Source organism: Allorhizobium ampelinum S4 (assembly GCF_000016285.1).
GTDB classification, from domain to species: domain Bacteria; phylum Pseudomonadota; class Alphaproteobacteria; order Rhizobiales; family Rhizobiaceae; genus Allorhizobium; species Allorhizobium ampelinum.
Map to the genome: position 1 here is coordinate 1,215,867 of NC_011988.1, position 56,984 is coordinate 1,272,850.

The following is a 56,984-nucleotide window of genomic DNA, read 5'->3' on the forward strand; positions in this document are numbered from 1 at the left end:
CAGACGGATGGTGCAAAGGCTGCTTATTGGCAGATCGGCGAGGTCGCTTACGCGCTGGTGTCGAAGGACCGCTCGGGCGACGAATTGACAGATGTGGCGGGCCAGCTTGCCAGGACGCTTTACTGAAACCGGGTTGGCGCGGCGTTAAAAAGCGGCGGGCCTGCAATGACTTACGGCGTGACATCGATTGTCAGCCTGAACATCAAGAGGAGACCTCAATCATGGAACCTGTGAATAAACATTATCCCTTCGGCGCGCAGGCGCAGGCGGGGGCCTTGTTCGACCAGGGCCTGCGTCAGCATATGCTACGCGTCTACAACTATATGGGCCTTGGCCTGGTTATCACCGGCCTTGTGGCGTTTATCGTCGGTTCGACGCCAGCGCTTTACGTGCCGATTTTCCAATCGCCGCTGAAATGGGTGGTGATGCTGGCGCCGCTCGCCTTCGTATTTTTCTTCTCCTTCCGCATCCAGACCATGTCGGCCAGTGCCGCGCAGATGGCGTTCTGGGCGTTTTGTGCGGTCATGGGCCTGTCGATGGCGTCGGTCTTCCTGGTCTTTACCGGCACCAGCATCGCCCGGACATTCTTCATCGCCGCAACCATGTTCGGCTCCATGAGCCTCTACGGCTATACCACGAAGCGTGACCTGTCGAAATTCGGCTCCTTCCTGATGATGGGCCTGATCGGCGTGGTCATCGCCTCCATCGTCAACATTTTCTTAGGCTCCAGCGCGCTGCAATTTGCGATCTCGGTGATCGGTATCCTGGTTTTCGTCGGCCTGACGGCTTGGGACACCCAGAATATCAAGGAGCAATATGCCGAAAATATCGATCAGGAATCGCGCCAGAAACTGGCGGTATTCGGCGCGCTGTCGCTTTACCTGAATTTCGTCAACATCTTCCAGCTTCTGCTGAATTTCACCGGTGAACGTGAATAGTCTTTGAGCGCGAATAGTCTTGGCTGAAATGCAATAGAGACAATAAAGCCGCCGGTCCTGAGGGATCGGCGGCTTTATGTTGATAGTGGCCCTTCGGCCTATGCGGTTGGGATTCAGTGCAGGGTATCCAGTTCAGCCAGCAATTTGTCCTTGGCTTTTTTGGGCAAGGTCGAGGCTGCAAAGGCGGCAGCGTTGGCGGGCGGAACGTCGCCGACTACCACAACAGCCACCATGCCCATGCCAACATGCGGTGCGCATTTGATGCCGTACGCACCGGGTTGCGTGAATGTCACCTTCACAGTTTCATTGATCTTGCCTTTGAAGACCTCCGCACCCTCAGGCACCAGGCCGGTAATGGCTTCGGCACTGTGGGACTTGTCGGTTGGAATGAAGGTTACGGTGTCGCCAGGAGCGATTTTCAGCGCGGCGGGCTCGAATACCATGGCTGTGCCATCGGCGCCCTTGTTCAGCATATGGATTTCGTAATCGGCGGCGAAGGCGGATGCCGTTGAGATCGCGCCGATGATGGTCAGGGCGGCGAGGCGCTTCAAGGCGATATGCATGGTGTTTCACTCTCTTTTGTGTCTCTTCGCTCACGCTTTTAAATCACCGGATGCGGCATCACTTTGATCTTGCGCAAATCGCGCATTTGTGACCCTCAAAAGGTGGGGGCTTGGCTTGAGTTTATCCGGGAAAGGTGGAATGCGGTTTCCTTGAAAAGAGACGTGCTATCAAGAAGCCTGGGGGTGCAAGGTCCAGACTGGACCTCGCAGTTTCCCTGCGGTGATGGTGCAGCGCCTCGGCCGTAGGAGTATGTGGTTTGCTGTCTCTCATTGATGTGTGTGTTACGGGATGGTTCCGTGGCTAACCTGGTCCTTGCTTTGATTTTCTTTGTGTTGACGCATTCCGTCCCGGCAATACCCAGCATCAAAGGTCGGCTTGTCTCCCGTCTGGGCCGGACGACCTATATGGTTCTTTATTCCATCCTTTCGCTGGCAGGCGTGCTGTGGATTTTCTACGCCTTCATGGAAGCCGATGATGTGGCACTTTGGATGGACAGGGCCTGGCAGGCATGGTTGACGCTGGTGCTCGTACCGATCGGTCTTTATCTGGTGGTGTGCGGATTGATCAGTCCCAACCCATATTCGGTGACCTTCAGATCAGGGCGAAAGCCTGGAGCCATCGTTTCGATAACCCGTCATCCGGTTTTGTGGGGTTTTTTTCTCTGGGCTTTCGGTCATATTTTTCCAAATGGTGAAATGCGTGGCGTTATTCTATTCGGCGGATTTTCGCTTTTCTCGCTGGTGGGAATGGCGATACTGGACCGCCGAAACCGGAGAACTAATGACGTAGCCGGCCCTGAATTGGGTGCCGCAACGTCAGTTTTGCCTTTCGCCGCCATTCTGTCTGGCCGTGCCAGATTGCGTTTGGACCGCGACATGGCGATCGCGCTTGTCCTGACCACAGCCGGCACCTTCGCTTTGCTGTTTGCCTTCCATGAAGTCTTGTTCGGTGTCGATCCCTTGCTGCTCGCGCTTTACGGGGTTTAAACAAGATGATTGCTCTATTTTGATACACCTGTTTTGAAAACAACCATGGTGGGTCGTTCGGGGCCTGCGAAATTGAAAAAATATTACCATTACGGGAAAGATCGTTTGGTTCTCGGCGACTAAAGTCCTATCATTCCAAAAGGGGTAAGGTGTTGACTGCAACTGAAAGAGGTTCGCATGGCCAGCAAATATCTTCTCAACAGCTTGGGGGAGGCGCTTTATTATAGCGGCGATCCGACCCACTGGTATTCAGCCACGGGCAGTGGCCTGACGCTGAATGGATCAAGCGGCAACGATGCAATGTATGGGGATAGCTCGGTCAATGTCACCATGAATGGTGGCGCGGGCGACGATGTCTATTATCTCTATTCCAGTATTAATCGAGCCAGTGAATCAGGGGGGGCGGGTGTTGACACAGTCAATACCTGGATGAGTTACACGCTTGGTGATGGCATTGAAAACCTGGTCGTGACAGGCGATAACCGCTATGCTTTCGGCAACAGCCTGAACAACATCATCACCGGCGGCACAGGTATCCAGACCATTGACGGCTATGGTGGCAACGATGTCCTGATCGGCGGCGGCGGCGCCGATACTTTTGTATTCAGCAGCGGCAATGGCAGCGACAGGATCACTGATTTCTCCAGCGATGATACCGTGCGCTTGCAGAATTATGATTTCTCGGACTTTACCGAGGTGCAAAGTCATATGACCCAGACAGGAAGTGATGTTTCACTCGACCTCGGCAATGGCGAAAGCATCCTATTCAGCGATACCGTAATTTCTGATTTTACCTCCGACCAGTTTCAGTTGACACTGGATCGTACCAATCTCACGCAAACATTTTCAGATGATTTCAACAGCTTGTCCCTGCATGACGGAACGAGCGGAACGTGGGATACCGGCTATAGCTGGTTTGCGTCCAATGGCGGCACCTTGGTCGATAACAGCGAGTTGCAGTGGTATATCAATCCGTCCTATGAGGGGACGTCGTCGGTTAATCCATTCTCTATCTCTGACGGGGTGTTGACCATCACCGCATCCGTTGCTTCGGAAGATATCCAGAGCCAGATCAATGGCTATGAGTATACCTCGGGCATGCTCAGCACTGAGTCCACGTTTAGCCAGACCTATGGTTATTTTGAAATCCGCGCCGATATGCCTGATGATCAGGGCGCATGGCCGGCATTCTGGCTGCTGCCGGCGGACGGGAGTTGGCCACCGGAACTGGATGTGGTTGAAATGCGTGGCCAGAATCAAGGCGAAGTCATTGTCACCGCGCACAGCAATGAAACTGGCGAACAAACATCCGATGCCACGACGGTTTACACCGATACCGAAGGCTATCATACCTACGGCGTGTTGTGGACGGAAACGACGTTGACCTGGTATATTGATGACGTTGCCGTGCATCAAACGGATACGCCGTCAGATATGCATGAGCCGATGTATATGGTGGTCAATCTGGCGGTTGGCGGGATGGCTGGGACGCCAAGCAGTTCTGATTTCAGCGATGGCTCAGAGTTGAAGGTCGACTATATCAAGGCCTATTCCCTTGATGAGTATGCGGCGGCCACCACAACGACCACCGATCATCTTCTTTAACCAGGTCTGCATTCCTCAAACAAAAAGCCCCGGCTGGATTGGCCGGGGCTTTTTTTGTTTGCACTTTAGAGCATCGGATTTATCCGAAAACCGGTTCTTAACTTTCGGTTCGATGCTCTAGACCGTTTATCATGCGGCGGTTGGAACCGGTTCGGCCACGACATCGATTTCTTCCGGCAATTCACCCGCCATGGCGGCGCGGAACTGTGTCTGATCGAGTTCGTTTTCCCAGCGGGCGACGACCACGGTTGCGACGGCATTGCCAATGAAATTGGTCAGTGCCCGGCATTCTGACATGAAACGGTCGATACCGAGGATCAGCGCCATGCCAGCGACCGGGACCGAAGGGACAACGGACAGTGTTGCAGCCAAGGTGATAAAGCCGGCGCCAGTGATGCCTGCGGCACCCTTGGAGCTGAGCATGGCCACCAGCAGCAGAAGAATCTGGTCGCCAAGCGAAAGCTGGATATCCGTCGCCTGGGCGATGAACAGGGCCGCCAGGGTCATGTAGATGTTGGTACCGTCAAGGTTGAAGGAATAGCCGGTTGGAATGACCAGGCCGACAACCGAGCGCTTGCAGCCTGCGCGTTCCATCTTGGCCATCAGGCCGGGAAGGGCGGCTTCTGAAGACGAGGTCCCCAGTACCAGCAGCAGCTCCTCTTTAATGTAGCGGATCAGGGCCAGGATGGAGAAACCGTTATAGCGGGCAACGCCGCCAAGCACGACGAGAACAAATAGCAGCGACGTCAGGTAGAATGTCCCGATCAGGAAAGCCAGGTTGGCGATCGAGCCAATGCCATATTTACCTATGGTGAAGGCCATTGCGCCGAAAGCGCCGATTGGTGCGGCCTTCATCAGGATGGCGACCAGCTTGAAGACCGGCGCGGTCAACGCCTGCAAGAAGTTGGTGACCGGCTTTCCAAGGTCGCCGACCATGGCGAGAGCCAAGCCGAACAGCACCGAGAAGAATAGGACCTGGAGAATGTCACCCTTGGCAAAAGCGCCGACAATCGTGTCGGGGATGATGTTCATCAGGAAGCCGGTGATCGTCGAATCATGGGCCTGCTGGGCATAGCTGGCAACAGCCTTGCCATCCAGCGTCGCGGGATTGATATGCATGCCTGCGCCGGGCTGCAGGATATTCGACACCAGCATGCCGACAACGAGCGCCAGCGTGGAGAAGCACAGGAAGTAGATCATTGCCTTGCCGGCAACGCGACCAACCTTCTTCAGGTCGGACATGCCGGCGATGCCGGTGGCCACGGTCAGGAAGATAACAGGCGCGATGACCATTTTGACGAGCTTGATGAAAGCATCACCGAGCGGTTTGAGAGCTTCGCCAGTTTGTGGGTAAAAATGACCGAGCAAGATACCGCCGATAATCGCAACGATAACCTGGAAATACAGATGACGGTAAAATGGGAGCTTGCCGCCCTGCGGGGCGGTTGTGGTAGAAATATGCATCGGATCCTCCGGTAGGTGCTCCCAACCGATGTCATCGGCCTCCCGGGAGCTTATGCAACGTGTCAACATCGACACCGATGTTCGGTTTCGTCAATGCAATCGCCGTGCCAGAGTGTAGCTTCGTGCCAAGCCTTTGAAAAGCCGCGTTTCAGCCATGATCCGTGGCGGATTTTCGCGCGAATTTTCGCTCAGTGCCTTGTGTGTTGTGCGGAAAAATGCACAAAGTTGACGATGATTATCGTGCATGACAAGCCCATATCCGTCCCTGCCAATGTGAGGCGCCCACGAAGGCCATGGCTTTTGCTGGCGTTCCTAGCCTGTGTTGTCACCCTCCTTGCGCTTTATTTGGTTGGGCTTTATGCCCGCACTGCCGCATTGGAGGATTTGTCCGAGCAAGCACGCACCAGCGCCAATCTCAAGGTGGCTTTCTTGCGGGCGGTCTTGGAACGCCCTCGTTCCTTGCCGTTGCTGTTGTCGGAGGATCAGCAGGTTGTGGATGCCTTGAGCCTTCGCACGGTCGCCGCGACGGAACGATTGAACGACAAGCTAGAGCGTTTGGTTGCAGGCACAAGTGCTTCAGTTCTTTACGTCACAGACGCGACAGGACATGCCATTGCCTCCAGCAATTGGCGAGAGCCGGTGAGCTTTGTTGGCATCGACTATTCTTTTCGGGACTATTTTCGCCAATCCATGCTGGCCGGCACAGCTGAACATTTCGCGCTCGGCAGCATCAGCAAGCGTCCAGGCCTTTATATTTCCAGGCGTGTCGGCCCGGCTAGTGCCCCCTTGGGTGTCGTGGTCGTGAAAGCAGAGTTTTCACAGCTCGAAAGCGATTGGCGCGAAGAGGGGCGGGCGGCGTTTGTCACCGATGGGCATGGTGTCGTGCTGATTTCCAGCCTGCCGTCCTGGCGCTTCATGACATTGGCTGCATTGCAGCCGGAGGAGTTGGTCCAAATACGCAACAGTTTGCAATTCGGCGATGCGCCTTTGCAGGCCCTGCCTATCAATCGCGCCCAGCAGGTGCCAGGCAGCGGGATACCGGACGAGCTTTTGGTGCGTACGGTTTTTCCCGGCGCCATACCTGCCGACTATCTTGATCTATCGGTCGCGGTGCCGACCACCAGCTGGCATCTCAACTATCTTGTCCCGACCGAACCGGCAATCGCGGCGTCGATGCGGGAATGGCGACTGTTGACCTTGGCCCTGCTGGCGCCATTTTTTCTGGTCGTCTCGCTGGTTCTTTGGCGGCGGCAGGCAACGGTTATCCGTCTGGCGCGGGTGGAGGCGGACCAGCTGGAGCTGGAGCGGCGGGTGGATGAACGAACCCACGACCTTTCACGGGCCCGAGACCGGCTGGAATTGGAGATCGCCGGCCACAAGACCACCGAACAGCGGCTGCAAGGTGTCCAGCAGGAATTGGTCCAGGCCAACCGGCTGGCTATCCTGGGGCAGGTTGCGGCGGGCGTTGCCCATGAAATCAACCAGCCTGTCGCAACGATCAGGGCTTATGCTGAAAATGCCAGGGTGTTTCTGGAGCGTGCCCAGCCGGAGCAGGCAAACAGCAATCTTGGCGCCATTGCCTCGCTGACGGAGCGGATCGGCACGATCACCGATGAATTGAAGGCTTTTGCGCGCAAGGGTCGGACCGCGCCGGAACCAGTGCCGCTTGGAGCGGCGATCGAGGGCGCGGTCATGCTGCTGCGCAGCCGTTTTGCCGGGCGGCTTGAGGCGCTTTCCCTTCCCGATGTGGCTCCTGATCTGACGGTGAAAGGCAACAGGGTCCGCCTGGAGCAGGTCCTGATCAATCTTCTGCAGAATGCGCTCGAAGCATTGGAGCAGCGCAGCGATGGCCGGGTTGAGGTCTCGGTTCAAGAGACGGAGCAACATGTCGTGGTGACCATCGAGGACAACGGTCCGGGCATTCCAGAGGATATCAGGCGTCTGCTTTTTACCCCCTTCACCACCTCAAAGGAAAAAGGTCTTGGTCTCGGCCTGGTGATTTCCCGTGACATTATCAGTGACTATGGCGGCCGGATTGGTGTCGAAAGCACGCCATCCGGTACATGCTTTACCATCCATCTTTTGAAAGCGGATATATCATGACGTCATCGCAAGCGACGGCGACCAATAATGTGATCCTGATTGATAATGATCGAGATCTACTGGCGGCCACGGGGCAGACCCTTGAGCTGGCGGGCTTCTCCGTGCAGGCGTTTTCAGCGCCGCTGGATGCGCTGCGTCGGATTTCCAGTGATTTTCGCGGTGTCATCGTTTCGGATATTCGAATGCCTGATATCGACGGCTTGGAATTGTTCAGCAGGGTCAAGGCAATGGACCCGGAATTGCCGGTCATTCTGGTCACCGGCCATGGCGATATCGCCATGGCGGTACAGGCGATCAAGGACGGCACTTATGATTTCATCACGAAGCCCTTTGCCACCGACAGGCTCCAACAGAGTGTTCATCGCGCCGCGGAAATGCGACGGCTCGTGCTGGAAAATCGCAAGCTGCGTCAGGTGGCAGACGCGGCCCAGGATGGATTGCCGCTGATTGGCCAGACCCCTGCCATGGAACGGCTACGGCGCACTTTGCGCCAGATCGCCGATACCGACGTCGATGTGTTGGTGACAGGCGAAACCGGCAGCGGCAAGGAAGTGGTGGCGAGCCTGCTACACAGCTGGAGCCGACGCGCCAAGGGCAATTTTGTCGCCTTGAACTGCGGAACCCTGCCGGAAAGCATGATCGAAAGCGAGTTGTTCGGCCACGAGGCCGGCGCCTTTACCGGTGCGCAGAAAAAGCGGATCGGCCGGATCGAACATGCCAGCGGCGGCACATTGTTTCTCGACGAAATCGAGAGCATGCCTGCCGCGACCCAGGTGCAGATGCTGCGGGTACTGGAAATGCGGGAAGTCTCGCCGCTCGGCATCAACGACGTGCGCCCGGTGGACCTGCGCGTGGTCGCCGCGGCCAAAGTCGATCTCAGTGATCCTGCCCAGCGCGGTGAATTCCGCGAGGACCTTTATTACCGCCTGAATGTCGTGACATTGACCATCCCGCCGTTGCGCGAGCGCCGTGATGACGTGCCGCTGTTGTTTGCCCATTTCATCGAGCGGGCCGCTAGCCGGTTCCGGCGCGAGCCACCGCCGGTGTCAGCTGGTGTCGAGCGTTATTTGCGAGATCATGACTGGCCGGGAAATGTGCGTGAATTGACGCATTTTGCCGAACGCTTCGTTCTGGGGCTGGAAGATATGGATTCGGGCGGCAGTAGTGTCGTTTTAGTCGACCTGCCTGATTTATCCTTGCCGGAGCGGCTGGATCGCTATGAGGCGGATATCATGCGTGAGACCCTTAGCCACTATGAGGGTGATGTACGCAAGACCATCGAGGCTCTGAAAATTCCTCGCAAGACCTTTTACGACAAACTTCAGCGTCATGGCATTGTCCGCAAGGCATTTGCGGGTGGGGAAGAAGGCTGAGCAATCAACAATGTGATGAGGAACAGTCAGGTGCCGGGTATGGTTGCCGGTGCAAGGAAAGCCAGTGTGACCGTCACAATATGTTCGCCCCAGGCGTCGATAGCGGTCGGTTGCCAGACGTCCGGGTTAAGATTGAGCGCCAGCGTGTAGCGATTGTTGATGTAGAAGAAGCTTAAGCCAGCAATCGTCATGTAGACCGTCACCGGATTGACATCGGCACGAAACACACCTTGCTCAATCCCTCGCTGCAGAAGCTTTTCGATTTCCGCGAGCAATGGACCATGGGTCGAGGGAATGGTCTTTGATCGGCTCGAATATTCAGCCCTCAGAATGTTTTCGGTGGCAAGAAGACTGACGAATTCCGGGTGAGTCAGAAAATAGGTCCAGGTGTGTAAAGCCAGTTCGCGTATGCCATCAAGCGGTTGACGTCGCGACAGGTGAAGGCTTTTTCCAGCAGCGGTGACATTGGAGAAAATCACCTCGAGAACCGCGACGTAAAGGCCCTCCTTGTCTCCAAAGAAATGGTAGAGCATTCGTTTGTTGGTTTTCGAACGCAATGCAATGGCGTCGACTCGGGCGCCTGCAAAACCCTTTGCGGCAAACTCTTGAATGGCGGCATCCAGAATGATTGCTCGGGTCGCATCGGGATGGCGTATCATACGCCCCTGACGGCATTGCATGGGTGTCGGGCTTTCCGCTTCGGGATCAGGCCCTTCCTCGAAAGTCTGTTCCAGCCGCTGGCCTGTCATGGGAATCTCACTTTATGGTATTTCGAAATTCAAAATTAGATTTACATGAAATACATCGCGTCGGTTAATTACGTGCATGCAGAATCTGTAAATTGTGATTGGAGGCTGTGAATTCGGAGTGAATGATCGGCTGAGATGCGGACGCGCCGATGTGGACACCGTCTTTTAGGCTTTTCGATGTTTTGAAAACAAAATTTCTCCATTTGTCTGCAAAAGTAGAATAGTAATTTTATAGACTATATTGACGGAAACCCTTGCCACTGTCACCATTGCACAGCGTTGGAGTGAAAATAAATGGGACATATATCCTGCGATTTTCAAAAGGGGTGACGATGCCGATAGCTGTAAATATGTTTTCTTACGACCTGTTTGGGTTGACACGGGTTCCCCACGATCTGGTTGAAGACAGCAAATCTCGCGGTGAGGGCCATACACAGAAGCCTGTTGTGGCAAAGTCAGTAATGAGCCGGAAGGTCGAGAAATCATCGTTGTTTTCGAGGTTCTGGAACGGCAACCCGGCTAACAATCAGCCCGGCAAGGATCGAGATGCCGAGCAGGAGCAAAAGATTCGGGAGGATCGCAAGAATTGCCACGCAATTCTCCTCGGTGGTTTCTTCCCGATTTTGTGAAAAGCACGTTTGTGAAGGAGGCTGTGATGAGTATTGTTGAACGTCTGATGCTTGATGCCGTCTCGCCTATATTGGCCAGTGCCGGAGCCACTCAATCTGCCACCCAGTCTGTAGCGGACCATTCGATTGGCCTGCGTGAAAAGGTCGGCCGTGCGATTCCCTTTATTGTTTGCGCGGCCGCCTTCCTGTTTGTCGGGGCTATGATCGTCGGGATTTGAAAAGAAAAGCGGAACTGGACGGCAGGCCTTTAATTTGGCCTTGCAAGCCCGAGCAAGGCTGCACCGATCAGGCCCGGCTCCAGTCGGCATTGCGCTGGAACCACAATAGGATGGCTGAACCGTCGCAAGATCTTGGTTCTGACGGCTAAATCGATGGCGTCAACCAGGGTTGTCGCATTGGACAGGCCGCCGCCGACCGGCAGTATGCTCGCCCCCGTCGTATTGACGACCAGAGCCAACGGACTGGAAAGTAATTCGACAAATGCCGCGATGGTTTGGCTTGCGTTGGGTTCGCCGGTTTCCCAATCTTTGACGATGTCCTCACTCGTTCGGTTTTCGTCGTTCAGGTGCGCATGGAGCTTTTCCATGCCGCGCGCGCTACAGATGGCGTCAATACAGCCTTTCTGACCGCAACCGCATTGAAATCGAGGGATGGTGACGGGCGGTTCGCCAACCTCGGTGGCGGCAATGGGTCCATGGCCCCATTCTCCGGCAAAGCCGCCATCGCTATTGATCAGTTTACCATCGATCACCAGACCGCCGCCGACGCCTGTACCGAGAATGACACCGAACACCACGCGGTGGCCGCGCCCCGCGCCCAGCCCAGCCTCGGCAATTGCGAAACAATCGGCATCATTGGCGATCAGTACCGGCAGGCCCAGGGCCTCTTCCAGATCCTGTTGCAGTAAACGGCCATGGATGCAGGGTATATTGGCGACGACAGCGCGGCGGCTATCCACATCTATAATGCCACAGATGGAAATTGCCACGCAGCTTGGTGTCTCTCCCGTCTCGGCAATGATGGACCTGATGACGCCGACAAATGCATCGAAATCCTGTCCCGGCGTTGGCTGGCGTGGAAAGGGACGAATATCCTCAGGCGAATAGGCAATTGCGCCCTTGATGGCGGTTCCGCCAATATCGAAACAGACGATCATGCGCGCCGGGCCTCGGAATGTGTTGCTGTGCTATGAACGCATGTGCCAGCGATCCAGGTGGAAACCAGATCGAGTTGCGGAGTGAGCAACAGGAAGTCGGCGTCCTTGCCAGGCGCAAGCTGACCTTTCGTCTCGCATCCAATCGCCTCAGCTGGATAAAGCGACGCCATGTTCAACGCCTCCTCAAGCGATGCTTGGAGCTTTTCATGGACAAACCGAATGCAGGACAGCATATCGATATCGGCACCAGCAAGGGTTCCATCGGCTAAAGTCAACCGTCCGCCCTGGCGGAAGACCGGGCGACCATTCAGCATGAAGCCGGTTTCATCAGTGCCGATGCTCGACATGGCGTCGGTGACCAGGAAAATCCGGCCAGACCCGCGTTTGGCGCGAAGGGCAATGCCCATCGAGACCGGATCGACATGGAAACCGTCAGCGATAATCCCGCAGGACAGCGTTTCCGAAGCAAGGGCTGCTCCGACAAGGCCCGGTTCGCGATTGCCCATCTGGCTCATGGCATTGAACAAATGAGTGACGAGCGTCGCGCCCGCCTCGACATAGCCGCCAATCTGCGCGCAACTCGCATCCGTGTGGCCCAGGCTGATGTGATAACCCGCTGCTCGCAGGGTTTTCACCTGCTGCGGGGTAACGCTTTCTGGCGCAATGGTGATCAATGCAGTGCCAAATGTGCCAGCGGAGGCAATAAGCTTTGCCAGATCATCGTCGTTCATGGGGCGGATCAGGGCGGGATCATGGGTGCCCTTGCGCGCCAGCGAAAGGTGCGGACCTTCGAGGTGAAGCCCCAGATAGCCGGGAATTTGCTCGGTCAGCGCTTGGCGGCCAAGGCTCAGAACCTGATCGCGTAGGGCAGGATGGTCAGTAATCAATGTCGGTAATAGCGCAGTGGTGCCGAACCTTGCATGGGCGGCGCAAATCGTCCGGATACCATCAAGATCCGGCTGGTTGTTCAGCAACACACCGCCGCCGCCATTGACTTGCAGATCGATAAAGCCAGGCACGACCAGAGCCGACCCTGCCTCGATCCTGGCAAGGCTAGCAGGCACGGCATTGTTGGAGACGATATCAGCGATTCGCCCCTGATCGACAATCAGGGCCTGATCGTCATGGAAACGCGTGCCGTCAAAGATCCGGCCGCCTGTCACAGCGAATGAGGAGGGAGCCGCAAGAGACGAGTTCATCGGGTTTCCGTTACTTTCTTCAGAGCGGCTGGCTTGTCCGGATCAAGGCCACGGGCGCGCGATAGTGATTCCACCATGCCATAATAGGGTACAATCAATGCCAGCGCATCGGTCAGCGGATGGCCGGTTTCGATGAAGGACAAATGGTTGGCCTCCTTTGCCAAAGACGATGTCAGGAAAACAGACGCATTCTTGGCGGCAAGTCCATTGGCCGTCGCGGCGATAGAAGCCTCCGCCTTGTCGCGGGCGGCAAAGGCGATGATCGGGAAATTCGCAGACACCAGGGAGACCGGACCATGCAACACTTCAGCCGAAGAATAGGCCTCCGCATGCAGCTCAGATGTTTCCTTGCATTTCAGCGCCGCTTCGCAGGCAATCGCCAGTGTCGGGCCACGCCCGAGCATGTAGAGCGAATCGGCATCTTTCAGCACCTCCACCAATCCACTCCAATCCAGAGCCAGCGCTTTTTCAAGATGGGTGGGCAGGGCTTCGACTGCGGCTGCCAGGCGTGCGTTGTCGCTCCAGGCACTGATCAAGGACAGGCCAGCGACAATGGAATTGACGAAGGATTTTGTCGCCGCAACTGCAATTTCCGGTCCGGCTTGAATGTCGATGGCGATATCAGAGGCTGCGGCCAGCGGCGAAGAAATGGTATTGAGCAGCGAAATTGTCGTTGCCCCACCGGCTACGGCGGATTTGGCGAGCGCCACGAGGTCCGGGCTGGCCCCGGATTGCGAGATTGCAAGTGCCGCCGCTCGATCCAGTTTCAGCGGTGCCTGATAAATCGAGGCGAGAGACGGGCCGAGCGAGGCGACGACGATCCCGAGTTCCAGTTCGACGGCATATTTCAGGAAATGGGCGGCGTGGTCTGAAGAACCACGCGCAATAGTGACCAGCACCGCAGGATCGCGCTTGCGGAGTGCTGCACCCGCTTGTTCCAAACTCTCCCGGCTATCGCTTAGCAGTCTACTGACCGCTTGCGGAATCTCGTTTATTTCCTGGCGCATAGTCGTCGTCATCGTATTTTCCTTATCCTGCGGCTTCCGATCAGGAGCCGATGGTCAATTCAGCAACCAGGTCATAGGCATCGCTGCGGTATAGCGCGCGCGACACTTCCATCACCCGGCCTGTATCCAGATAGGCGATTCGCTGCACCGAAAGCGCGGCAGAACCCGGCGGCATGCCGAGCAGTTTGGCATCTTCATCCGTCAATATGACCGCCGAAATGCGTTGATTGGCGCGCACGGGTCTAATCCCGACACTGCCAAGTGCCGCATAGAGAGAGTTCTCGACGCGAGAGGGATCCGGCAGCAGATCATCCGGCAGATTGGTACGTTCCAGCGCAATCGGCATGTCGCTGGCGGTGCGTAGCCGCACCAGCCGTGCTACTCGGGCGGTGCCGGAAAGCCCAAGCGCCATGGTTTCTTCCGGGGTTGGCAAGAACAAGCCGCGCTCCAGCCAACGTGAACCGCTGACCATGCCACGCCGGGCCATATCCTCGGTAAAGGATGTCAGCCGTGTCAGCGGTTGCTGCATGCGCTTGACTGGCTTGACGACAAAGGTTCCAGCACCTCGGCGCCGAACCAGAAGACCTTCAGCAACAAGGTCGTCTATTGCCTTGCGTACCGTGACGCGGCTGATACCTGCGGACTCGGCAATGTCGCGCTCCGCAGGCAGGGCGTCGCCATGCTTAAGCTGTCCAGCTTCGACGGCATCCTCGATCAGCGTCTTTAACTTGATATAAAGCGGGCCGCCCCGGCTGGATTGCAGGCTCGCAAAAGCAAGCACATCCGTCTGCATGTCACGTTCCCCGTATCCTAGCCGAATGCTGATGGTTATTTTTTGATTAGAGTACCAAGGCAATACCAATTTGGCAATAATGTTTCATTGGTCTTCTCAAAGTTCAGGGTAGCAGTGCAAATTGTGCTGAAAAAACAGATATTTCCCTCAAAAAATAGGGGAAATTATCATTCAGTCTGGACGATTGGCATTTTTTTGGTATTATTCATTAACAAGAATAAATAAATGGAACAATCGTGCATAGCTCGTTGAACCCAATGTTCCAGGGCGCGCGCGGAATTGATGATGTCGCTGTGAATGATTTGGGGTGGTCTCGCTGATTGTGAAAATAAATTTCACGACCCTGCGGAGAATTGCTTTCTCTATTGACGAAACCGCCAAAAATTCGCAGTCTCAAGAAAATAAATTACGTGAACGGGGAAAGTTCCAGCATGAAAGTCGCCATTATCGGGCTTGGTTTCCGGCTTGGTTATCTCGGTCGAGTGCTCAGTGAGATCGATCCGTCTTTCGAGATTGTCGGCTATGTCGATCCTGATCCGGCAGGCCTGCCTGGATTGGTTGAGGCAGGTGTATCGCCAGGCAAAGCATATGAAACACCGGAACAGCTGATTGCCGGGGGCGGCTTCGATCTGCTGATGATCGGTTCGCCCAATCACCTGCATATCCAGCATATCCGGTTAGGACTTGAAGCCGGACTGACAGTCTTTACCGAAAAGCCCATCGTGATTTCCATCCAAGAAAGTCTCGAACTCGCTTCGCTTCTGCATACCTATGGTCATGACCGGTTGTTGGTTGGTCTCGTTCTTCGTTATTCGCCGCTCTACCGCGATTTGCGCCAAGCGCAGGCGGATGGCCTGCTTGGCAATGTCGTTTCCATCGAGGCGTCGGAACATATCGAGCCTTATCATGGTGCGTTCTTCATGCGCGATTGGCGCCGTTATGGGCGCTATACCGGCGGCTTCATGCTGGAGAAATGCTGCCACGACCTTGATCTTTACAATGGTGTGGTGGGTGCGCGGCCGCGTTTCGTTGCCAGTTTCGGTGGCCGCAAGAGCTTTATTCCGGAAAATGCACCGGAGCAGGATGGCGTCAACGACATGGAAGTCTACCACCGCAAACCAAGCGGTTGGTTGGGCTCCGACAAGGTCTTTGATAGCGATGCCGACATTATCGATTATCAGACGGCGATCATTGAATATGAGAATGGCGTGGCAATGACGTTTCACACCAACCTCAATGTGCCCGATCAGTTTCGCCGGTTCTGCGTGATCGGCTCGAAGGGCATGGCTGAGGGTGATTTCGTACGTGGCTTCCTAGATGTCCACAATGCTCGCAACAATGACAAGCTCATTGCCAAGACCTATAGTGCGCCTTCCGAGAAGTCACAGCATTACGGCGCCGACGAACAAATGGCAGCCGACGTGCTGGCCTTTATCGAAACCGGAGCGAAGCAACCGGTTTCGGCTCTCGACGCCATTGAGGCGGGCATTTTGGCCCTGGCGCTGGATCAGGCCCGAGCTGAGCGTAAAGTGGTGGACCTCGCGCCTGTCTGGGCGCGTTATGATGCCTGCCTGCATGGCAAGGCGTCCGCCGCCCCTGCAAAGTCGGCATAGGGGATGGTCATGGAGGCGAAACGCAGAGCTGTTTTCTTCGCCTGGTGCCTGCTGTTACCGGCAACCATCTATATCGCCATCATCGTTGCCTATCCGCTGGTCGATACCTTTATCCTGTCTTTCACCGATGCGTCGTTGAAACGGGTGACGAATTGGGTCGGCTGGGATAATTACAACAAGATTTTCAACGCCACCTTCGCGGACGTCATTATCCGCACCTTCGTGTGGACGTTCTTCTCCGTGCTGTTCAAGATGATTATCGGCACGTTCGGCGCGACGCTTCTGAACACCGCTGTGCCGGGGCGAACCTTGTTTCGCATCCTGACCATGCCGCCCTGGATCGTGCCGATGGCGATTGGCATCTTCATGTGGGGCTGGATGTATAACGGCCAGTTCGGGATGATTTCCGGCATGTTGCAGAGGGTGGGCCTGGTCGATGGTCCAGTTGCCTTCCTCGCGTATGGATCAACGGCGTTCTGGGCGACGATTTTTACCGATGTATGGATCGGCGTGCCAATGGTGACGCTTTATCTGCTGGCGGCAATGCAGGCGATCCCGCAGGATCTGCACGAGGCGGCTTGGACGGACGGGGCCGGGCGGTTTTACCGGTTCCGCCGCATCACCCTGCCGCTGCTGATGCCAGCGATGATTACCATGTCGATGATTTCGCTGATCTCGACCTTCAATTCCTTCGATATCATCTGGATATTGACGCGCGGTGGCCCAAGCGGCGGCACGACGACGATGATTATCGATACCTACAAGACGGCAATTGGGTCGTACAAATACGGTGAAGGGGCGGCGCGCGCTGTGCTGATCTGCATCTTCCTGTCGATCTTCAGCTATTTCTACTTCCGCGTCACCAGCCGCCTTTCGCAGGAGCATTCCCGATGAGCACCAACAGGCAGGCGATGATCAATCGCTACAAATGGTACGAAATCATCGGCATCTATTGCGGTGTCGCGGTGTTTCTCACCTTCGTGCTGGCACCTTTCGTGGAAGGGTTCCTGGTGTCACTGAAGCCGCTCAGCCAGCTGTTTTCGTCACCTTATCGGTTTTGGCCGGAAAATGGTTCATTCGAAGCCTACCGCACCATGTGGGACCATGTTCCGGGCTTTGGCCGCTATATCTTCAATTCCTTCTTTATCTCGATCACGGCAACGGTGGTGGTTCTGCTGCTCGTCGTCCCGGCAGCCTATGCCTTTGCCCGCTTCGAATTCCGCGGCAGGGGCGTGTTGCTGGGAACCTTCCTTGCCGTCAACATGTTTTCAGGCGCGGTCCTGCTCATTCCGATCTTTCGGCTGATGCGGATTTCAGGAATGCTGAACACCTATTTCGCGCTGATCGTGCCGCTGATCGCCTTCCTGATCCCGACCGCCATCTGGTTGCTGAGAACCTATATGATGCGGATTCCACGGGAGCTTGAGGAAGCGGCTTATGTGGATGGGGCAAGCTACTTCTACACATTTCGGCGCGTCGTTCTGCCGCTTGCCATGCCAGGGATTGCCGTCGTCGGCATCACCACCTTCATTACCGCCTATGCGCAGCATTTCATCTTCGCGCTGACCTTCAACTCGAAGACGGAATACATGCCACTGCCGATTGGCCTGTTTGCTTATTTTGGCCGTCAGGAAGTGATCTGGAACGAGTTGATGGCCGCAAGCTTCGTCGGTATTGCGCCGGCGATGATCATGATCTTCTTCCTGCAACGCTATCTGGTCAGTGGCCTGACGGCGGGTGCAGTCAAGTAGGCAACCGGTTTCGAAACGACCAAGACACGTTTAATGTCAACAAAGGGGAACCATCGATGAAAAATACGTTGACCATCATGGCGGGCGCGCTGGCGCTGCTGGCAAGCTCGGCTCTGTCGAGTTTTGCGGCGGATAAGGAAATCAGCTGGATCTATTGCGGCGACAAGATCGACCCGATCCATGAGAAATATATCAAGGTCTGGGAAGGCAAAAACCCGGGCTGGAAGATTGCGCCTGAAGTGGTTGGCTGGGAACAGTGCCAGGACAAGGCAACCACTTTGGCTGCCGCCGGGACGCCGGTTGCCATGGCTTATGTTGGTTCGCGCACATTGAAGGAGTTCGCCGAGAACGACCTGATCGTCAAGGTGCCGATGACGGATGCCGAAAAGAAGAGCTATTATCCGAACATCGTCGATACCGTAACTTTCGACGATACCCAGTGGGGCGTGCCGATTGCCTTCTCCACCAAGGCGCTGTTCTGGAACAAGGATCTGTTCAAGAAGGCCGGTCTTGACCCGGAAACCCCACCGAAGACCTGGGCTGAGGAAATTGCCTTTGCCAAGCAGATCAAGGAAAAGACCGGAATTGCCGGTTACGGCATGCCTGCCAAGACGTTCGACAACACCATGCACCAGTTCATGCATTGGGTGTATACCAATAACGGTCAGGTGATGAACAAGGACGGCAAGATCGTCATGGACAGCCCGGAAGTGCTGGCAGCGCTTCAGGCCTATAAGGACATTGCTCCCTATTCGGTTGAAGGGGCAACTGCCTACGAGCAAAACGAAATCCGCGCCATCTTTCTCGACGGCAAGGCAGGGATGATCCAGAACAGCACGGGTGCGGCCTATCGCTTGCTGAAGACCGACATCCACTGGGGCGTGACGACCTTGCCACTTGGTCCTTCGGCCAAGGGCCCCGGCACGCTGTTGATCACCGATAGCCTGGCGATCTTCAAGGGCTCCGGTGTCGAGGACAAGGCAACGGAATTTGCCAAATACATTACCTCGCCGGAACCGCAGGAAGAATACGAACTGACGACCGATTCCGGCCTGACGCCGCTTCGTCCTTCCGCTAAGGTTGAGCAGTTGATCAAGGATAAGCCTTACTGGAAGCCGTTCATTGATGGTATCGCCTTCGGTGGTCCTGAGCCTTTGTTCAAGGATTACAAGGGTTTCCAGAATGTGATGATCGAAATGGTCCAGTCTGTTGTCACTGGTAAGGCCGAGCCTGCTGAGGCCTTGAAAAAGGCGTCGGCTGCTATCGACCAGTACAAGTAAACATCGGGGCTCCGGCTGCGGATCATCTTGGTTCGCAGCCGGTTTTTGTTTGGAATTTCGCCGGTCGCCTCTTGGTCGCCGGTTGGTATGGAGACGCAGCGCGGTGGGCCAGCTTTATCTCAACAAAGTCGTCAAATCCTTTGGCCATTTCGATGTCATCAAGGGCGTCTCGCTCGACATCAAGGACGGCGAATTCATGGTCTTCGTCGGCCCATCCGGCTGTGGCAAGTCCACGCTGCTTCGGATGATTGCCGGACTGGACGATACGACCAGCGGCGATATCGTCATCGATGGAGCTCGGGTCAATGCGCTGCCGCCGGTTGAGCGCGGCATTGCCATGGTGTTCCAGTCCTATGCGCTCTATCCGCATATGACGGTGTTTGAAAATATCGCTTTTCCGTTGCGGGTCGAGAAAATGCCCGAAGCGCAGATCCGTGAAAAGATCGACGCAGTGGCTAAGGTTTTGCAGCTAGACCAGCGCTTGCAGCAGAAGCCGGGCCAGCTTTCCGGCGGTCAGCGGCAGCGTGTGGCGATTGGTCGGGCCATCGTGCGCGAGCCGAAGATTTTCTTGTTCGATGAACCGCTTTCCAACCTCGACGCCGCCTTACGTGCCGATATGCGCATCGAACTGACCCGGCTGCACCGGCAGTTGAAGGCAACGATGATCTACGTCACCCACGACCAGATCGAAGCGATGACCATGGCTGACCGAATCGTCGTGTTGCATGGTGGTCATATTGCCCAGGTAGGGGCACCTCTGGAGCTTTACCACAAACCGCAAAACCTGTTTGTTGCCGGTTTTATCGGCAATCCGAAGATGAATTTTGTGCCGGTCAGCTGTAAGGGCGTTGGACCCAATGGTGTTACCGTCGCCTATGAAGGCCGAATGGTGACCATCCCGGTGACCGGACGTCCCGATATGCTGGGTCAGGAGCTGACGCTTGGCATTCGCCCAGAACATCTGGCGCTCGGCAAAGGTGATTTTTCCATCACTGTGACACCCAGTGTCGTTGAGCGGCTCGGTGCCAGCACAATCGCCTATGCGTCTTTAGCGAATGGTGAACCTTATTGTGCAGTCTTCCCCGGATCTGCACCTGTTCAGCCAGATCAGCCCATGACAACGGCGATCAAGGTCAGCGATTGTCATCTGTTCGATGCCGATGGTGAGGCGCTGGAACGCCATATCAATTGGCAGGCGGAAACGCTGCCGGATGCGCTGAAGGCGGTTCAGGAATAAGTACAGGCGAATAGGCGGAAGCGCGGCTACCAGACCAGGCCGCGTGCCGCCACATCTTCCACCCGCGTCACCACACCATCCCGGTGAAATGTCATGATGTCGAACAGGTTTGACACCACGCAGGTGTGGTTGGGAATGATCCGCACTTTCTCGCCGATCTCGGGCCGTCTGCCAGTAATCCTCGAGAGATCGACGGTTCCGTGTTCTTCAGACAGGCCGATAATGACGGCATCCGGGTAGTCGACAATCAAGCCATAATCGTTAAAGCCAAGCAGGTCGGATGTCAGCGCTTTGGAGCCCGCATCCAGAATGGCGCGATCCGGTGTCGGGCGCGACACGACGGTGGCTAGGATATGCATTGCACAATCGTCAAGCGTGCCATGTCCAGCCTTCGCCATGCTACGGTCGCTATAGATATAGGTTCCAGCGCGATGCTCGGTGGCTGATGGCACAAGATGGGCGGAAAATAGGCTTGGCGTTCCGCCGTTCGAGACAATCGGACAGGCAATGCCCAGAGTGGTCAGGCTTGTGAGGATTTGCGCAAAAAAGCTTTCGACGACCTGTTCTGTGTGGGCCTTGGGATATGTCATTATTCCGCCGAACCGCAGGCCTTTGCTGGCGGAAATCGCTTGCGCCAGGCCAACGGCGTCTGCTGGTGTCTGCACCCCGCAGCGTCCTCCCCCGGTGTCGCATTCCACCAATACGGTCAAAGGTTTGCGATCTGCAAAATAGTTTGAAAGGCCCTCAACGGTGACGATGCTGTCGGCCACCACCTTCAGGCCGGATATCTGCTCATTCAGGGCAGAGAGCCTCACGAGCTTTTCAGGCCCAAGAATATTGAAGGTAATCAATATATCCTCGAACCCGGCCTCGGCAAACACCTCCGCCTCGGTAATTTTCTGGCAATTGATGCCGGTCGCACCGGCCTCCTGCTGCTGGCGGGCGAGGGGTGGAATCTTGTGGGTCTTGATATGCGGGCGAAAGGCTAAGCTGTGGACATCCATATAGGATTGAACCCGGGCGATATTGGCAGCGAGCCGATCCTCGTCGATTAACGGCAGCGGTGTTGACAGCGAGAGAACTGGATCGCCGGGTCTTGGACCAGGAATGTCAATTGGGCGGTCCATCTCAGGCAGTCTCCGTGTCCTGGACAAGGTTGAAAGGATCGGCGCTGATCGGCCAGATGTCGCGGCGAACCCGCCGATAAGGGTTGGTAGCCGGATTGTTGGGATAAGGTGATCCCGCTGAACAGTAAAGGATGTCAGAGGCGATCTTCGAAAAAGCCGCGTAGAAATGATTGGTGGATTTGATCGCAAGGATATGTTTGGACGTTGGATCAATGCCGAGCGCTGTGAACAGCGAAGGGTCGTAGCTTTGCACCCGCACGGAACTCAGCACGATATCGATACCGTCTAAGTGGATATGAGCGGCGTCGCCAAACGGGGCGACACTTTCGCCAAACTGCATTTCGGCATTGGGTACGACCTTCACCACCTTTACCAAGCCATCGACAGGATTGCCTGTGCCTAGCGCGGATTTGGCCCCAAAACGCAATGGGATTTCTGCACCTTCGCCTGCGGCCATGCAGATCTGCACAGCAATCGGGTCCCAGATCATCCCAACGGCGGTATTCGTCGCACCCTGCGCCAGAAGTTCCTCAAGCAGCACGGTCGCATCGCCTGCTGTGCCGCCGCCGGGATTGTCCCACATGTCGGCAATCACCACCGGCCCGGCGGGATTTGCAAGCGCCTGGGCAACGGCCTGCTTTTCGTTAATCTGCTGCATCATGAACGTGCCGCGTTTTTCGAACAGTTCAAGGCCAAGTGTGCGGGCCAGCGCCTCGCCTTTTGTTGCTTTGCCATTGGTGATGGCGATGGTTTTGGTCCCCATTTCTGGCACGTCGCCAGCCATGAAGCCGTGAATGACCGAAAGCGACAACACATCCGGGTCTTCACCTTCGATCTGCATCAACTTATCCACAAAGGCCCGCATCGGCTGGCGGGAGGTGGGGAAGACATCGATCATCCGGCAGTCGAAGACCGACATGACGGGTGTGATGCGACCTTCCAGCGTATCGACGACGATCCGCCAAAGGTCACGGGCGCGGTCAACAAAATCCGTATGGGGAAACTCCTTGAAGACAACGAACACGTCCGCCGCCTCAACCCGCTTGGCTGTCAGGTGGCTATGCGGGTCCAGTTCTGCGGCAAGCAGTACATCCGGCCCGATAATGGCGCGGATGCGGCTGAGGAAATCGCCTTCCGGATCGAGATAGCCATCCGCCACCATGGCGCCGTGCAGGCCAAGTACGACGGCATTGACGGGAAGCGCTGCCGTCAATTGGTCTAGAATTTCATCGCGCAGGCTCTCATAAGTCTGCCGATTGACCAGCCCAGCCGGATCGGCCCAGGTGGCGGTGCCTTCAATCAACATCCAGCCTTTCTGGCTGCATATCTCCCGGCCAACGGTAATCGGCGCGGTGCAGAGGGTCGGCGTTGCCGGGTGTTGGCCGGGTGGCGCGTAAAGGGAAGCCTCAAAGGCGCGCCGGTCGATGCAGATCGGCGAGAACGTGTTGGTTTCCGTTGCAAAGGCGGCTGTGAAAATGCGCACGGAGTGGCCTCCAATCACGGTTGATGGAACGAATATTTCTCAGGCTACGCCCATCGGGTTGGGCAAATAACCGGTAAAGCCTGAAATTTTCCAGCGGCCTTCGTGCAGGCGGCAATAATAGAGCGTTTGCCACCGCATGGTGTCGAAACCGCCATCGGCTTTTTTGATGCCGCCGTCGAATTTCTTGCGCACCAAAGCGGTTTCGCCTTCGATTTCGATCTCTTCCAGCGTGGTGGTAAAGAAAATCGCCGTGCGCGGGTCTTCACCGTGGCTCTGACCGGCAAAATCCTTGGCCTGACGCAGCCACTCGTCGCGATAGGCCGCGAGATTCGGGAAGGTCAGGCGCCAATGATCCGGATTGGGATCGCGATTGCCGTTGATGCCGATGAAGCCGTCCTCGACGAAATCACCTTCCACCATCGACCAGTCTGCGGCCAGAAAAGCATCGATGTCGCGGGGAACCAGCATCTCCCAGATCGCATGGCGCGCGGTATCGGTTTCCGGGAAGGGGTTTTTGAAGGGATCGCGCATCTCAGCCACCTTTGTCTAAATTATTTTCATCTTCTATGAAAATCTCTAGGCAAAATCGGTTTTCTATGATGAATTGTCAATTGATCACGAAAATAATTTGCATGAGGTCGAGATGACGATCAAGCGGTATGGCGCGGAAAAAGCAGGTGCCGGCGGGCAGAAACTGCCGTTTGCCAGAGCAGTTGAAGCCGATGGCTGGTTGCATGTCTCCGGCCAGGTGGCGATGGAAGACGGCGAGATCATCCAGGGTGGCATTGTCGAACAGAGCCATAAGGCGATCGGCAACCTGATCGCCATTTTGCATGAGGCTGGCTACGGCGTGGAGCATGTCGTGCGCTGCGGTGTCTGGATTGATGATCCCCGTGATTTCTGGAGCTTCAACAAGATCTATCAGGGCTATTTTGGCGAACATCCGCCAGCGCGTGCCTGCGTGCAGGCCTCAATGATGGTCGATTGCAAGGTCGAGATCGACTGCATAGCCTATAAGGCGACCAAATAAGGTTGGTTTGTGAGGGCTTATGGATATCTTTGCCACCATACAGGAAGATCGCGCGCAATTTTCGCCTTCCGAACAGCGGATTGCCGACATTCTCCTGAGTGAGCTGGATTTTGCCGTCGGCGCATCGATCATCGAGCTGGCCGAGCGGGCGCAAGTGTCGCCGCCGACGGTGACCCGTTTTTGCCGCAGGCTTGGGTGCCAGAGCTTTTCGGATTTCAAGGTCAATCTGGCCAAGACTGCCTATGTCGGCGTGCGTTATCTGAACCCGGAAGCGAAAAGCACTGAGCCGCAGGATGTTGCTGAGGATGTGATCACCAAGGCGCAGAACGCGCTGTTCATGATGCATCGCTCTCTCGACGCAGTTATGATCGAAAAGGTTGCGGACCGGATTTCGCGGGCTGAGATGATCTACGCGTTCGGCTCGGGCGGCAATTCCTCAATGATTGCCTCGGAATTGCAAAACCGGCTGTTTCGGCTGGGGTCACGGGTCACGGCTTGCAACGATCACCATATGCAATTGATGCTGACAGCGGCGGCGCGCAGCAATGATATCATTGTCGGATCATCCTTCTCGGGCCGCAATCTGGAGCTGGCGCGCTGTTTCGAGCTGGCGCGTGACAACGGCATTACAACGATTGCCCTGACCCAGAGTGACAGCGCTGTCGCCAAGGCTGCCGAGCTGGTCGTTGGTATCGATCTGCCGGAGGGCGACAATATCTTTCGTCCGACATCGACCCGCTTTGCCTATCTGGCCATGGTCGATGTCATCGCCAGTCTGGTTGCCTATCGCAATCGCAAGCTTTCCATGGTGACGCTGCGCCACATCAAACAACAATTGGTCGAACATCGCGATGGCGACGACCGTCAGATTCTGGGAGACTAGGATGGCGAAATCCGTGGCCGTGGTAACAGGTGCCGCCGGTGATATCGGGCGGGCAATTGCCAGCCGTCTGGCCGCAAGCCATGATGTGGTGGTGCTGGCCGATATTGATGAGACCGCGGTGAATGCGGCTGCGAAAACCCTCGGCAGTACGGAAAACTTCCTGCCGCTGGTCTGTGACGTCACCGACGAGGCGAGCATCAATGCTCTGGCATCTGCGGTGCAGGAGTTTGGGGTTACCAAGACCCTCGTCAACAACGCCGGGGCGGCAAGGGCCGTCAGTCTGCACGATACCGATGCTGCCATCTGGCGCCAGGATAATACGCTCAATCTGGAAGCCGCATTCCTGACCTTCAGGGCTTTGGAAAATCAACTGAAACAATCACAAGGCGCGGTCATCAATATTGCTTCGGTCAATGGCATGGCCGTGTTCGGCCATCCCGCCTATAGCGCTGCGAAGGCTGGCCTGATCCATCTGACCCGGTTGATCGCGGTGGAATATGGGAAATTCGGCATTCGTGCCAATGCGGTGGCGCCCGGCACGGTGCGCACCCAGGCCTGGGAAGCGCGCGCCGCTGCCAATCCTGCCGTGTTCGAAGAGGCCAAGCGTTGGTATGCCTTACAACGGATCGCCACGGCGCAGGATGTTGCAAATGCGGTGTTTTTTCTGGCTGGTGATCAGGCTGCTGCCATTACCGGCGTCTGCCTTCCCGTCGATTGTGGGTTGACGGCAGGCCAAAGCGAACTTGCCCGGACATTTTCGCAGTCCGAGCATTATTGATCCTCCATCCATTCAGACCTCAAGGGGAACCGTCATGACTGAAGTCGCTTTTCGTCTGGACAATGCTTGGTATCCTATCGAGGGCGATGACGGCGGTGGTTTCGTCTTCACCCTCTACAACTTATCGTCCGAGCCTGTCAGCGGTTTCAAGCTTGCCTATACGGCCTTGACGCGGGTGAAGGACGACCCGGTCTGCGACAACGCAGTTTTCCTGCGACGCAACGCCAATTTTCACCAGTTTGCACCACCGGAAGGCCTGGTTTTGGCGCCAGGAGGGTGCTGGCGGTTTACGGTTCAGGGCCTCTGGCGGCCCGCTCGACATCGCACGGATGGTGCGAAATCAGCTTATTTGACTCTTGCCGATGGACGTCATGTCGTCGTCTCCGTCGATGATCTGATGCTGCAAGGCCGGGTGAGCGCCCCCGCGCCAGTTCTGTTGCCGAAGGGAGAGGTTAGCAAGCCTTTTTCGCTGCTGCCGTGGCCCGTCGAGGCGAACCTTGCGGCGGGCGATGGCTTTCCGGTGGCGATCTATCCCGCCAAGGGTACGGATCTTTCCGGCTTACAGGCGATTGAGCGGGTCAATGCACTTTACCGGCGGCTATTTACAGTCGGCCATGTGCCATTTTCGCTGGCGCCGGTCGATCAGGGCAAAGCCTTGAAACTCGCCCATGATCCAGCACTCGGCGCATCTGCCTATTGGCTCGATTTTGCTGAGGAGATTACGCTGTCCTTTGGGGATGAGGCGGGACGGCAATATGGACTGACAGCATTGGCGCAAATGCTGCATGGCGCAAGACAAGATCCCGCGCAGTTCAGGTTTCCGGTCTCCGGCCAGATCAAGGATGCGCCGCGTTATGGCTGGCGCGGCTGCCATCTGGATGTGTCCCGGCAATTTTATCCGACGCAGGACGTGCTGCGGCTGATCGATATCATGGCCTGGATGAAGCTGAATATTTTCCACTGGCATCTGACCGATGACGAAGCTTGGCGGTTGGAAATCAAGGCCTATCCGCAACTCACGACTGTTGGCGTGCTGCGTGGCCCGGATGAACCGATGTTGCCGCAGCTTGGCAATGGCGCGGAGCCGGTCGGTGGTTTTTACACCCAGGAGGATGTTGGCCACATCGTCGCCCATGCCGCCTTGCTGCATGTTGAGGTCGTGCCTGAGATCGATATTCCGGGTCATAGCACCGCGATCTTGACGGCCTTGCCTGAACTGGTCGATGGCCAGGAAGCGCCTGACAGCTACCGCTCCGTCCAAGGCTATCCGAATAACGCGCTCAACCCTGCCATTGAGCAGACCTATGTGTTTCTCGGCAAGGTTTTGGATGAGATGGCGACGCTGTTTCCCTCCGATCTCGTGCATGTCGGTGGTGATGAGGTTGCGGCCAATACCTGGATGGCCTCGCCATTGGCAAAAAAGCTGATGGAGCAGGAGGGCATTGACGGCACATTCGGGCTGCAAAGCCATTTCATGAAGCGCATTCAGCAGATGTTGAAAGACCGCGGCAAGAAACTGGCTGGTTGGGACGAAGTATCCCACGGCGGCGGTGTCGATCCGCAGGGAACGCTGCTGATGGCCTGGCAGAAGCCGGAGGTAGGACTGGATCTGGCGCGGCAGGGCTATGACGTGGTGATGACGCCCGGACAGGCCTATTATCTCGACATGGTGCAGGACGAGGCGTGGCAGGAGCCGGGCGCCAGCTGGGCCGGCACCGTGCCGCCGCACCATACCTATACCTATGAAGCCGTCGCGGAATTTCCTGAGGAATTAAAGCCTAGGATGCGGGGTGTGCAGGCCTGTATCTGGTCGGAGCATTTCCTGAACCGGGATTACTTCAACCACCTGGTCTTTCCGCGCCTGCCGGCTGTTGCCGAGGCCGCCTGGACCCCTAGGCATCAGAAGGAGTGGCTGCGCTTTGCAGCTCTCGCGCCGCTGATGCCACGTTTTTAAGGAAATCGGACATGGAATTTCGAATTGCCGTTGGTGGCATTCACACGGAATGCAGCACGTCATCGCCGGTTTTGATGCAGACCGAGGATTTTCGCGTGCTGCGCGGTGACGATCTCCTGGCTGCCGATTATTTCAGCTTTCTTGGCGCGGATGGGGTCAAGCCCTTGCCCTTGCTGCATGCCCGCGCCGTTCCGGGCGGCCCGGTTTCGCGCCAGACCTATGAGACTTTCAAGGCCGAATTCCTGGAACGGCTGCAAGCCGCTTTGCCGCTGGACGGGCTCTATCTCGCCATGCATGGTGCCATGAATGTCGAGGGCATGGACGATGCCGAGGGTGACTGGATTTCGGCTGCGCGCGCCGTGGTTGGACCGGATTGCACGGTTGCTGCCAGTTACGATCTGCATGGCAATGTTACCCAGAAAATCATCGATCAACTGGATATTTTCGCTGGATATCGGACAGCGCCGCATATCGATGTGCGCGAAACCATGGTCCGGGCCTGGGACATGTTGATAAAAGCGCTGCGGACCGGTGAAAAGCCTGGTGTCGCCTGGGCGCCTGTGCCTGTTCTTCTTCCCGGAGAACGGACCTCAACTGAAGACGAGCCAGCCAAAAGCCTTTACTCGCAATTGCCGCAGCATGATCAGCGCCCGGGCATATGGGATGCCAATCTGATGGTTGGTTATGTCTGGGCCGACGAGCCCCGCGCCACTGCCTGTGCTGTGGTTACTGGTGTGGATCGAAGCGAGGCGCAAAAGGTGGCTGAAGAGATTGCCCGATCTTACTGGGAGGCGCGCCAAGCCTTCCGGTTCGGTCCGGTGACGGGGGCACTGAATGATATGCTCGACATAGCCGAAACGACCCGGACCCGGCCAATTATTCTCGCTGACTCGGGCGACAACCCCACCGGCGGTGGAGTTGGCGACCGCGCCGATGTCTTGGCGGCATTGATTGCCCGCGATTTCGACGGGGCGGTGATTGGCGGGATTACCGACAAGCCCGCTGTCGATGCCTGTTTTTCTGCGGGCGTGGGGGCGAAATTGGCGCTGAAGGTTGGTGGCTCACTCGATCCGGCAAGCCCGTCGGTTCAGGTTGATTGCGAGGTGCTTCGACTGGATGATCCGGGTGTGGCGACAGAGCGCCAGGCTATCATCAAAATTGGTGGTATTACCCTTATTCTCGCCAGTAAGCGCAGGCCCTACCACAATCTCGCCGATTTCACCCGGCATGGCATTGATCCGAAAGCGGTGCGGTTGCTGGTTGTGAAGTCTGGCTATCTTTCTCCCGAGCTTCAGCCAATTTCCAATCCGAACCTGATGGCGCTGACCGATGGGGTCATTAACCAGGATATCGAGGCCTTGCCGAGCAAGCGCCGCAAACAACCGACCTATCCCTTCGTCAAGGATTTCGACTACCAGCCGCAAGCGGTGACCTCAGCACGGTGGACGGATAGCGACAATCGTTCAGGGGTAGATTGAACCCGTCAGACCCCCAGGCAAACTTTAAACAAGAGATAAGCGTCTCACTCCGCAAAGGTGCCGCCGGTGAAGCCAGCGGCAGCTTGTTTTCACAAAGATAGCGCGTTCATGCCGCCAGTTCTCTCCATAATCGCCGCCAATCCGGGTATCCGGATTAGCGCGATTGCGATTTTCTTCTTCGGCTTGTCCGGTGCGACCACGGCTCCCTATATGTCGATCATCGGCATCCACGAGTTGGGATTGAGCAATGCACATTACTCGCTGCTGATCTTCATCGCGTCCTGCGTCAATGTCGCCGCCAGCGTTGCCGTGGGGATATTGGCCGACAGGCTTGGACATTTCCGCATGCCGATGGTGATCGTCAGCTTGTTTGGTGTGGTCGGTTATGGGGTGGTGTTTCTCGAACCGAACCAGATCATTTTCGTCGCCTCGGCGCTGGTGTTGCTGCCGGTTTATAATGCGTTGAATTCGCTGATATTTGCCAATGTGCGTGCCGCATCCAAGGATATGCCGGTGCGTGAGTTGATTGCAGTCAATTCCGGCGTGCGGGCCGTTATCTCGGCTTCCTGGGTCTTGGTACCCGGTCTGGTAGGCTTCTTTCTGGCTGGTCAGAAAAGCATGCTGCCTGCCTTTCTGTTTGCCAGCCTCGGCGGACTTGCCTGCTTCATGTTGTTTCTGGTCTGGTTGCCGAAGGCGGAGGCAAGGGCCGAACCCTCCGCAAGTCTGGCGTTTTTTTCATCCTTGTCGAAAATCGCTTCGCCAGGATTATTGTTGCGGCTTGGCGCCATCGCGCTGATCACCGCCATGCTGCAAATGAACGGCGTCGTGCTGCCCCTTGTCATGACCGGGCCAGCACATGGCACGACCGGCGATGTCGGTATTATCGTCGGTATCGTTGCCTTTCTGGAAATCGTCTTCATTCTGTTCTGGGGCTGGGTGGAGCGCAAAACCTCCAGTGTGGCGACGCTTGTTGCCGGTTCGCTGATCTATTGCGTCTATCTGCTGGGCCTCGGCCTCGCCTCGCGGCCAGAACATGTCTATCTGCTTTCCGGCATTGCCGGTTTCGGGGCGGCGGCTATTATCAGCGTGCCGATTACCTATCTGCAAAACCTGATTGCCGATCGAGCCGGACTTGGTAGCTCGCTTATTGCGGTGAATATCTTCCTGAGCGGTGGATTGAACTCGCTGCTCTTTGCTTTCGGCACCGGGGTCAGCAATTATTCAGGCACGGCAATGCTCGGTGCCCTGGCTGGCTTCTGCGGTATTTTGCTGTTGCTGATACTGGAAAAGCCACGGTCCTTCAGGGGCGCTCAATGACCGGAATACAGAGAAGAGAGTATCATGGCAGAACGTGAACCAGAAAAGAACGATAGCGGTTTGCTGGAAGTCTGCGTCGATTCCGTTGCGGGGCTGGAGGCGGCGATTGCCGGTGGCGCTGACCGGATTGAGCTTTGCGCTGCCCTTGACTGCGGGGGGCTGACGCCGACGTCAGGTCTGATGCAGCGCGCCGCTCAGGCGCCGATCCCGGTTTTTGCGATGATCCGGCCACGGGCAGGTAGTTTCGTGTTCTCAACCGATGAGGTCGCCGTCATGGTGGCGGATATCAAAGCCGCGCGGCAGGCAGGGTTATCCGGTGTCGTGCTTGGGGCGTCTCTGCCTGATGGACGGCTGGACCTCGAGGTGCTTGGCAAACTTACGGCGGTCGTATCTGGCCTCGCCATGACATTGCACCGAGCTTTCGATCTTGTGCCGGACTTTGAGCAAGCGCTGGAGCAGGCGATTGCGCTCGGATTTGGCCGAATTCTCACGTCCGGTGGCGCGCAATCGGTGGTCGCCGGTTTCGATCGGCTGACATCGCTTTCAAGGGCGGCAGATGGCCGGATCGTCATCATGCCCGGCGGCGGGTTGAGGCCTGATCGCATCGCGCCGTTCTGGCAGGCAGGCCTGCGGGAGTTTCACGCCTCTTGCAGCGTACCGATCGAGGCTGATCCCGTTCTGGTCGAGTTTGGTTTTGCCAGGGCAGGGCAGATGCAAACCGACAGCGATGTGGTCCGCAGACTTGCCGAGGCAATCGGAAAGTGCCGCACTCTGCCCTGATGGACTATACAGCTTCCGGTTCAACCTGGCGCGGCGCGCCTTTTTCGTCCAGCGCCACCATGATGAAATGGGCGTCTGTGACCTTTTGGCGCTCCTGCGTAAACTGCCTGCGGACCCAGCATTCGACATAGAGTGTCATGGAGGTGCGACCGACGTGGCTGATGGATGTGTAGATGCACACGGTATCGCCGACCTTGACCGGCCGCTTGAAGCTGACTTCTTTGACCGCTGCTGTGACCGTGCGGCCTTTCGCACGCTCGGAAGAGCGGATGCCAGCGGCTGCGTCCATCTGTGCCAAAACCCAGCCACCAAAAATATCTCCGGCGGGATTGGTATCGGCTGGCATGGCGAGTGTGCGTAATGTCAATTCGCCCTGGGGCTCGTCAATCTCAGTCATTGTCTTCCAACTTTCGCCTAGAGGATGGTGGACTCTGCGCTATCGCCGCAATCCTCCATCTAATCGAAATGAGAAATAGGCTCTCAGGGGGGAAAGGTCGAGAGCGCAGGCATGCGCCAGCAACACTGCGGCTTTGCTGAAAAGCTTTACCTTCCGATTTTAAGGCTTTTCAGCGACCTCAATCGATGCGATCAGCCGCGCGACATAAGCGGAAAACAGGACGCCCATATCTGTACTGTCGGGCAGCCGAAGCCAGAGCATTTGCAAGCCATCCATCAGGCCGATAATTTCCGTTGCTATCCCTTGGGGATCGATGTCGGATTTGATCTCATGATTCAGAATGCCTTCTGCAAAGATACTGGCCAGTTTGTGGCGCAGTTGCAGGCTACGTTTGTGAAACCACGCCTGGGCCGGGTGCCCTGCAAGCAGGCTTTCGGCGTTAAGGATCGAAAATGCCCGCACAACCCCCTCCGATTGCATGTTTTGGTTGGTGACCTCAACCAATAGGCCGAGGAAATCGCGCCAATGTGGAATTTTCTTGTTTAAGTCCGGCGCTGTCTCTTTGTCTCGTCGTTCCAGGATCGCCAGGAGAAGGTCAACCTTGGTCGGAAAATAATGCAGAAGACCAGGAAGAGACAGGCCGACATCCTCAGCAATGTCTGCGATTGCAGCATTTTGAAAGCCATCCTTGGCAAAACGGTTGAGCGCAGCCTGCAGGATTTCTTCTCGCCGCGCGGCCCCTTTCACCGAATTCCGGCGGCGGCCTGCGACCGTATCGACGGGAGTGCGGCCTGCATCGGATATGTCCTGTCTTGCCATTTATCTCACTTTCAGGTTGCATCGCATGCCCTCCTTAGAGCTTGTCTTGGGAAAAGTGGAACCCAATTTTCTGAAAAGACAAACGAAAACGTAAGAGGCCAAGGGTGATGGCTCAATCCGAACCTGATCGCCTTTGGAGCTCAATCGAAAACCGGGTGAAGGCAGACAGGATCTCTTGCGAGAAATAATAATACCGAGTAGTTGGTAGGTAAATAGGGAGGAGTATCACATGATCGACAGTCTGCTTGATGAGATGACCCTTGAGGAACAGGTTTCCGTGCTATCAGGTGCGGATTTCTGGACCACTGTGCCGGTGGAGCGGCTCGGTATTCCAAAGATCAAGGTGACTGACGGGCCAAACGGCGCGCGCGGCGGCGGGTCACTGGTTGGCGGCGTCAAGGCGACATGCTATCCCGTGGCGATTGCGCTCGGTGCCACCTGGAACCCGGCGCTTATCGAGGCGATGGGTGTCTCTTTGGCGGGACAGGTTAAGAGCAAGGGTGCGAGCGTCCTTCTTGCGCCAACCGTCAATATCCATCGGTCCGGGTTGAACGGGCGCAATTTCGAATGCTATTCCGAAGACCCGATGCTGACGGCGGCTTTGGCTGTTGCTTATATCAAAGGCGTGCAGAGCCAGGGTGTGGCGGCCACGATCAAGCATTTCGCCGGCAATGAATCCGAGATCGAACGGCAGACGATGTCCTCGGATATCGATGAACGCGCCTTGCGCGAAATCTATCTTCTGCCCTTCGAACAGGCGGTGAAAAAGGCGGGTGTTATGGCGGTTATGTCCTCCTATAACCGGCTGAACGGTACCTATACAAGCGAACATAACTGGTTGTTGACGGATGTGCTGCGTGAGCAATGGGGCTTTGACGGCATTGTCATGTCCGACTGGTTCGGCTCCCATTCTACATCCGAATCCGTCAATGCCGGGCTTGATTTGGAAATGCCCGGCCCAACTCGTGATCGTGGTGAAAAGCTGGTGCAGGCGGTTCGCGACGGCACCGTCAGGCCAGAAACGGTGCGCGAAGCGGCGGGGCGCATTCTCACTCTGCTGGAGCGTGTCGGGGCGTTTTCGTCCGCGCCTGACCTGTCCGAACATGCCGAAGATCTGCCCGCTGATCGGGCGTTAATCCGCAAAATTGGCGCTGAAGGTGCGGTCCTTCTGAAGAATGACAACATCCTGCCGTTGGAAAAAGCTTCCCTGAAGCGTGTCGCGGTTATTGGGCCAAATGCGGCTGTTGCCCGGGTGATGGGCGGCGGCAGCGCCCAGATCAATGCACATTATACAATCAGCCCGCTGGAGGGCATTCGTGCGGCTTTGCAAGGCACTGCTGATGTGCAGCACAGTGTGGCCTGCGGCAATAGCCGGTTGGTCAAGCTGTTTTCGCAGCCGGTCACTGTCGAGTATTTCAAGGGCGTCAATTGTCAGGGTACTCCTGTTGCAGCGGAAGCGGTGCAGACAGGGGAGTTTTTCTGGTTCGAACTGCCGTCGCCGGATCTGTCTCTGACGGATTTCTCAGTGCGTTTCACCGGCACCTTCACGCCGCAGGAGGATGGTCCGCATCTGCTGGGCATGACCAATTCGGGCCTTGCGAAGCTTTATGTCGATGGAGAACTGGTAGTTGACGGCTATACCGATTGGAAGCGCGGCGAAAATTTCTTTGGCACCGCCAATGATGAAATTCGGCACTCGGTGGAGATGAAGGCTGGCCGTAGTTACGCAATCAAAGTTGAATACCTGTCGCCACCGCCAGAGGAATACGGCATCCATATCACCGCGATTCGCTTCGGCATCGAAAGAATTCTCGGTGAAGACGCGATGGTGGAAGCAGTAGAATGCGCAAAAGGCGCAGATGTGGCGCTGCTTTTTGTCGGGCGCGAGGGACAATGGGATACGGAAGGTCTCGATCTGCCCGATATGCGCCTGCCGGGCCGTCAGGAAGAATTGATCGAGCGCGTTAGCGCCGTTAATCCGAATTGCATTGTTGTGCTGCAAACTGGTGGGCCGGTTGAAATGCCTTGGTTGGAAAAGGTCAAGGCGGTGCTTCAGGTCTGGTATCCAGGCCAGGAGCTTGGCAATGCTGTGGCCGATATGCTGTTTGGCGATCAGGAACCGGGCGGGCGTCTCCCGCAGACGTTTCCAAAGCAGTTGTCGGATAACTCCGCCATCACAAATGACCCGTCGATCTATCCCGGCATGGATGGCCATGTGCGTTATGAGGAAGGGGTATTTGTCGGTTACCGTCATCACGACAGCCGTACCATCGAGCCGCTTTTTCCCTTCGGATTTGGGCTTAACTATACCAGTTTTGAGTGGGATGAGCCAAAGGCTTCCGCGTCCGAAATGACGGCATCCGGCGTGACAGTCTCCGTCAGGGTCTCCAATACCGGAAAGCGGGCAGGGTCCGATGTGGTGCAGCTTTACGTCGAGGCACCGGTCTCTGGTGTTGAGCGCCCCTTGAAGGAGTTGCGTGCCTTCGCCAAAATTGCCTTGGAGCCAGGTGAAAGCGGCGAAGTGACGCTTGAAATCAACCCGCGCGATCTGAGTTATTACGATGTCGATGCGGCGGCATTCCGTGCGCCAGCGGGTGACTATCGGCTGCTGATTGGCGCCCATGCCCAGGACATCCGCAGCGCGATCACCATTGTCAATCCGCAGGAATGGCTTGGCGCTGTCGGTGACAGGACGATCTGATCGGTGGCTTAAATCATGAGGCGGGCCTCGAATCCATCCTGTCGCCCGCTAGCGGGTGACAGGATGTCGAAGCGGGCATTCATCTGCTCTGCCAAACGCTCGATAATCGACAAGCCGAGGCCCGATCCGGGCGTGGTGGCATTGGCACGTTGGAAGCGTTTTCGGATGGCTATCAATTGTTCGGGTGGCAAAACCGGTGAACCGTTGACGACGCGGATCGTACCATCTTCGCTAAGCGTCACCTCAACTGGCGCGCCCTGTGTTCCATGTCGCACAGCATTCTCGATCATGTTACGGATGACGATGGCAAAGGCATCTTCGCTGACGGCGCGTGGCAAGGTTGCTGTTGGCGGGTGTCGATAAACAATGGCATTTCCCGTGGCGCGCTGGAAATCCTCCACGACAAGATCGAGCACGGGTACCAGATCGACAGGCTGCCCGGTCGAGCCGATGCCCGCTTCTGCACGAGACAATTGCAATAGTTTTTCCGCCAGGCCCGCAAGTTTTTGCAGGGAGGTTTCCACCTGACTTGCCCGGGCGCGGGCTTCCGGCTCCTTCAACTGGGACAGCATCAATTGCGTCTGGGCCAGAGCGCCGGCAATGGGGGTGCGCAATTCGTGGGCACTATTGGCGGTAAATTCGCGCTCGGCGTCCAAAGCGGCCCGCAATCGGGTGAGCAGAAGATTGACGGAACGTCCTATGGGCTGCAATTCCTTGGGCAGCGGGCTAAGGTCGATTTCCACCAGATTGCCGTGGTCCTTCCCGCTGATTTCCTGCCGAAACTGTTCAACGGGAAGCAGGGAACGGCGGATGATCAACCAGGCGGCTAAAACGCTGAGGGGGACGAGCGCAATCACTGGCAGCAACATGGCAAGACCCGCCGCAAGAGCCGAGATATGCCTATGTTTCATCGAGTCGGCCACCTGAACGATGATCGTGTCGCTGACCGCTGTGGTCGTATAGATCCGGTATTTGTCGTTTTGCCAGAAACCGGGTGTCAGCGGCGCTGGTAGCGGGGCTGCTGCCTCGGTATGGGAGTGCATCAGCACTCGACCGCTGGCGTCCCTCACCTGATAGATAAGGTATCCATCGGAATTGGGATCGACAGTGCTGAGGATTTGCACGGGGCTTTTCAGCGGGTCGCGCTGCATGATGTCATCGACGACCAATGGCAGAAGCCTGTCGCCGGTCTCCTGCAGGGCGCTGTCGAAAATCTCGCCAAATTCAGCCTGCATGACAATGGCGCCACAGCTTGCCGCCACCAGCCAAAGCACGGTAATCGCGCCGGAAAGCCACAGGAGAAGTTTGCGGGTCATGCTTGGCTTGGTCATGCCGCCCCCGCAATGCTGTAGCCAACGCCGCGGACCGTTAGCAAGCGATCCTTGCCAATTTTCTTGCGCAGCCGACTGACATAGACTTCCACCGTATTGCTTTCGATTTCCGATCCGAATGCATAGAGGGCTTCCTCGATGCGGGATTTGGAGACCACAGCGCCGGGCCTTGCCAAAAGCGCATCAAGTACCGCCCATTCCCGGCTGGAGAGGCTAATGGAATCGGCACCATCGGCAATACGCCGCTCTGCGGGATTGATTTCCAACGTGCCAATCCGAATAATCGGATTTGGCTTTGCAGCATAGCGGCGCGCGACGGCCGATATACGCGCCGTCAACTCATCGAGATTGAATGGCTTGACCAGATAATCGTCAGCGCCAGAGTTGAGGCCCTCGATCCGATCCGAGATCTGGTCATGAGCTGTGAGGATGATGATTGGGGTTACGTCGCCATGCTCGCGCAACCGTTTCAGAAAGTCGATGCCGTTGCCGTCAGGCAAACGCAGGTCAAGCAGGATCAGGCCATAGGCAACGGTTCTGGTGCAGGCCTCGGCGTCCTGTAGCCCCTTCATCCAGTCCACAGCATGACCGGCTGCCCCGACATGATCGCGAATGGCCTGACCCAGAACAGCGTCATCCTCTACAAGTAATACCCGCATGCATATCTCCGATCAGAACGGCAGAGGCGCAAGACGCCCGAAATAAAAAGCTTTTGACGTTCTTTATGACACCTAGCTTAAGCGGGTCGAAATTTCAGAAAAATCTTGGTAGGCTGCACACAGCGGATCTTCAGCTTGGTGTCAGCGCAACCGACGATAAAGGGCAGTCGCGTCGATAAACGGCTTTTTCTACGTTCGTTATCTTCGTGCGGCGACAGTTCCCCGAAGCCGTTGATGGGTTGGTAGATAGAAGGGTCGATATGAAAATTGTGCTGATTGCCTTGTCGATCACTCTGGCTCTGGCAGGCCCGCTGCTGGCCGGGGAAAAATGCGCGGTGCCGCTAAAAGAATGGCAACCACGAGAGAGTTTGCAGAGAAAGCTTGAAGGAGAGGGCTGGAATGTTCGCTCCATCAGGAGCGGCGACGGGTGCTATGAGGCCCACGCTGTCGATTCCAGCGGCAACGCAATCGAAGCTTATTTCGATCCGAAAACGTTTAAGCCGATTGACCAGAAAGACTGAGCACTTTGATACGGTCATCTATCGCCCCATTCCATAGCGGAACAACAAAATTGGGCAAAAAAAAGCGCCGCGTTTTGAGGCGCGGCGCTAAAGCAATTCCCGAAGTCGAGGGGACTTCTTCGGGCGGCCACAGGTTGGGCGAATGGATCTCAGAATGGCAGAGGGGACGCCGGAGGAAGATCCATTCCCTGTGAGAAGCAATGTAGAACCAGTTTCTTACCTTAATATTAAATAAATCTAATAAAATGGAGTCTCATATATCTTTTTTGGAAATCCGTCCCTCGAGCAGGTCGATCTGTATCTGCTGCAATTCGGCCAAGCGCGCCCATTGATGGGCCATCTGATGGTCGATCTTTTCATGCAATTGGCGGATTTCGAGTTCGGCGCGCAAGTTGATCATGTAATCGTTTTCCGCCCGCTGCCTATCCTTTTCCTCCTGGCGCTTCTGGCTCATCATGATTATTGGCGCCTGCATTGCGGCGACACAGGACAGCAGCAGGTTCAGGAGGATGTAGGGATAGGGGTCAAAAGGCTGAAGAAATAGCCCGATGGAGTTGATTGCCATCCAGGTGACGAGGATGACGGCGAAAATGATGATGAATCGCCACGAGCCGCCAAAAGAGGCGACGGCGTCCGAGGCCCGATCGCCAAACCGGGTGGGCCGTTCGATCTCCGCCGCAGCGGTCTGAACCGTGGAAACATCGCGGCCAAGATCGGCGATCACGCGTCGGTCAAGGTCCGAAAGCTCACCGCGTTCTTCCTGAAGCAGTTTTTCGACCCGCTGGCGCCGCAATGCTGACAGGTCGTCGTCGCAGATCCGGGCATCGGCGGCCAACGGGCCGCATTGCGCCTCGATCAATTCTATCAACGAAGATCGCATCGAGTTGACGGCATGCAAATGCCTTGGCGGAACGGTTTTATGACAGAGGCAGCATTGATGCGACTGATGGCTGGACGCGGGAGAAATGTTGGACACGCAGGGCTCCGACAGAAAAGACCGGGCGCGACAAAATTGCCGCCCCGGCCCCCTGATGCATAGCTTCAAAACTCACTGGAACCAAGAACCGTTTGTGAGCATGCAACTATACGATGCCGCCAGAGCCTCCTTTGACCGCTGGCCGTTCTGCCGCAACTTTGGCGCGGTAACCGGAGGCACGATAAGCCGCGACCGGGTCGATTGCGCCGCCTGCGTCCAGCCGGGCCTTTGCCAGGATCGGCTCCACATCGGTGCGATAGGCGCGTTTCAACGTGTCGGTTGCCATCAGCGCATCATTATCATTCTGATAGCCGTCCAGTGCGGCGCGATCCACCAGCAGGGCCTGGGCAAAAGCCCGGCGGATTTCGTTTGCGCTGGCAATCAGGCTTTCAATCGGATCAGTCACATTATGCGACTGGTCGATCATATGGGCAGGGTGGAAGCCTTCAACGCCGCGATACTGCGCATCGACAAGCTCGTTGAACACCAGAAACAAGCGGTAAGGGTCGATGGAACCGGCATCCAGATCGTCATCGCCATATTTCGAGTCGTTGAAGTGGAAGCCGCCGAGCTTGCCGAACTGGATCAGCCGCGCCACGATCATTTCAATATTGGTATTAGGCGCGTGGTGTCCGAGATCGACAAGGCACTGTGCCTTCGGCCCCAGCGTCTGGGCAATCAGGTAGTTGGTGCCCCAATCCTGAACGATGGTGGAATAGAAGGCCGGTTCATACATCTTGTGTTCGGAAAATAGCCGCCAATCATCCGGCAGCGTTTTGTAGATCTCGGCCATCGACGCGAGGTAGCGCTCGAATGACTTGGTAAAATTGCTCTGGCCTGGGAAATTGGAGCCGTCACCGATCCAGACGGTCAGGGCTTTAGAGCCAAGCTGATCGCCAAGTTCGATACATTCGATATTGTGTTCGATGGCCTGTTGACGGGTTGCGGCGTCAACATGGCTGAGCGACCCGTATTTGTAGGAATGGGCCTGATCAGCGGCGTCCGAAAATGTGTTGGAATTCATGGCGTCGAAGCCAAGGCCAAGAGTGGCGGCCTTGGCCGTCAATTCCTTAGGATCGGCCTTGTCCCAGGGGATGTGCAGCGAGACTTTCGGTGTGGCACGGGTCAATTGCTGGATGACGCCGCAATCGTCGAGCTTGTCGAAGATATGACGCGGCTCGCCTAGTCCGGGAAAGCGGGCAAAGCGTGTGCCGCCGGTGCCGACTCCCCAGGAGGGGACGGCGACGAAAAACGCGGAGACGGATTTGGTGATGGCGTCGATGTCGATATTGCTGCGCGCCAGCTTTTCGCCAAGCGCGCTATAGTCCGACGTCAGCGCGCTTGTCCGCTTGTCATTGTCTGCGGCAACCGCGTCCGCAGTGATGTTCAGGTCTGTCATGCTTTCCTCCCAAGGATGCATTCTCTTTTACCAGAGGTTTAGCGCGTAAAACTCTGGGCGTTGCCCGCATCGACATTGATGATATTGCCGGTCGATTTTGCCGACGCATCCGAAGCCAGAAAGTAGATGGCTTCGGCAATATCTTCAGGAAATACGTTCAGCTTCAGCATCGAGCGCTTGCGATAATGTTCCTCAAGATCGTCCACCTCGATCTTGGAGGATGCCGCGCGCTGCTCGCGCCATTCGCCATTCCAGATTTTTGAACCTCGAAGCACGGCATCCGGATTGACGGTGTTGACGCGGATTCCCGCATCGGCGCCTTCCAGCGCCAGGCAACGCGCTAGATGAATTTCCGCTGCCTTGGCCGTGCAATAGGCCGAGGCATTGGGGGAAGAGGCAAGACCATTTTTCGAGGCGACAAACACCACATTGCCACCCAATGCCTGCCTGCGGAATAGTCGGAAGGCTTCCCGTGACACCAGAAAGTAACCGGTGGCGAGAATATCGATATTCTTGTTCCACATCGCAAGCGTGGTGTCTTCGACGGGGGCGGACGAGGCAATGCCCGCATTCGACACCAGAATATCCACCCCACCGAATTCGACACTGGCCTCGGCAAAGGCGCTGATCACGGCATCTTCGCGGGTGACGTCCAGTTGAACCGAGCGTATGGCATCACCGCCATGGCGTTTGGTGAAATCGGCGGTCGTCTCAGAAAGTGCGGCAGCGTCAATGTCGGCCAGCACAACGCAAGCTCCTTCAGCCACTAGCCGCTCCGCCGTAGCCCTGCCAATGCCGCCCGCGCCGCCGGTGACGAAAGCCACCTTTCCGGCCAGGCTTTTCGGCTTGGGCATGCGTTGCAGCTTTGCTTCTTCCAGCAGCCAATATTCGATATCGAAGGCTTCCTGCTCCGGCAGGCCCTGATACTGCGAAACGGTGGATGCGCCACGCATGACATTGATGGCATTGACGTAGAATTCGCCGGCGATCCGGGCCGTCGCTTTGTCCTTGGCGAAAGACAGCATGCCAACGCCCGGAATGAGGAAGATCACCGGATTGGGGTCACGGATTTTTGGAGAATTATCGTGTTTGCAGCTCTCGTAATACCTGTTGTAATCGGCGCGATAGGCCTCAAGTGCCGCATCGAGACCGTCAAGCACCGCATCCACATCCGGCTGGCTCGGATTGAAATCAACGATCAGCGGTCGGATTTTGGTGCGCAAGAAATGATCAGGGCAGGAGGTACCCAGTGCGCCGAGTGGCTGGAGATGATTGGAATTGACGAATTCAAGCACGGCATCCTGATCGTCGAAATGACCAAGCTTGCGCTCCGCCTTGCCGATCCGTCCGCGAATTTCCGGCATCAACCTTGCGGCAATGGCGCGACGATCGGCTACAGGCAGGCTTTGCGTGGCTGCGCCGCCAAAAATCACCTTGCCTTCTGTTTCCCGAGCAAACCACTGGATGGCTTTGTTGATGATATCAAGCGTCAGCTCGTAGCAGGCCTTGGCGTCATTATCCCAGGTGAACAGGCCATGGCTTTCCAGCACGACGCCCTTGGCCTGCGGATTGGCCTTGACGAAGGCTTCCAGATCAAGCCCAAGCTGAAAGCCGGGGCGGCGCCAGGGCAGCCAGCCGATCTCATCGCCAAAGATCACTTTTGTCAGGTTTTTCGAGTTCTTTGACGCGGCAATGGCGATGATCGCATCGGGATGCATATGATCGACATGGGTAAACGGCACGAAACCATGCAGCGGCGTATCGATGGAAGCCGCGCGCGGATTGAGGTTGAATGTGCAATGAGGCAGGAAACCGACCATGCGGTCTTCATCGTCAACACCCCGGTAAATACCTTTCAGCGCCTCAAGCTTGTCTTGGTAGAGTGTCGCGAATCCGTCGATTTTGATGGTGCCGACATCGCCGCCGGACCCTTTGACCCACAAAACCTTGACCGTCTGGCCGGTGAGAGGGTCGGTTTCCATGACCTTGGCCGAGGTGTTGCCGCCACCATAGTTTGTAATGCGCTTGTCGGCGCCAAGCAGATTGGACCGATAGAGCAGCTTGCCTGCCTCATCCAGCGTTTCGGCGTAGACATCATCCCAGCGATTGTCGAGAAGGCGGGGTTGGCCCGCTGCGGTTTGGCCCGTCATGGAAGTCCTCCCAAATGTGATTTTAAGGCCCGCCATATCGGCGAACGCTCCATCCTGTTATGGGTATCGCGCAAATTTATCGCGTGTGTCAATCATAAACGATCATAAATGTTCATTGTGCGTTGCAATATAATCTATTTTGATCGTTTATGATTGACATCTTCAATCTGTTAAGCCTAAAACTCGCTCAGGAGGACCCCATGCACGAACGCGAACGCCATCGCATTATACTCAGCGCCATACAGGAAAAGCCTGTGGTGACGGTGCAGGATATTGCCGAATTGACGGATGCGTCCGAAGCAACCATCCGGCGCGACATTGCATCCCTGCATGTCCAGGGGAAATTACGCCGGGTGCGGGGTGGGGCGGAAGCAGTACATCCTCCGCAGCAGGGCAATCTGGCGGCCCGACCGTTCAGGGTGTCGGAATCGGTCAATATCGATAAGAAACGCGCAATTGCGCGCGCCGCTGTTGAACTCTGCGAGGAAGGCGATTCGATCATCATCAATGGTGGAACGACGACCTTTCAGATGGTGCATTTCATGTCAGCGCGTCGCTTGCAGGTGATGACCAATTCCTTTGCCATCGCCGAGCATCTGGTCAAACATTCGAAATGCACGATCAATGTGCCGGGCGGCGCGATCTACCGGGATCAAAGCCTGATCCTGTCGCCTTTCGAGAATGATGCGATCCGCAATTTCTATGCCCGCCGGATGTTCATTGGTGCCCAGGGCATTTCGGCGCTAGGCGTGATGGAGCCGGATGCGCTGGTGATCCAGAGCGAGCAACGGTTGATGCGCCAGGCCGACGAGCTGATCGTTATGGTCGATTCGACGAAATTCACGCGGCGGTCCAGCATGATTTTATGCGGGCTGGATGCGGTCTCAACCATCATCACCGATGACGGCGTGCCTGAAGAGGCAGCCCATATGGTGGAGGCGGCTGGAATAAAGCTTTTGACGGTCCGGGCTTCGACCTCGGCCGACAGGGAGGACGCCCCTTCGGTCGCTTGAGGAAGCGATACGCCGTTCGGGGGATAACGGTTTAAACATCTGGGAGGATAACAACATGAAAATTTCTAGACGATTGTTCGGTGCGGCGGCGATTGCCTTCGTCACGACGGTGGGTATGGCGCATGCTGCCGACATGAAAGTCGCCATCGTGGTCAAATCGCTTGGCAACGGCTTCTTCGAGGCGGCCAATAAAGGCGCGGAAGAGGCGGCCAAGGAACTGGGTGGCGTCAAGATCATCTATACCGGTCCGACCACAACGACTGCGGAAGGCCAGATCGAGGTGATCAATTCCCTGATCGCGCAGGGCGTTGATGCCATCGCTATTTCCGCCAATGACCCGGATGCCGTGGTTCCTGCTCTGAAGAAAGCTGCGCAGCGCGGCATCAAGGTGATTTCCTGGGATTCCGGCGTGGCGCCTGCTGGCCGTATCATGCATCTCAACCCGTCTTCGAACGAGTTGATCGGCAAGATGTGCCTGAAACTGGCCGCCGACCATCTGGCTGATGGCAAGGGCGATTTCGCCATCCTGTCGGCCACCACCACCTCGACCAACCAGAATATCTGGATTGCCGAGATGAAGAAGCAGTTGAAGGATTTCCCCGGTCTTAACCTCACCACCACTGTCTATGGTGATGACCTTGCCGACAAGAGCTACCGTGAAGCCAATGGCATCCTGACCTCCCATCCGAATGTGAAGGTTATCGTTGCTCCGACCACGGTCGGCGTCTTGGCGGCCTCGCAGGCAGTGAAGGACGCTGGCAAGATCGGTCAGGTCTATGTGACCGGTCTTGGCCTGCCATCGGAAATGGCTGGTGCAATCAAGTCCGGTGCCACCAAGGAATTCGCGATCTGGAACCCTATTGATCTCGGCTATTCGGCCACCCAGATCGCCTATCATCTGGTGAAAGGTGACGCGACCGGCAAGCCCGGCAGCGAGGTTCCCGCTGGAAGAATGGGCAAGATCAAGATCGGCGAGAATGGTGAAGCGGCGATGGCTGATCCCTTCGTCTACGATGCCAAGAATATCGATCAGTTCTCAAAAATCTTCTGATCCAGCAGTCCTCTATCTTGAAGTCTAAGGCAATCGAACCCGGCGGCAGCTGCCGCCGGGAACCCTTATCCGTTCCTGGTCTTTTTGGCCTGATCTGGTGCAATCGATGATGAGTGTCCAAACCACAAAGCTTGATGCAGTACCGCTCGGTGATCGCGCACCGATACTGGAGATGCGCGGCATTTCGCAGATCTTTCCGGGTGTGAAGGCGTTGGATGGCGTGAATATCGCCCTTTATCCCGGGGAGGTGACGGCATTGATCGGCGAAAATGGCGCTGGTAAATCGACGCTGGTCAAAATCCTGACGGGCATTTACCGGCCCAATGAGGGGGAGATCGTCATTGATGGTTCGCCGGTGACCTTCGCCGATGCCCAGGCCGCCATCGATGCGGGCGTGACGGCCATCCATCAGGAAACCGTGCTGTTCGATGAGCTAAGCGTTGCGGAAAACATTTTCCTCGGCCATGCGCCAAAAACCCGCTTCGGCTTCATCGACTGGAACGGCATCAACACCAAAGCCAGGGCGCTGATGGATCGGCTGGAAAGCAAGATCGATCCGACCATTAGATTGAAGGATCTCTCCATTGCCCAGCGGCATCTGGTGGCGATTGCGCGGGCGCTCTCGGTTGAAGCGCGGATCGTTATCATGGACGAGCCGACGGCTGCCCTGTCACGTAAGGAAATCGATGATCTGTTTCGCATCGTTGAAGGGCTGAAGCGGGATGGCAAGGCGATCTTGTTCATCAGTCACAAGTTTGATGAAGTCTATGAAATCGCCGAAAATTACGCGGTATTCCGCGATGGGAAAATGGTCGGTGCGGGGCGACTGCAATCAACACCACAGGATGAGATCGTCCGGCTGATGGTTGGTCGGGATGTGCATGATGCTTTTCCAAAGATTGACGTTTCCATCGGCGCGGCGGTGCTTTCCGTTTCTCGCTATTGTCATGATACCGAATTTCGCGACATTTCCTTCGACTTGCGCAAGGGCGAAATCCTGGGTTTTTACGGCTTGATTGGGGCGGGGCGTTCCGAGTTATGCCAGTCGCTTTTTGGCATCACTCACCCGGCTTCAGGCACGGTGACGCTGGAGGGCAGGGCGCTCGATATTCGCTCGCCCGCTGACGCCATTGCCGCTGGCATCGTCTATGTGCCGGAAGAGCGCGGGCGTCATGGGTTGGCGCTGCAAATGCCGATTTACCAGAATATGTCGCTTCCATCGCTGGCGCGTGTTTCGGCCCGCGGCTTTCTGAAGGTTGTCAATGAGTTGGCTCTCGCGCGCCACTATGCCGAGCGGCTGGACCTGCGGGCGGCGGCCCTGTCTGTGCCGGTCGGGACGCTTTCAGGGGGAAATCAGCAGAAAGTAGTGATTGGCAAATGGCTGGCCACCAAGCCAAAGGTCATCATTCTCGATGAGCCGACCAAGGGGATCGATATCGGCTCCAAGGCCGCCGTGCATGGTTTTATTTCCGAACTGGCGGCAGAGGGCCTGTCAATCATCATGATTTCCTCCGAACTTCCCGAGATTCTCGGCATGTCCGACCGGGTGATGGTGATGCGCGAGGGATTGCAGGCTGGAATTTTTGAGCGGGAGGCGCTGACACCGGAAGTTCTGGTGCGTGCTGCAACTGGCAATGCGTGAGGTGTGACAATGAAAAGCCTGCTGAAACACCGCGAGATAGCATTGGGTGCCATTATCCTCCTGCTGATCGCCGGGTTCGCCACCCGGGCAGGCGGTTTTGCCTCGCCCGGCAATCTGGCGACGATCTTCAACGATACGTCGATCCTGATCATTCTGGCGCTGGCGCAGATGACTGTGATCCTCACCAAATCAATCGATCTGTCGGTTGCGGCCAATCTCGCCTTGTCCGGCATGGCGGTGGCGATGATGGATTCGAATTTTCCGGGCCTGCCGCTGGTGCTGCTGATTGCGGCGGCTGTGCTGATCGGGGCGGCACTCGGCGCGATTAATGGCTATCTCGTCTGGTTGTTGCAGATCCCGCCCATCGTCGTGACGTTGGGTACGCTGACGATCTATCGCGGCATGGCTTTCGTGCTGTCGGGTGGAGCCTGGGTCAACGCTCATCAGATGACGCCAGATTTCCTCAATCTGCCGCGCATTGTCATCATGGGGCTTCCGGTTCTGGCATGGATTGCAGTGATCGTGGTCATTGCCATGGCTGTTGTGCTGGGGCGTACCACCTTTGGCCGCGCCACCTATGCCGCTGGTGGGAATGCGACAGCTGCGGTTTATGCTGGCATCGACATCGGTTGGACACGATTTCTGGCCTTCGTGCTGTCAGGCGGCCTAGCTGGCCTCTGCGGCTATCTCTGGGTGTCGCGCTACGCGGTTGCCTATGTGGATATTGCCAGCGGTTTTGAGTTGGACAGCGTGGCAGCTTGCGTTATCGGCGGCATTTCGATCGCCGGTGGCATTGGCTCGGTCGCTGGCACCGTGCTGGGGGCTTTATTCCTGGGTGTTATCAAGAATGCATTGCCTGTCATCGGCATTTCGCCCTTCGCCCAGATGGCAATATCCGGTGTGGTGATTGTTTTGGCCGTGGTGTTCAACGCCCGGGCCGAACGCAGAAAGGGCCGGATCATCCTGCGTGACCGGGCCGCGGGCAGCACGATTCAGGAGATTACGGCATGACAGTGGTATCCGTTGAACAAACCCCGGCCAAGCGCCGTATTCCCGACAAGCTCGGCACGCCGATACGCCGCCTGCTGGCCAGCTGGGAAGTGCTGTTATTGGGTGTTGCAGTCGCGATTTTCATCGCCAATGCGCTGGCCTCCCCTTATTTTCTGGACGCCTGGAACCTGTCGGACGCCACCTTCAATTTCACTGAAAAAGCGATGATCGCCTTTGCCATGGCGTTGCTGGTGATTGCCGGTGAGATCGACCTCTCGGTCGCTGCGATCATTGCTCTGGCCTCGACAGCCATGGGCGCGGCAGCCCAAGTGGGTATCGGCACGCCTGGCCTGGTGATGATCGGTATCGGCGTTGGGCTTTTATGCGGGGTGTTCAATGGCGTGCTGGTGGCCGGGCTGAAACTGCCTTCCATCGTCGTCACCATCGGCACGATGAGCCTGTTTCGCGGCATTTCCTATATCGTGCTTGGGGATCAGGCCTATGGAAAATATCCTGAAAGCTTCGCCTATTTCGGCCAGGGCTATGTGGCCTGGGTGTTTTCCTTCGAATTCGTCCTCTTCCTTGTACTGGCAGCGCTGTTTGCTGTGCTGCTGCATGCCACGAATTTTGGGCGTCAGGTCTATGTGATCGGGAATAATCCGCTGGCAGCCAGATTTTCAGGCATTCCTGTCGATCGGGTCAAATTCATCCTGTTTCTGCTGACCGGATTGATGAGCGGCATTGCCGCCGTTTGCCTGACCTCCCGGCTGGGCTCGACACGGCCATCGATTGCCCAGGGTTGGGAGTTGGAAGCCGTCACCATGGTGGTGCTGGGCGGCGTGTCGATTGTCGGTGGGGCTGGCACGATTGGCGGAGTGGTCATTGCCGCCTTCGTCATGGGTCTGGTGACCTTTGGGCTGGGGCTGTTGAACGTGCCGGGCATCGTCATGTCGATCTTCATCGGTCTGCTGCTGATCATCACCATCGCCTTGCCGATTTTGGCGCGACGGATGCGGGATATGAGGACATGAGCATGGCAGAGACTGAAAAATATGCCTTCAAGATGCAGCTCCATCCAGGCATGGAGGCCGAATATAAAAAGAGGCATGATGCGATCTGGCCGGAACTGGTGGCGTTGTTGCATGAGGCTGGCGTCAGTGATTATTCCATCCACCTCGACCGGGAAACAAACACGCTCTTCGGCCTGCTGACCCGGCCCAAAGGCCACGGCATGGCCGCGCTGCCAGGGCACCCGATCATGCAGCGCTGGTGGGCGCATATGGGTGATATCATGGCCACCAACCCGGATGGATCGCCGGTCGCTGTCGAGCTCGTGCCGATGTTTTACATGCCATGAGCACGATATCCGAAACCGTCGCCGTCATCGATATTGGCAAGACCAATGCCAAGGTCGTCGTCTTGCAGGCATCGACGGGCTTGGAACTTGGCTGTCGGCGTATGCCAAATACAGTTGTTGGGGAGGGGCCTTATCCGCATTTCGATACGGACAAGCTGTGGTCCTTCATCCTGGATGCCTTGAAAGCCTTCGCCGCAGGACCGGGTTTCGATGCAATTTCTATCACCACCCATGGCGCAAGTGCTGCCTTGCTTGACGGTGACGGTGAACTGGCAATGCCGGTGCTGGATTACGAATACCGCTATCCCGAAGCGATCGCTCTTGCCTATGAGGCCCTTCGACCGGCATTTGATGAAACATTTTCACCGCGCCTGCCGGGCGGTCTCAATCTCGGCGCCCAGTTGCATTACCAGAAAACCGCCTTTCCCGAGCTTTTTGCCGGGGTTGCGACCATTGTCACCTATCCGCAGTATTGGGCTTTCAGACTGACCGGCGTGGCGGCGAATGAGGCGACCTCGCTGGGATGCCATACGGATTTATGGAGGCCTCAACAGGGTTGTTATTCAAGCCTGGTCGAGCGGTTGGAGCTTAGTCCATATCTCGCTCCCTGGCGGTCGGCTTTTGATGCTTTGGGAGAGGTCAAGCAATCACTGGCCGAACAGATAGGTCTTTCACGCCCTGTTCCGGTCTATTGCGGCATTCACGATAGCAATGCGTCGCTGCTGCCGCATCTATTGCGGCGTGAAAAACCTTTCACTGTCGTTTCTACTGGCACATGGATCATCGGATTTGCGGTCGGCAGCACGGTCGCGCGTCTCGATCCGGTTCGCGATACCTTGGCCAATGTCGATGCGCATGGCCATGCCGTACCCTCGTGCCGCTATATGGGCGGACGGGAATTCGAAATACTCGTCCAGGGATTGGAGGCCCCGGATGAGGTTGAGATTGAGCGGGCGGCAGAACAGGTGATCAGTGGTGATGTCATGCGCCTGCCAAGCGTAGTCGAGGGCTCCGGTCCTTATCCGACCCGAAACGGTGGATGGACGTTGGTGCCGGAAGGTGCGTCACAGCTCTATGCGGCGGCGAGCCTTTATACGGCGATGATGACGGCATCGTCGCTGTCGTTGATCGGCGCGATAGGCGCTGTTCTCGTCGAAGGGCCGTTTGCCAAAAACCATCTCTACCTTCGCGCTCTCGCTGCTTGTACCGGGCGTGAGGTTGTGGTGGCTGAAGGTGGAACACCGACGGGGACGGCGGAAGGCGCGGCGCTGTTGACAGGCATGACGGTGCCTATGCCGAGTGAGATGCGGTTTGCTCCAGATCAGCTTGATTTGAAAAGATATTTTCAGGATTTTCAGGATCGGTGCGGCGTCTTCTTTCCTGAAGCCTCCACGCCAACGTGAAGTGTGGGTGATTTTACCCGCTTGGTTTGCGTTTGCCGGCTTGCTAGACATGCGGTGGTGGTGGCGTGTTCCGATAGGAACCAGTCGCATCGTTATTTCAGCATGCAGATCGGAGACATCCTTATGAAATTCGTCAGTTTTACCCGACTTGGCCGGGCCGGATTCGGCGCGGTGGTCGGCGGTGGCATCGTCGATCTTACCGGTCGTCTCAGCTATGATTGCCTGACCCTGAAACAGGCGATCCTGGACGATCTCCTGGAAATTGCCGCTGACTATGCTGGCGACCGCAAACCGGAACTGGCATTCTCGGATGTTACCCTGCTCCCGGTCATTCCTGATCCGGGCAAGATCCTGTGCATCGGCGTCAATTATGTCGCTCATCGGGAGGAAACCAAGCGGCCCGAAGTTGGCCATCCAACCGTCTTCATTCGCTTTGCCGATAGCCAGATTGGCCATGGCCAGCCGATGATCAAGCCAAGCCAGTCGGATTGCCTCGATTTCGAAGCCGAGCTTGCTGTGGTGATCGGGCGCGGTGGACGGGATATCGCCGAGGAAGATGCCATGCAGCATATTGCCGGTTATTCCTGCTATCATGACGGTTCGGTGCGCGACTGGCAGCGCCATAGTTCACAATTTGCGCCTGGCAAGAATTTTCCCGCGACTGGTGCTTTCGGTCCGGCTCTGGTGACGGCGGATGAAATTGAGGACTATACGCAGCTTTCCATCACGGGGCGCCTGAACGGACAGGTCGTTCAGCAGGCGACGTTGGCCGACCTGATCTTCCCTATTCCCGCGCTGATTGCGTATCTTTCGGCCTTTACACCCCTGTCGGCAGGTGATGTGATCGTCACCGGAACCCCCGGGGGTGTCGGTGAGAGACGCGAGCCGCCCTTGTTCATGAAAGCGGGCGATGTTTTCGAAGTGGATATTCCTGGTGTTGGTCTGCTCGTCAACCCGGTGATCGGCGCGCTTTAAGGTTTAAGACCTTTTTGGGCGGGCTTTATCGGTCCTGCCCAAAAAGGCCCTTTGCGGGGGCGCATTTGCTGTCAGGGCATGGCGCGATTGAGCGCGCAAGCCACGTCTTCCCGCCCGCAAAATGGAACGGAATTTTTTTCAATTTGTAAATCATCGTTAGAACAGAGCCGGGAGCCGCGCTTTCCAGCCGGTTTTTTTGCGCTACATCATGTATTAAAGAAGGTTCGAATATTTGTAACTGCCCCTTAATTCCTATTGGTTAAGCTAGGTCAGTGAAAGGGAATGGGGATATATGTTGATCAAGCTGCAAAACAGGATCTTGGAAAAGATCGCCAGAGGCGACCCCTTGGCAGAGACCGTTGATTTCCTCTGCTGGTCTGTTGAGGCGCTTATTAATGATATTGTCTGTTCCGTTTTGACATTGGACGATACAGGGCGCCTTCAGCATCTTGCCGGTCCTTCCATTCCCGAGCATTATTCCCAGGCGATCAATGGCTTGGTCTGCGGCGAAGGTGTCGGTTCTTGCGGCACGGCGGCGTTTCGCGGTCGTCCGGTCCTGGTGACCGACATTGAGAACGATCCGTTCTGGGCTGCGTTCAAGGGCCTTGCATTACCACTGGGTTTTCTGGCGTGCTGGTCAACGCCGATTATTTCCGATGGCCGGGTATTGGGTACGTTTGCCTTCTATTTCCGCCAAAAACGCGGTCCGAGCGAAATCGAAGAAAGCATTGTTTCTGCCTGTGTGCATCTTTGCGCAATTGGCTTGGAGCGCGAGTTGCGGATGAAGGAGCGCAGGCGGCTTGCCTATACCGATGTGCTGACGGGATTGCCAAATCGCACGGGCTTCAATGAAGCCGTGATCAATGAAGATGTGGAGCGCAATCCATGGGGATTGCTGCTGGTGGATCTCGATAATCTCAAGCAGGTCAACGATACATTCGGCCATCAGGCTGGCGATGACCTGATCCGCACCGTTGGTTTGCGCCTGAAAGCGATGACGGATTCCGACACCGCTTTCAGGCTCGGTGGTGACGAGTTTGCTGTGATCGTCCGCGGCGTCGATTGTGTGGATCTCGGCTACCATGCGGCTCATGTCCTGGCCGTGCTAAAAGAGCCCTGCATTTGCGCAGGCCAGACGGTTTATCCAGCCGGAACCATTGGCGGTGCGGTCGCACGCAATGGGCAGAGCGTTGACGATGTTCGCCAGAATGCCGATTTCGCGCTTTATGAAGCCAAGGAACGCTGCCGCGGTCAGTTCGTTGAATATTCGGTTGGTTCAGTTTCGACGATAGCCCGCCGGTTCCGCTCTTTCCAGCAGGTCAGCGAAGCATTGCGGGAACAGCGGATCGAGACCTATTATCAGCCGGTGGTTGATCTTGCTTCCGGTTCCCTGGTCGGGTTTGAGGCTCTCAGCCGGCTTGCCAGCCGTAACGGCGATATCATCTCCGCCTCGCATTTTCATGAAGCGACCAGTGATGTTCATCTGGCCAGGGCGCTGACGGCTTGCGTGTTGGAAAATGTGGCGCGGGATGCTCGCGATTGGCTGGACAGCGGACTTGAGTTCGGCCGTATCGGTTTGAACGTATCGGCGGGCGATTTTCTGGACGGCTCCCTGACTGAGCGGATAGTCGGCGCAATGGACAAGGTTGGTGTTGGGGTAGATAGAATTGTCGTTGAATTGACGGAGTCGATTTATCTGGGAAATCGCGAGCGCAATGTGGTGGACCAGATCAAGCAATTGCGTCAGGCAGGCATGCTTGTGGCTCTCGACGATTTTGGCACCGGTTTTGCGTCCTTGACGCATCTTCTGACCGTTCCGCTCGATATCATCAAAATCGATCGCTCTTTCATTGCCCGGTTGCTGGAGGAAGAGCCAGCATCGGTCATCGTCGGCGGGCTATTGTCGATTTCCGACCGTTTGAATTTCCGTGTCATCGCGGAGGGTATCGAAACACAGGAGCAGCGTGATTTGCTTTTGCGGCTGGGATGCGAGGAGGGGCAGGGCTATCTCTTCTCCAAGGCGGTGGATCGCAAGGAAGCGGCAGCCATGTTGCGCCGCAAGTCTCTGGACCAACTTCCATCGGTATTGCGGAACTCTTTAAATGCACGCTTTTTCAATGACCTATCTGCTGATTCTCGGCAGCTTTGTCTGCCGATAAAACAGCCGGCTCGAACGCTTTAAGCAAACCGAGATAGGGCTTGTTGACGGGCGTGGCATAGGCATTGTTTTTAACCGTTCGCAGTCCGAGGGAAACCAGGGCCTCCGCCTGCTTGACGGCACAGGCGACGCCATCGATGACAGGGACGCCGAATTCCTTGCTCAAGGCTTCCGTCAGATCGGCCATACCGGCACATCCAAGAATGATGGCTTCCGCATCGTCCTGCGCCAGCGCTTTGGCAATCTCCGCCCGCAGCCGGTCCCGTGCGTTCGAGGAGGGATCTTCCAGCGAGAGAACCGGAATATCGGCGGCGCGCACCTTGCAGCGGTCGGATGCGCCATAGCGGCGAACGAGGTGTTCGATGGGCAAGCGAGACCGTTCCATGGTCGTTACCACGCTGAACTTCTGGGCAATAAAGCTGACCGTGGCAATCGCTGCCTCGCAAATACCGATGACGGGAATACTGGCTAATGCACGCGCGGCATCAAGACCAGTATCATCGAAACAGGCGATAATGGCGGCATCTGCGCCTTGTTTTTCCCCGTCGGCGAGTTCCATCAGCAGGCCGGGAACAGCCAGCGCCTCGTCATAATAGCCCTCGATGGAAACCGGACCCATCTGCGAGGTGCGTGGCATGATTTCGGTGCCTGCATGGGCAACGCGGCGGGCCGCGTCCGCAGCCGTCGCTGTCATGCTTGCGGTTGTATTGGGATTGATAAGCAGAATGCGCATGAAAATCCGATCGAGGGTTGCCATTCAGGCATGGCCACGAGGCCGGCTGACCCGGCGAATGAGGAAAATCGTCAGGGCAATGACCAGGAAGGAAAACACTGTCGTCACCGTACCCAGCGCATAGAGAACCGGTGTGGTGACATTGGTCGTCATGCCGTAGATTTCCAGTGGCAGGGTGTTGAAGCTTCCTGACGTCATTAGCGTTCGGGCGAATTCGTCATAGGAGAGCGAGAAGCCAAACAGGCCAACGCCGATCAGGCTGGGCGCGATCATCGGTAGCAAAACGTAGCGAAACGTTTGCCATGAGGATGCGCCAAGGTCGCGGGCCGCCTCTTCATAGGCGGGTGAAAAGCGGTTGAAGACAGCGAACATGATCAACACACCAAAGGGCAGGGTCCAGGTCAAATGCGCGCCGAAAGCTGAACTGTACCAATTGGGTTGGAAGCCCAATTGCTGGAAGACCACACCAATGCCGAGCGAAATGATGATCGACGGCACGACCAGGCTGGCAACGGCCAGGTAAAACAACACTGTCGCGCCATGAAACTTGCGGCGAAACGCCAGGCCCGCCAGCAGCGACACCAGCACGGTGACCACCATCACCATCAGCCCGAGTGTGATCGAGCGTTTGATGGCGCCGCCAAAATCGCCGACGGCCTGGGTTTCGAACAGATTGGCGAACCAATGCAGCGAGACACCATTGAGCGGAAAGGTCAGGCCACCATTTTCTCCCTGGAACGAAAGGATGAGGATCGCCGAAAGCGGCCCATAGAGAAACAGCACGAAGAGCGCAAAGAATATAGCGAGCAGATAGAATTCGCGGCTGCGTTTTTCCCGGACCATGGCTTACAGCTCCTTGCGGATATCGACGATGCGCAAGATCCCCGCGACCATCAGCAGGACGAGGATCAGCAGCACCACGGCATTGGCGGCAGCGGCTGGATATTGCAGCAGTGACATCTGGTTCTTCATGATCAGCGCCACCGAGGCGCTCTGGCCACCGGACATCACCTGTACGGTGGAGAAATCGGCCATGGTCAAAGTGACGACGAAAATTGTGCCGATAGCCATGCCGGGCTTGGCGAGCGGCAGAATGACATTGGTGAGGATTTGCAGGCTCGAAGCACCTGCGTCCCTTGCGGCCTCCACCAGCGCCTTGTCGATCCGCATCAGCGTATTGAAGATCGGCGTGACCATGAACAGGGTGTAGAGATGCACCATGGCCAGCACCACGGCAAAGTCTGAATAAAGCAGCCATTCCAGCGGCTGTGGAATGATGCCGGTTCCGACCAACGCCTGGTTGACCAATCCATTGCGCCCCAGAACCGGAATCCAGGAAATCATCCGGATGATATTCGAGGTCAGGAACGGCACGGTGCAGATCAGGAAAAGCACGCTCTGCATGGCGGCGCTACGGATGTGGAAGGCGAGAAAATAGGCGACCCAGAAGCCGATGAACAGCGTCAGGAGCCAGACAATGCCTGCGAATTTCAGCGTGTTTAGATAGGTTTTCCAGGTGACCCAGGAACCAAGCGTTTCCGTATAATTGAAGGTGACAAAACCGGGATACATCTGGGCGAAGTCATAATCCCAAAAGCTGACAATCACGATCATCAGGATCGGCAACAGTAGAAATCCGCCGAGGATAAGCGCCAGGGGGGCTGCTTGAAGATAGGCTGTCAGCCAGGCAGGCACGCGGATTTCGCGCCTTGGCTTTGGTTTGCCGACGCCTATAAACCGCACTGTTGCCATCGCTCGTCTCCCTGTCGTCTTCGGGGCTGCCATATGTCTTCCCCGCGAACGGGGAAGACATGGTTTCTATGGATATGATCAGGCGGCGATGAACTCGTTCCAGCGTCGAACCATGTAACGGTCCTCGTCCATGACGGAATTCCAGCAGGCAACCTTGCCCATGCGCTCTTCGAAGGAGCCGCCGTCGCGTACGGCACCGGCCTTTTCCATCACCTTGCCTTCAGGAGACATGATGTCGCCCTGGGCTGGCTTGCCTTCGATCCAGTAACCCCATTCATCCGCGGACATGAAGTTCTTGGCGGTTTCCATGCAGGCCGAATAATAGCCCTGGCGGTTCAGGTAGCCGCCGACCCAGCCGGACGTGTACCAATTGATGTATTCATAGGCCGCATCGAGCTGCGCGCCTTTCAGATGCGCCGCAAGACCCAGCCCGCCGCCCCAGGCGCGGTAGCCTTCCTTCAGCGGTTGATATTTGCAGGCGATGCCCTTGGAGCGGACAGCGGCAACGGCTGGCGACCACATGGATTGGATGACGACTTCGCCCGAAGCCATCAGGTTGACGCTTTCATCGAAGCTTTTCCAGAAGGCGCGGAACTGGCCGCTCTGCTTGGCCTTGATCAGGAAATCGATGGTCTTGTCTATCTCGGCCTTGGTCATGTTGCCCTTGTCGGCATATTTGATATTGCCCATGGCTTCCATGATCATCGCGGCATCCATGATGCCGATCGATGGAATGTTGAGGATCGACGTCTTGCCCTTGAAAGCGGGGTCCATGATATCGGCCCAGCTGGTGATGTCGCGGCCAACGAGGTCTGGGCGAATGCCGAGCGTGTCGGCATTGTAGATGGTCGGCACCATCGTCATCCATTCGGTCGGAGCCTTGGCGAAGATTTTCGCGCCGGGCTTTTCGACGAAGCCGACGGTGTGTGGCGCTGTGCCCTGGGCAATGACGCTTTCCGGCTTCAGTTTGCCGTTGATGAACAGCGGTACGATCTTGTCGTAATATTTGAGCTTCTTGACTTCCATCGGCTGCAAGACGCCTGATGGGAAGACCTTCTTGGCGATCCAGTATTCGACATCGGCAATGTCATAGGAGTTCGGCTGGGTCACGGCGCGCTGGGCGGCGGCGTCAGAATCCGTCGCCGTCATTTCCAGGGTGATGCCGAGGTCGGCCTTGCACTTTTCGGCGATGGCATTGATGTTTGAAACGCCGGTGCCAAATTGACGAAGGGTGATCTTGGTCTGCGCCCAGATGGTCGGAAAGCCAGTGATGGCGCCGGAACCGGCGGCAAGACCCGCTGCGGCGGCTCCCGTCTTCAAAAGCGAACGGCGGGTCACGCCGGATTTTGGCTTTTTGGTATCAGTCATGGAAGTTCTCCTCTGGTTATTGGTTGATTATTTCAGCGCCGGTTTGCCGAGAACAATGGCGTCATCGGCCTCCCAGCAAACGGCAATGGCTTCGCCTACCTTGACCGGATGTGCGTGGAAGGCGGCATCGGTCAGGATGGCGGTAAAGTCTTCAATGCCCGCACCGCTCAGCATCAGCTTCACGGTGGAACCTCGATATTCGACATTGGTGACAGAGCCGGTGAATCCGAGGCCCGGGACCTGGCTCTGGCCAATCCGCACATGGTCAGTGCGCACCGCTATGTCGGCGGGTTCGCCGATGGCGGCTTTGCC

Annotated in this window: 53 protein-coding genes (2 of these 53 cut by a window edge); 31 read left to right on the top strand and 22 right to left on the bottom strand. The window is 56.6% G+C overall.

The genetic code is table 11. The features are described from left to right. Both AVI_RS22605 and AVI_RS22610 read left to right on the top strand, forming a co-directional pair. A protein-coding gene (locus tag AVI_RS22605) for an anti-sigma factor family protein (protein ID WP_012654439.1) crosses the window boundary here: on the top strand, nucleotides 1–126 show its 3' portion. Its footprint begins 699 nt before the window's first position; only the last 126 of its 825 coding nucleotides appear in the window; the start codon falls outside the window, past its left edge; its stop codon occupies nucleotides 124–126. Between the two features lie 95 nt (nucleotides 127–221). Then, entirely contained in the window at nucleotides 222–938 is a 717-nt protein-coding gene (locus AVI_RS22610) for a Bax inhibitor-1/YccA family protein (RefSeq protein ID WP_012654440.1), read from the top strand. A 113-nt stretch (nucleotides 939–1,051) separates the two neighbouring features. On the opposite strand, the gene AVI_RS22615 is transcribed toward AVI_RS22610, so the two are convergent. Then, nucleotides 1,052–1,501, bottom strand: coding sequence for a pseudoazurin (locus AVI_RS22615; RefSeq protein WP_012654441.1), 450 nt, complete (start codon nucleotides 1,499–1,501; stop codon nucleotides 1,052–1,054). 297 nt (nucleotides 1,502–1,798) lie between these two features. Between AVI_RS22615 and AVI_RS22620 the strand changes: the two genes are divergently transcribed. Both AVI_RS22620 and eglC read left to right on the top strand, forming a co-directional pair. Next, the gene (locus AVI_RS22620; RefSeq protein WP_139192507.1) at nucleotides 1,799–2,488 is read left to right on the top strand and encodes an NnrU family protein; all 690 of its coding nucleotides are present in this window, start codon (nucleotides 1,799–1,801) and stop codon (nucleotides 2,486–2,488) included. A 177-nt stretch (nucleotides 2,489–2,665) separates the two neighbouring features. Next, a complete protein-coding gene (gene eglC / locus AVI_RS22625) occupies nucleotides 2,666–4,093 on the top strand; it encodes an endo-1,3-1,4-beta-glycanase EglC (RefSeq protein ID WP_012654443.1) in 1,428 nt (475 codons plus the stop codon). 129 nt (nucleotides 4,094–4,222) lie between these two features. Here eglC and AVI_RS22630 read toward each other — a convergent pair whose 3' ends face one another. Beyond that, complete coding sequence (locus tag AVI_RS22630) at nucleotides 4,223–5,557, bottom strand: dicarboxylate/amino acid:cation symporter (RefSeq protein WP_012654444.1); 1,335 nt, start codon at nucleotides 5,555–5,557, stop codon at nucleotides 4,223–4,225. Nucleotides 5,558–5,788: 231 nt separating this feature from the next. Here AVI_RS22630 and AVI_RS22635 point away from each other — a divergent pair, with 231 nt between their 5' ends. Both AVI_RS22635 and AVI_RS22640 read left to right on the top strand, forming a co-directional pair. Continuing rightward, nucleotides 5,789–7,660, top strand: coding sequence for a sensor histidine kinase (locus tag AVI_RS22635; protein ID WP_041698719.1), 1,872 nt, complete (start codon nucleotides 5,789–5,791; stop codon nucleotides 7,658–7,660). Next, complete coding sequence (locus AVI_RS22640) at nucleotides 7,657–9,033, top strand: sigma-54-dependent transcriptional regulator (RefSeq protein ID WP_012654446.1); 1,377 nt, start codon at nucleotides 7,657–7,659, stop codon at nucleotides 9,031–9,033. Before AVI_RS22635 ends, AVI_RS22640 begins: the two co-directional genes overlap by 4 nt. 26 nt (nucleotides 9,034–9,059) lie before the next feature. Here AVI_RS22640 and AVI_RS22645 read toward each other — a convergent pair whose 3' ends face one another. Continuing rightward, entirely contained in the window at nucleotides 9,060–9,782 is a 723-nt protein-coding gene (locus tag AVI_RS22645; RefSeq protein ID WP_012654447.1) for a TetR/AcrR family transcriptional regulator, read from the bottom strand. Nucleotides 9,783–10,114: 332 nt separating this feature from the next. On the opposite strand from AVI_RS22645, the gene AVI_RS22650 reads away from it, so the two are divergent. Further along, nucleotides 10,115–10,411, top strand: coding sequence for a hypothetical protein (locus AVI_RS22650; protein ID WP_012654448.1), 297 nt, complete (start codon nucleotides 10,115–10,117; stop codon nucleotides 10,409–10,411). A gap of 26 nt (nucleotides 10,412–10,437) precedes the next feature. Further along, entirely contained in the window at nucleotides 10,438–10,629 is a 192-nt protein-coding gene (locus AVI_RS22655) for a hypothetical protein (protein ID WP_139191582.1), read from the top strand. A 29-nt stretch (nucleotides 10,630–10,658) separates the two neighbouring features. On the opposite strand, the gene AVI_RS22660 is transcribed toward AVI_RS22655, so the two are convergent. Genes AVI_RS22660 through AVI_RS22675 form a run of 4 tightly spaced genes read right to left on the bottom strand, consistent with a single transcriptional unit; the run spans nucleotide 10,659 to nucleotide 14,566 of the window. After that, nucleotides 10,659–11,567: an ROK family protein gene (locus AVI_RS22660; protein WP_012654449.1), complete on the bottom strand. Its 909-nt coding sequence runs from the start codon at nucleotides 11,565–11,567 to the stop codon at nucleotides 10,659–10,661. Then, nucleotides 11,564–12,766, bottom strand: coding sequence for an N-acetylglucosamine-6-phosphate deacetylase (nagA, locus tag AVI_RS22665; protein WP_012654450.1), 1,203 nt, complete (start codon nucleotides 12,764–12,766; stop codon nucleotides 11,564–11,566). The genes AVI_RS22660 and nagA overlap by 4 nt, the downstream gene beginning before the upstream one ends. Then, the gene (locus AVI_RS22670; RefSeq protein WP_012654451.1) at nucleotides 12,763–13,785 is read right to left on the bottom strand and encodes an SIS domain-containing protein; all 1,023 of its coding nucleotides are present in this window, start codon (nucleotides 13,783–13,785) and stop codon (nucleotides 12,763–12,765) included. Before AVI_RS22670 ends, nagA begins: the two co-directional genes overlap by 4 nt. A 28-nt stretch (nucleotides 13,786–13,813) precedes the next feature. Continuing rightward, a complete protein-coding gene (locus AVI_RS22675) occupies nucleotides 13,814–14,566 on the bottom strand; it encodes a GntR family transcriptional regulator (protein WP_012654452.1) in 753 nt (250 codons plus the stop codon). A gap of 431 nt (nucleotides 14,567–14,997) precedes the next feature. Between AVI_RS22675 and AVI_RS22680 the strand changes: the two genes are divergently transcribed. The 5 genes from AVI_RS22680 (at nucleotide 14,998) to AVI_RS22700 (ending at nucleotide 20,447) form a co-directional block, all read left to right on the top strand. Continuing rightward, complete coding sequence (locus tag AVI_RS22680; protein ID WP_012654453.1) at nucleotides 14,998–16,179, top strand: Gfo/Idh/MocA family protein; 1,182 nt, start codon at nucleotides 14,998–15,000, stop codon at nucleotides 16,177–16,179. A gap of 9 nt (nucleotides 16,180–16,188) precedes the next feature. Continuing rightward, nucleotides 16,189–17,073, top strand: coding sequence for a carbohydrate ABC transporter permease (locus tag AVI_RS22685; protein ID WP_012654454.1), 885 nt, complete (start codon nucleotides 16,189–16,191; stop codon nucleotides 17,071–17,073). Further along, nucleotides 17,070–17,930: a carbohydrate ABC transporter permease gene (locus AVI_RS22690; RefSeq protein WP_012654455.1), complete on the top strand. Its 861-nt coding sequence runs from the start codon at nucleotides 17,070–17,072 to the stop codon at nucleotides 17,928–17,930. Before AVI_RS22685 ends, AVI_RS22690 begins: the two co-directional genes overlap by 4 nt. Before the next feature lie 77 nt (nucleotides 17,931–18,007). Beyond that, nucleotides 18,008–19,210: an ABC transporter substrate-binding protein gene (locus AVI_RS22695; protein ID WP_417883904.1), complete on the top strand. Its 1,203-nt coding sequence runs from the start codon at nucleotides 18,008–18,010 to the stop codon at nucleotides 19,208–19,210. 103 nt (nucleotides 19,211–19,313) lie between these two features. Continuing rightward, the gene (locus AVI_RS22700) at nucleotides 19,314–20,447 is read left to right on the top strand and encodes an ABC transporter ATP-binding protein (RefSeq protein WP_012654457.1); all 1,134 of its coding nucleotides are present in this window, start codon (nucleotides 19,314–19,316) and stop codon (nucleotides 20,445–20,447) included. Between the two features lie 26 nt (nucleotides 20,448–20,473). On the opposite strand, the gene AVI_RS22705 is transcribed toward AVI_RS22700, so the two are convergent. The 3 genes from AVI_RS22705 to AVI_RS22715 are packed head-to-tail and all read right to left on the bottom strand — an operon-like array spanning nucleotide 20,474 to nucleotide 23,588. Continuing rightward, entirely contained in the window at nucleotides 20,474–21,574 is a 1,101-nt protein-coding gene (locus tag AVI_RS22705) for a D-TA family PLP-dependent enzyme (protein WP_012654458.1), read from the bottom strand. A 1-nt stretch (nucleotide 21,575) separates the two neighbouring features. Further along, entirely contained in the window at nucleotides 21,576–23,057 is a 1,482-nt protein-coding gene (locus AVI_RS22710) for a M81 family metallopeptidase (RefSeq protein WP_041699097.1), read from the bottom strand. A 39-nt stretch (nucleotides 23,058–23,096) separates the two neighbouring features. Next, nucleotides 23,097–23,588: a hypothetical protein gene (locus AVI_RS22715; protein ID WP_012654460.1), complete on the bottom strand. Its 492-nt coding sequence runs from the start codon at nucleotides 23,586–23,588 to the stop codon at nucleotides 23,097–23,099. A 112-nt stretch (nucleotides 23,589–23,700) separates the two neighbouring features. Between AVI_RS22715 and AVI_RS22720 the strand changes: the two genes are divergently transcribed. The 7 genes from AVI_RS22720 (at nucleotide 23,701) to AVI_RS22750 (ending at nucleotide 31,277) form a co-directional block, all read left to right on the top strand. Then, the gene (locus AVI_RS22720) at nucleotides 23,701–24,087 is read left to right on the top strand and encodes a RidA family protein (RefSeq protein WP_012654461.1); all 387 of its coding nucleotides are present in this window, start codon (nucleotides 23,701–23,703) and stop codon (nucleotides 24,085–24,087) included. A gap of 19 nt (nucleotides 24,088–24,106) precedes the next feature. Further along, entirely contained in the window at nucleotides 24,107–24,970 is an 864-nt protein-coding gene (locus tag AVI_RS22725; protein ID WP_012654462.1) for a MurR/RpiR family transcriptional regulator, read from the top strand. 1 nt (nucleotide 24,971) lies between these two features. After that, nucleotides 24,972–25,748 carry an SDR family oxidoreductase gene (locus AVI_RS22730; protein ID WP_012654463.1) on the top strand — a complete coding sequence of 259 codons (777 nt, stop codon included), beginning with the start codon at nucleotides 24,972–24,974 and terminating at the stop codon, nucleotides 25,746–25,748. Nucleotides 25,749–25,782: 34 nt separating this feature from the next. Continuing rightward, entirely contained in the window at nucleotides 25,783–27,702 is a 1,920-nt protein-coding gene (locus AVI_RS22735) for a beta-N-acetylhexosaminidase (RefSeq protein WP_012654464.1), read from the top strand. Nucleotides 27,703–27,713: 11 nt separating this feature from the next. Continuing rightward, on the top strand, nucleotides 27,714–29,180 hold the full coding sequence (locus AVI_RS22740; protein WP_012654465.1) for a M81 family metallopeptidase: 1,467 nt from the start codon (nucleotides 27,714–27,716) through the stop codon (nucleotides 29,178–29,180). Nucleotides 29,181–29,288: 108 nt separating this feature from the next. Beyond that, entirely contained in the window at nucleotides 29,289–30,497 is a 1,209-nt protein-coding gene (locus tag AVI_RS22745) for an MFS transporter (RefSeq protein ID WP_012654466.1), read from the top strand. Between the two features lie 24 nt (nucleotides 30,498–30,521). Continuing rightward, complete coding sequence (locus tag AVI_RS22750) at nucleotides 30,522–31,277, top strand: copper homeostasis protein CutC (protein ID WP_012654467.1); 756 nt, start codon at nucleotides 30,522–30,524, stop codon at nucleotides 31,275–31,277. A gap of 4 nt (nucleotides 31,278–31,281) precedes the next feature. Here AVI_RS22750 and AVI_RS22755 read toward each other — a convergent pair whose 3' ends face one another. Then, nucleotides 31,282–31,674: an acyl-CoA thioesterase gene (locus AVI_RS22755; RefSeq protein WP_012654468.1), complete on the bottom strand. Its 393-nt coding sequence runs from the start codon at nucleotides 31,672–31,674 to the stop codon at nucleotides 31,282–31,284. 159 nt (nucleotides 31,675–31,833) lie between these two features. Beyond that, complete coding sequence (locus AVI_RS22760) at nucleotides 31,834–32,493, bottom strand: TetR/AcrR family transcriptional regulator (protein ID WP_012654469.1); 660 nt, start codon at nucleotides 32,491–32,493, stop codon at nucleotides 31,834–31,836. Nucleotides 32,494–32,722: 229 nt separating this feature from the next. On the opposite strand from AVI_RS22760, the gene AVI_RS22765 reads away from it, so the two are divergent. Further along, on the top strand, nucleotides 32,723–35,194 hold the full coding sequence (locus tag AVI_RS22765) for a beta-glucosidase (protein WP_012654470.1): 2,472 nt from the start codon (nucleotides 32,723–32,725) through the stop codon (nucleotides 35,192–35,194). An 8-nt stretch (nucleotides 35,195–35,202) separates the two neighbouring features. On the opposite strand, the gene AVI_RS22770 is transcribed toward AVI_RS22765, so the two are convergent. Together AVI_RS22770 and AVI_RS22775 are read right to left on the bottom strand one after the other, a co-directional pair. Then, the gene (locus tag AVI_RS22770; protein ID WP_012654471.1) at nucleotides 35,203–36,525 is read right to left on the bottom strand and encodes a sensor histidine kinase; all 1,323 of its coding nucleotides are present in this window, start codon (nucleotides 36,523–36,525) and stop codon (nucleotides 35,203–35,205) included. Further along, on the bottom strand, nucleotides 36,522–37,184 hold the full coding sequence (locus AVI_RS22775; RefSeq protein WP_012654472.1) for a response regulator transcription factor: 663 nt from the start codon (nucleotides 37,182–37,184) through the stop codon (nucleotides 36,522–36,524). Before AVI_RS22775 ends, AVI_RS22770 begins: the two co-directional genes overlap by 4 nt. 260 nt (nucleotides 37,185–37,444) lie before the next feature. Between AVI_RS22775 and AVI_RS22780 the strand changes: the two genes are divergently transcribed. Continuing rightward, complete coding sequence (locus AVI_RS22780; protein WP_012654473.1) at nucleotides 37,445–37,705, top strand: PepSY domain-containing protein; 261 nt, start codon at nucleotides 37,445–37,447, stop codon at nucleotides 37,703–37,705. 253 nt (nucleotides 37,706–37,958) lie between these two features. Here the strand turns inward: AVI_RS22780 and AVI_RS22785 are convergent, their stop codons facing one another. From AVI_RS22785 to AVI_RS22795, 3 genes are all read right to left on the bottom strand, one after another. Then, nucleotides 37,959–38,681 carry a DUF1003 domain-containing protein gene (locus tag AVI_RS22785; protein ID WP_049777374.1) on the bottom strand — a complete coding sequence of 241 codons (723 nt, stop codon included), beginning with the start codon at nucleotides 38,679–38,681 and terminating at the stop codon, nucleotides 37,959–37,961. 106 nt (nucleotides 38,682–38,787) lie between these two features. Continuing rightward, nucleotides 38,788–40,080 (bottom strand): L-rhamnose catabolism isomerase, encoded by a 1,293-nt coding sequence (rhaI, locus tag AVI_RS22790; protein WP_012654475.1) that lies wholly within the window; start codon nucleotides 40,078–40,080, stop codon nucleotides 38,788–38,790. Between the two features lie 38 nt (nucleotides 40,081–40,118). Further along, the gene (locus tag AVI_RS22795; RefSeq protein WP_012654476.1) at nucleotides 40,119–42,230 is read right to left on the bottom strand and encodes a bifunctional rhamnulose-1-phosphate aldolase/short-chain dehydrogenase; all 2,112 of its coding nucleotides are present in this window, start codon (nucleotides 42,228–42,230) and stop codon (nucleotides 40,119–40,121) included. Nucleotides 42,231–42,430: 200 nt separating this feature from the next. Here AVI_RS22795 and AVI_RS22800 point away from each other — a divergent pair, with 200 nt between their 5' ends. The 9 genes from AVI_RS22800 (at nucleotide 42,431) to AVI_RS22840 (ending at nucleotide 52,843) form a co-directional block, all read left to right on the top strand. Next, nucleotides 42,431–43,243, top strand: a complete 813-nt coding sequence (locus AVI_RS22800; RefSeq protein WP_012654477.1) for a DeoR/GlpR family DNA-binding transcription regulator — start codon at nucleotides 42,431–42,433, stop codon at nucleotides 43,241–43,243. 115 nt (nucleotides 43,244–43,358) lie between these two features. Continuing rightward, the gene (gene rhaS / locus AVI_RS22805; RefSeq protein ID WP_417883906.1) at nucleotides 43,359–44,294 is read left to right on the top strand and encodes a rhamnose ABC transporter substrate-binding protein; all 936 of its coding nucleotides are present in this window, start codon (nucleotides 43,359–43,361) and stop codon (nucleotides 44,292–44,294) included. A 106-nt stretch (nucleotides 44,295–44,400) separates the two neighbouring features. Continuing rightward, complete coding sequence (locus AVI_RS22810) at nucleotides 44,401–45,936, top strand: sugar ABC transporter ATP-binding protein (RefSeq protein ID WP_012654479.1); 1,536 nt, start codon at nucleotides 44,401–44,403, stop codon at nucleotides 45,934–45,936. Between the two features lie 9 nt (nucleotides 45,937–45,945). After that, nucleotides 45,946–46,947, top strand: coding sequence for an ABC transporter permease (locus AVI_RS22815; protein WP_012654480.1), 1,002 nt, complete (start codon nucleotides 45,946–45,948; stop codon nucleotides 46,945–46,947). Then, nucleotides 46,944–47,957, top strand: a complete 1,014-nt coding sequence (locus AVI_RS22820; protein WP_012654481.1) for an ABC transporter permease — start codon at nucleotides 46,944–46,946, stop codon at nucleotides 47,955–47,957. The genes AVI_RS22815 and AVI_RS22820 overlap by 4 nt, the downstream gene beginning before the upstream one ends. 2 nt (nucleotides 47,958–47,959) lie before the next feature. Continuing rightward, complete coding sequence (gene rhaM / locus AVI_RS22825) at nucleotides 47,960–48,283, top strand: L-rhamnose mutarotase (RefSeq protein ID WP_012654482.1); 324 nt, start codon at nucleotides 47,960–47,962, stop codon at nucleotides 48,281–48,283. Further along, nucleotides 48,280–49,686, top strand: coding sequence for an FGGY-family carbohydrate kinase (locus AVI_RS22830; protein WP_012654483.1), 1,407 nt, complete (start codon nucleotides 48,280–48,282; stop codon nucleotides 49,684–49,686). The genes rhaM and AVI_RS22830 overlap by 4 nt, the downstream gene beginning before the upstream one ends. 123 nt (nucleotides 49,687–49,809) lie before the next feature. Further along, nucleotides 49,810–50,661, top strand: a complete 852-nt coding sequence (locus AVI_RS22835) for a fumarylacetoacetate hydrolase family protein (RefSeq protein WP_012654484.1) — start codon at nucleotides 49,810–49,812, stop codon at nucleotides 50,659–50,661. 292 nt (nucleotides 50,662–50,953) lie between these two features. Continuing rightward, nucleotides 50,954–52,843 carry a putative bifunctional diguanylate cyclase/phosphodiesterase gene (locus AVI_RS22840; protein ID WP_012654485.1) on the top strand — a complete coding sequence of 630 codons (1,890 nt, stop codon included), beginning with the start codon at nucleotides 50,954–50,956 and terminating at the stop codon, nucleotides 52,841–52,843. On the opposite strand, the gene AVI_RS22845 is transcribed toward AVI_RS22840, so the two are convergent. From AVI_RS22845 to AVI_RS22865, 5 genes are all read right to left on the bottom strand, one after another. Beyond that, entirely contained in the window at nucleotides 52,776–53,552 is a 777-nt protein-coding gene (locus tag AVI_RS22845; RefSeq protein WP_012654486.1) for an aspartate/glutamate racemase family protein, read from the bottom strand. The genes AVI_RS22840 and AVI_RS22845 overlap by 68 nt on opposite strands. 24 nt (nucleotides 53,553–53,576) lie before the next feature. Continuing rightward, the gene (locus tag AVI_RS22850; RefSeq protein WP_012654487.1) at nucleotides 53,577–54,395 is read right to left on the bottom strand and encodes an ABC transporter permease; all 819 of its coding nucleotides are present in this window, start codon (nucleotides 54,393–54,395) and stop codon (nucleotides 53,577–53,579) included. A 3-nt stretch (nucleotides 54,396–54,398) separates the two neighbouring features. After that, nucleotides 54,399–55,304: an ABC transporter permease gene (locus tag AVI_RS22855; protein ID WP_012654488.1), complete on the bottom strand. Its 906-nt coding sequence runs from the start codon at nucleotides 55,302–55,304 to the stop codon at nucleotides 54,399–54,401. A 78-nt stretch (nucleotides 55,305–55,382) separates the two neighbouring features. Further along, nucleotides 55,383–56,672, bottom strand: a complete 1,290-nt coding sequence (locus AVI_RS22860) for an ABC transporter substrate-binding protein (RefSeq protein ID WP_012654489.1) — start codon at nucleotides 56,670–56,672, stop codon at nucleotides 55,383–55,385. A 27-nt stretch (nucleotides 56,673–56,699) separates the two neighbouring features. Continuing rightward, nucleotides 56,700–56,984: the 3' end of an ABC transporter ATP-binding protein gene (locus tag AVI_RS22865; RefSeq protein ID WP_041698731.1), read on the bottom strand. The gene runs 804 nt beyond the window's last position; the window shows 285 of its 1,089 coding nt (coding positions 805–1,089); the start codon falls outside the window, past its right edge; its stop codon occupies nucleotides 56,700–56,702.

Excerpts from the sequence above, each read along its gene's own strand:
- AVI_RS22610 (WP_012654440.1), top strand. The coding sequence starts at position 222 with ATGGAACCTGTGAATAAACATTATCCCTTCGGCGCGCAGGCGCAGGCG.
- AVI_RS22615 (WP_012654441.1), bottom strand. The coding sequence starts at position 1,501 with ATGCATATCGCCTTGAAGCGCCTCGCCGCCCTGACCATCATCGGCGCG.
- eglC (WP_012654443.1), top strand. The coding sequence starts at position 2,666 with ATGGCCAGCAAATATCTTCTCAACAGCTTGGGGGAGGCGCTTTATTAT.
- AVI_RS22630 (WP_012654444.1), bottom strand. The coding sequence starts at position 5,557 with ATGCATATTTCTACCACAACCGCCCCGCAGGGCGGCAAGCTCCCATTT.
- AVI_RS22635 (WP_041698719.1), top strand. The coding sequence starts at position 5,789 with ATGATTATCGTGCATGACAAGCCCATATCCGTCCCTGCCAATGTGAGG.
- AVI_RS22640 (WP_012654446.1), top strand. The coding sequence starts at position 7,657 with ATGACGTCATCGCAAGCGACGGCGACCAATAATGTGATCCTGATTGAT.
- AVI_RS22645 (WP_012654447.1), bottom strand. The coding sequence starts at position 9,782 with ATGACAGGCCAGCGGCTGGAACAGACTTTCGAGGAAGGGCCTGATCCC.
- AVI_RS22650 (WP_012654448.1), top strand. The coding sequence starts at position 10,115 with ATGCCGATAGCTGTAAATATGTTTTCTTACGACCTGTTTGGGTTGACA.
- AVI_RS22655 (WP_139191582.1), top strand. The coding sequence starts at position 10,438 with ATGAGTATTGTTGAACGTCTGATGCTTGATGCCGTCTCGCCTATATTG.
- AVI_RS22660 (WP_012654449.1), bottom strand. The coding sequence starts at position 11,567 with ATGATCGTCTGTTTCGATATTGGCGGAACCGCCATCAAGGGCGCAATT.
- nagA (WP_012654450.1), bottom strand. The coding sequence starts at position 12,766 with ATGAACTCGTCTCTTGCGGCTCCCTCCTCATTCGCTGTGACAGGCGGC.
- AVI_RS22670 (WP_012654451.1), bottom strand. The coding sequence starts at position 13,785 with ATGACGACGACTATGCGCCAGGAAATAAACGAGATTCCGCAAGCGGTC.
- AVI_RS22675 (WP_012654452.1), bottom strand. The coding sequence starts at position 14,566 with ATGCAGACGGATGTGCTTGCTTTTGCGAGCCTGCAATCCAGCCGGGGC.
- AVI_RS22680 (WP_012654453.1), top strand. The coding sequence starts at position 14,998 with ATGAAAGTCGCCATTATCGGGCTTGGTTTCCGGCTTGGTTATCTCGGT.
- AVI_RS22685 (WP_012654454.1), top strand. The coding sequence starts at position 16,189 with ATGGAGGCGAAACGCAGAGCTGTTTTCTTCGCCTGGTGCCTGCTGTTA.
- AVI_RS22690 (WP_012654455.1), top strand. The coding sequence starts at position 17,070 with ATGAGCACCAACAGGCAGGCGATGATCAATCGCTACAAATGGTACGAA.
- AVI_RS22695 (WP_417883904.1), top strand. The coding sequence starts at position 18,008 with ATGGCGGGCGCGCTGGCGCTGCTGGCAAGCTCGGCTCTGTCGAGTTTT.
- AVI_RS22705 (WP_012654458.1), bottom strand. The coding sequence starts at position 21,574 with ATGGACCGCCCAATTGACATTCCTGGTCCAAGACCCGGCGATCCAGTT.
- AVI_RS22715 (WP_012654460.1), bottom strand. The coding sequence starts at position 23,588 with ATGCGCGATCCCTTCAAAAACCCCTTCCCGGAAACCGATACCGCGCGC.
- AVI_RS22720 (WP_012654461.1), top strand. The coding sequence starts at position 23,701 with ATGACGATCAAGCGGTATGGCGCGGAAAAAGCAGGTGCCGGCGGGCAG.
- AVI_RS22725 (WP_012654462.1), top strand. The coding sequence starts at position 24,107 with ATGGATATCTTTGCCACCATACAGGAAGATCGCGCGCAATTTTCGCCT.
- AVI_RS22730 (WP_012654463.1), top strand. The coding sequence starts at position 24,972 with ATGGCGAAATCCGTGGCCGTGGTAACAGGTGCCGCCGGTGATATCGGG.
- AVI_RS22735 (WP_012654464.1), top strand. The coding sequence starts at position 25,783 with ATGACTGAAGTCGCTTTTCGTCTGGACAATGCTTGGTATCCTATCGAG.
- AVI_RS22740 (WP_012654465.1), top strand. The coding sequence starts at position 27,714 with ATGGAATTTCGAATTGCCGTTGGTGGCATTCACACGGAATGCAGCACG.
- AVI_RS22745 (WP_012654466.1), top strand. The coding sequence starts at position 29,289 with ATGCCGCCAGTTCTCTCCATAATCGCCGCCAATCCGGGTATCCGGATT.
- AVI_RS22750 (WP_012654467.1), top strand. The coding sequence starts at position 30,522 with ATGGCAGAACGTGAACCAGAAAAGAACGATAGCGGTTTGCTGGAAGTC.
- AVI_RS22755 (WP_012654468.1), bottom strand. The coding sequence starts at position 31,674 with ATGACTGAGATTGACGAGCCCCAGGGCGAATTGACATTACGCACACTC.
- AVI_RS22760 (WP_012654469.1), bottom strand. The coding sequence starts at position 32,493 with ATGGCAAGACAGGACATATCCGATGCAGGCCGCACTCCCGTCGATACG.
- AVI_RS22765 (WP_012654470.1), top strand. The coding sequence starts at position 32,723 with ATGATCGACAGTCTGCTTGATGAGATGACCCTTGAGGAACAGGTTTCC.
- AVI_RS22770 (WP_012654471.1), bottom strand. The coding sequence starts at position 36,525 with ATGACCAAGCCAAGCATGACCCGCAAACTTCTCCTGTGGCTTTCCGGC.
- AVI_RS22775 (WP_012654472.1), bottom strand. The coding sequence starts at position 37,184 with ATGCGGGTATTACTTGTAGAGGATGACGCTGTTCTGGGTCAGGCCATT.
- AVI_RS22780 (WP_012654473.1), top strand. The coding sequence starts at position 37,445 with ATGAAAATTGTGCTGATTGCCTTGTCGATCACTCTGGCTCTGGCAGGC.
- rhaI (WP_012654475.1), bottom strand. The coding sequence starts at position 40,080 with ATGACAGACCTGAACATCACTGCGGACGCGGTTGCCGCAGACAATGAC.
- AVI_RS22795 (WP_012654476.1), bottom strand. The coding sequence starts at position 42,230 with ATGACGGGCCAAACCGCAGCGGGCCAACCCCGCCTTCTCGACAATCGC.
- AVI_RS22800 (WP_012654477.1), top strand. The coding sequence starts at position 42,431 with ATGCACGAACGCGAACGCCATCGCATTATACTCAGCGCCATACAGGAA.
- rhaS (WP_417883906.1), top strand. The coding sequence starts at position 43,359 with ATGGCGCATGCTGCCGACATGAAAGTCGCCATCGTGGTCAAATCGCTT.
- AVI_RS22810 (WP_012654479.1), top strand. The coding sequence starts at position 44,401 with ATGATGAGTGTCCAAACCACAAAGCTTGATGCAGTACCGCTCGGTGAT.
- AVI_RS22815 (WP_012654480.1), top strand. The coding sequence starts at position 45,946 with ATGAAAAGCCTGCTGAAACACCGCGAGATAGCATTGGGTGCCATTATC.
- AVI_RS22820 (WP_012654481.1), top strand. The coding sequence starts at position 46,944 with ATGACAGTGGTATCCGTTGAACAAACCCCGGCCAAGCGCCGTATTCCC.
- rhaM (WP_012654482.1), top strand. The coding sequence starts at position 47,960 with ATGGCAGAGACTGAAAAATATGCCTTCAAGATGCAGCTCCATCCAGGC.
- AVI_RS22830 (WP_012654483.1), top strand. The coding sequence starts at position 48,280 with ATGAGCACGATATCCGAAACCGTCGCCGTCATCGATATTGGCAAGACC.
- AVI_RS22835 (WP_012654484.1), top strand. The coding sequence starts at position 49,810 with ATGAAATTCGTCAGTTTTACCCGACTTGGCCGGGCCGGATTCGGCGCG.
- AVI_RS22840 (WP_012654485.1), top strand. The coding sequence starts at position 50,954 with ATGTTGATCAAGCTGCAAAACAGGATCTTGGAAAAGATCGCCAGAGGC.
- AVI_RS22845 (WP_012654486.1), bottom strand. The coding sequence starts at position 53,552 with ATGCGCATTCTGCTTATCAATCCCAATACAACCGCAAGCATGACAGCG.
- AVI_RS22850 (WP_012654487.1), bottom strand. The coding sequence starts at position 54,395 with ATGGTCCGGGAAAAACGCAGCCGCGAATTCTATCTGCTCGCTATATTC.
- AVI_RS22855 (WP_012654488.1), bottom strand. The coding sequence starts at position 55,304 with ATGGCAACAGTGCGGTTTATAGGCGTCGGCAAACCAAAGCCAAGGCGC.
- AVI_RS22860 (WP_012654489.1), bottom strand. The coding sequence starts at position 56,672 with ATGACTGATACCAAAAAGCCAAAATCCGGCGTGACCCGCCGTTCGCTT.